The sequence below is a fragment of the Kitasatospora sp. NPDC036993 genome, assembly GCF_055607525.1.
The window spans coordinates 170,561-217,105 of sequence record NZ_JBVJRP010000014.1 but is presented as its reverse complement, the minus strand read 5'-3'; the positions used below and the strand labels follow the sequence as shown (position 1 = coordinate 217,105).

Below are 46,545 nucleotides of genomic sequence, written 5' to 3'. Positions count from 1 at the left end.
GTTCACGCGCCATCCCGACCCACTGCGAACCCTGCCCCGGGAAGACGAACACCACGTCACCCGGCACCACCCGGCCCCGCACCACACCCTCGCCGCCGAGCACGGCCAGCCCGTCCAGCAGCGCCTGCCGGTCGCCGCCCAGCACCACCGCACGGTGCTCCAGACCCGCCCGGGACAGCAGCGCGGACGCCACGTCCGCCACCGCCAGCTCCGCACGCTCCGCGGCGAACTCCCGCAACCGCTCGGCCTGCCCGGCCAGCGCGGCCGGCGTCCGGCCGGACAGCAGCCACGGCACCGGACCTTCGACAGCCGGAGACTCGGCGGACTCGACGGCCGGCACGGACTCCAGGATCACGTGGGCGTTGGTGCCGCTGATGCCGAACGAGGAGACGCCCGCGCGGCGCGGCCGGCCGGCCTCGGGCCACGGACGGGCCTCGGTGAGCAGTTCCACCGCGCCGGCCGACCAGTCCACGTGCGGGGACGGCGCGTCCACGTGCAGGGTGGCCGGCAGCACCCCGTGCCGCATCGCCAGCACCATCTTGATCACGCCCGCCACGCCGGCCGCGGCCTGAGTGTGCCCGAGGTTGGACTTGATCGAGCCCAGCCACAGCGGCCGGTCGGCGAACCGGTCCTGACCGTACGTCGCCAGCAGCGCCTGCGCCTCGATCGGGTCACCCAGCTTGGTGCCCGTCCCGTGCGCCTCCACCGCGTCCACCTCGGCGGCCGACAGCCCGGCACTCGCCAGCGCCTGCCGGATCACCCGTTCCTGCGAAGGCCCGTTCGGCGCCGTCAGACCGTTCGACGCACCGTCCTGGTTCACCGCCGAACCCCGCACCACCGCCAGCACCTCGTGCCCGTTGCGCCGGGCGTCGGAGAGCCGCTCCAGCACCAGCACGCCGACGCCCTCGGACCAGCCGCTGCCGTCGGCCGCGGCCGAGAAGGCCTTGCAGCGGCCGTCGGAGGCCAGCCCGCCCTGGCGGCTGAACTCGGTGAACACCGCGGGCGTGGCGAGCACGGTGACACCGCCGGCCAGCGCCAGGTCGCAGTCACCGGAGCGCAGCGCCTGCGCCGCCTGGTGCATCGCCACCAGGGAGGAGGAGCAGGCGGTGTCGACGGTGACCGCCGGGCCCTCCAGGCCGAAGGTGTACGACACCCGGCCGGAGGCGATGCTGCCCGCGTTGCCGGTGCCCAGGAAGCCCTGGACCTCGTCCGGGACGGCTCCGCCGCCGGTCGCGTAGTCGTGGTACATCAGGCCGGCGTAGACGCCGGTCCTGCTGCCGCGCAGCGAGGTCGGGTCCAGGCCCGCGCTCTCGAAGGCCTCCCAGGAGGCTTCCAGCAGCAGCCGCTGCTGCGGGTCCATCGCCAGCGCCTCGCGCGGCGAGATCCCGAACAGCCCGGCGTCGAACCGGGCGGCGTCGTGCAGGAAGCCGCCCTCGAAGACGGTCGCGGAGCCCGCGCTCTCGCCGGCGTACACCGCGGCGACGTCCCAGCCGCGGTCGGTCGGGAAGGAGGAGATGCCGTCCCCGCCGGCGGCCAGCAGCGCCCACAGCCGGTCCGGGTCGGTGACGCCGCCGGGGTAGCGGCAGCTCATGCCGACGATCGCGATCGGCTCGTCGAGGGCGACCGTGGCCGCGGCGGGCTTCGCCGCGGCGGCGGCCGGTCCCGCCGGGCGACCGCCGAGCAGGCGGCCTCGGACGAACTCGGCCAGCACGGCCGGGGTCGGGTGGTCGAACACCAGGGTCGCGGGCAGCCGCAGGCCGGTGACCTCCTGGAGCCGGTTACGCAGCCGGACCGCGAGCAGCGAGTCGAAGCCGAGGTCCTTGAAGGCCCGCCCCGGCTCGACGGCGGTCGCGCTCGCGTGGCCGAGGACGGCGGCGACCTCGGTGGCGAGCAGCTCGGTCACCGTCCTGACCTGCTCGGCCTCGGCGAGGCCGGCCAGCCGCCGGGCGAGCGCGCCGGTGCCGGTCTCGGCGGCTGCGGCGCGCCGCAGGGCCGGGCGGACCAGGGCGCGCAGCAGCGGCGGCACCTCGCCGTCCGGTCCGGCGGCCGGGCGCAGCCTGATCGGCAGCAGGTGCGGGAGGGCGGAGCCGACGGCCGCGTCGAACAGGGCGAGTCCGTCGGCGTCGCTCAGCGACTCCGCGGTGCGCGAGGCGCGGGCGACCTGGTCGGTGGACAGGTGTCCGGTCATCCCGCTGGCTGAGGCCCACAGGCCCCAGCCGAGTGAGACGGCGGGCAGGCCGGCGGCCGCCCGGCGGGCGGCCAGGGCGTCCAGGGTGGCGTTGGCCGCCGCGTAGCCGGCCTGGCCCTCGGGGCCGAAGGTGCCGGCGGCGGAGGAGAACAGCACGAACATCGTGAGGTCGCGGTCGGCGGTCAGCTCGTGCAGGTGGAGGGCCGCGTCCACCTTGGGGCGCAGCACCGCGGCGAGCCGGTCGGTGTCGTACGAGGTGACGGTGCCGTCGTCGATCACGCCGGCCGCGTGGACGACGCCGGTGACGGGGTGCTCGGCCAGCACCGCGGCGAGCGCGTCGCGGTCGGTGGCGTCGCAGGCGACGACGGTCGCCTCGGCGCCCAGCTCGCGCAGCTGTTCGACCAGTTCGGCGGCGCCGGGGCCGTCGGCGCCCCGGCGGCCGAGCAGCACCAGGTGCCGCACCTGGTGCCGGGCGGCCAGGTGGCGGGCGACCAGGCCGCCCAGGGTGCCGGTGCCGCCGGTGATCAGGACGGTGCCGGGCAGCGCGGGGGTGTCCGTGGCGGGGGTGCGGACCAGGCGCGGGACGAGCACCGTGCCGTCGCGCAGCGCGGTCCTGGGTTCGGTGTCGACGGCGGCCGGCCAGGCCCCGTCGTCGCCGGCCGGGTCGCGGTCGACCAGGATCAGGCCGCCGGGGTGCTCGGCCTGGGCCGAGGCCACCAGGCCGTGGACGGCGGCTCCGGCGAGGTCGGCGCCGTCTCCTCCGGCGTCCCGGGCGGCGACGGCGCCGCGGGTCAGCAGGACCAGCCGGGAGGAGCCGAGCCGCTCCTCGGCGAGCCAGTCGCGCAGCAGGCCGAGGGTGGCGGAGGTGGCGCGCAGCACGGCCTCCGCGTCGCCGCCCGCCGGTACCGGCAGGACCACGACGGCGGGCGCGGGCGCGCCCGCGTCGAGGGCGGCGGTCAGGGCGGCGAGGTCGGCGTGCCGGACGGCCCGCGGCAGTCCGGCGTCGTCCTGTCCGAGCACCGCCCAGCCGGTGGTGTCGGGGGCGGCGGCCGGGTCGGTCGCGGGCACCCAGTCCAGGGCGAACAGGGCGTCGTGGACGCGGCGTCCGGCGCCGCCGTCCAGGGCCTCGGGGGTGACCTCCCTGGCGGTCAGCGCGTCGATGGCGAGCACCGGGGCGCCGGTGGGGTCGGCGGCCCGCAGGGTGGTGCCGCCGGGGCCGTGGGTGAGGGCGACCCGCAGCGCGGTGGCGCCGACGGCGTGCAGCGAGACGCCGGTCCAGGCGAAGGGCAGCCTGGTGCCGGCCTCGGCGTCGAGGGCGGCGGCGTGCAGGGCGGCGTCCAGCAGCGCGGGGTGCACGCCGTAGCCGTCGGCCTGGACGTCCTGGGGCAGGGCGACGTCGGCGTAGACGGTGTCGCCGTCCCGCCAGGCGGCGCGCAGGCCCTGGAAGGCGGGGCCGTAGCCGTAGCCGGCCGTGGTCAGCGCCTCGTAGAAGCCCTCGACGTCGACGGGCCCGGCACCGGCGGGCGGCCACGTGGTGTGGTCGAAGCCGACGGCGGGGGCGTCCGCGCCGAGCAGGCCGGTGGCGTGGCAGATCCACGGCGCGTCCTCGCCGGCGCGGGAGGACACCTCGACCGTGCGGTCGCCGGCGCCGTCCGCCGGGCCGACGGCGACCTGGACGGCCGCGCCGTCCGTCGCGGTGAGCACCAGCGGGGCCTGGAGCACCAGTTCCCGGAGCAGGGCGCAGCCGGCCTGTTCGCCGGCCCGCAGGGCCATCTCCACGAAGGCCGCGCCGGGCACCAGGGTGCGGCCGAGCACGGCGTGGTCGGCGAGCCACGGGTGGCTCGTGGTGGAGAGCCGTCCGGTCAGCACGACGGCGTCGTCGGTGAGCGGGACGGCGGCGCGCAGCAGCGGGTGGCCGGCGGTGACCTGGCCGACGGCGGCGGCGTCGTGCGCGGCGAGGGGCCTGGGCCAGAAGCGCTCGCGCTGGAAGGCGTAGGTGGGCAGGGCGACGGGCCCGGCGGCGGGCAGCACGCCGGTGGCGTCCACCGGGACGCCGGCCGTCCAGAGTTCGGCGAGGACGTTCAGGAAGCGCTCGGCGCCGCCGTCGTCGCGCCGCAGGGTGCCGACCGCGGTGAGCGCGGTGCCAGCGTCCTCGGCGGTCTCCTGGAGGGCGACCGAGACGACGGGGTGCGGGCTGCACTCGACGAACACCGAGCGGCCGTCGGCGAGCAGGGCGCGGGTGGCCTGTTCGAAGCGGACGGTGGAGCGCAGGTTGTCGTACCAGTACTGGGCGTCCATCCGGACGGTGTCGATCGGCTCGCCGGTCAGCGTGGAGTACAGCGGGACGCGGGAGGTCCGCGGGCTGATCCCGGCGAGGTCCGTCAGGACCCGTTCGCGGACCCGCTCCACCTGGGCGGAGTGCGAGGCGTAGTCGACGGGGATGCGGCGGGCGCGGACGTCGCGCTCCTCGCAGAGCGTCATCAGTTCGTCCAGGGCGTCCGGTTCGCCGGACACGACGGTGGACGAGGGGCCGTTGAAGGCGGCCACCGAGATCCGGCCGTCGAAGGGCGCGATCAGCTCCCCGACCACCGCGCTGCCGGCGGCGACGGACACCATGCCGCCGTCACCGGCGAGTTCGATCAGGGCCCGGCTGCGCAGCGCGACCACCCGGGCGCCGTCCTCGACGGACAGGGCGCCGGCCACCACGGCGGCGGCGATCTCGCCCTGGGAGTGGCCGATCACGGCCGAGGGGCGGACGCCGTGGGCCCGCCACACCTCGGCGAGCGAGACCATCACGGCCCAGAGCGCCGGCTGGATCACGTCCACCCGGTCCAGGGCCGCGGCCTCCCGCAGCACCTCGGTCAGCGACCAGTCCGTGTACGGCGCCAGCGCCGCCTCGCACTCGGCCAGCCGACCGGCGAACTCCGGTGACCAGTCGGTGAGTTCGCGCGCCATGCCGACCCACTGGGAGCCCTGCCCCGGGAAGACGAAGGCCACCGAACGGCTGTCGCGCTCCTGGGCGACGCCGGTGACCACCCCGGCCCTGGCCGTGTCGTCGGCGAGCGCCGCCAGGCCGTCCAGCAGTTCGGCCCGGTCGCTGCCGAGCACCGCCGCGCGGTGGTCCAGGGCGGCCCGGGAGAGCAGCGCCCGGCCGATCTCCGCCCCGGTGAGCTCGTCGCGCTCGGCGGCGAAGGCGCCCAGTCGCGCGGCCTGGGCCACCAGCCCGGCCCGGGTGCGGGCGGACAGGAACCACGGGAGCACCCCGGGGCCGGTCTCCGGGGCGGTCGCGGCCTCGATGGCGGCCGGGGCCTCGGTGACGACCGGCGCGGCCTCCAGGATGACGTGGGCGTTGGTGCCGCTCATGCCGAACGAGGAGACGCCGGCCCGGCGCGGCCGGTCCACGGCCGGCCACGGCCGCGCCTCGGCCAGCAGCTCGACCGCGCCCGCCGCCCAGTCCACGTGCGGCGAGGCCGCGTCCACGTGCAGGGTGGCCGGGAGCCGCCCGTGCCGCAGGGCCTGCACCATCTTGATCACCCCGGCGACGCCGGCCGCGGCCTGGGTGTGCCCGATGTTCGACTTGACCGAGCCGAGCCACAGCGGCCGGTCGGCCGGGCGGTCCTGACCGTACGTCGCGAGCAGCGCCCCGGCCTCGATCGGGTCGCCGAGCCGGGTGCCGGTGCCGTGCGCCTCGACGGCGTCCACGTCGGCGGTGGTCAGTCCGGCGTTGGCGAGCGCCTGGCGGATCACCCGCTCCTGCGAGGGCCCGTTGGGCGCGGTGAGGCCGTTGGAGGCGCCGTCCTGGTTGAGCGCGCTGCCGCGCACCACCGCGAGCACCCGGTGGCCGTTCGCGCGGGCGTCGGAGAGCCGCTCCAGCACCAGCATGCCGACGCCCTCGGACCAGCCGGTGCCGTCCGCCTCGGCGGAGAACGGCTTGCAGCGGCCGTCCGCTGCGACGCCGCCCTGCCGGCTGAACTCGGCGAAGATCTCCGGCCCCGCCAGCACCGTGACACCGCCGGCCAGGGCCATCGCGCACTCGCCGCCGCGCAGCGCCTGCGCCGCCAGGTGCAACGCGACCAGCGAGGAGGAGCAGGCGGTGTCCACCGTGACGGCGGGGCCCTCCAGGCCGAAGGTGTACGAGACCCGGCCGGAGATCACACTGTTCGAGGTGCCCGCGAGGACGTGCCCCTCGGCCGTGGTGGAGAGGTCGGTGCCGATGCCGTAGTAGGAGGTCCCGGCGCCGAGGAAGACGCCGATCTGCTCGCCGCGCACCGAGGTCGGGTCGACGCCCGCGGCCTCGAACGCCTCCCAGGCGGCCTCCAGCGAGAGCCGCTGCTGCGGGTCCATCGCCAGCGCCTCGCGCGGGGAGATGCCGAACAGGGCCGCGTCGAACTCGGTGGCGTCGGGGAGGAAGCCGCCGGTGAGCGCGTACGGCGCGTCCGCGGTCTCGGCCTCCCAGCCGCGGTCGGCGGGGAAGCCGGTCATGCCGTCGCCGCCGTCGGCAAGCAGCGCCCAGAGCCGCTCCGGGCTGTCGGCGCCGCCCGGCAGGCGGCAGCTCATCCCGACGATGACGACCGGGTCCCGGTCGGTGGCCACCGCGGCGGCCTGGGCCGCCACCGGGACGTCCCGGCCGCCGAGCAGTTCGCCGAGCAGGTACTCGGCGAGCGCGGCCGGGCTCGGGTGGTCGAAGACCAGGGTGGCGGGCAGCCGCAGGCCGGTGGCGGCCTGCATCCGGTTGCGCAGTTCCACCGAGGTCAGCGAGTCGAAGCCGGCCTCCTTGAAGGCGCGGCCGGCCGCGACGGCCTCCGGGGAGGCGTGGCCGAGCACCAGGGCGGTCTGCTCGCGGACCAGGTCGACCAGCAGCGGGAGCCGGCCGTCCGGCTGGACGGCGGCGAGCCGCTGGGTGAGGCTCGCGGCGGTCGGGGCGTCGCTGGCCCGGCGCAGCGCGGCGCCGACCAGGGAGCGCAGCATCGGCGGCGGTCCTGCCGGGTCGCCGCGCAGCGCGGCGACGTCGAGGTTGGAGGTGACCAGGTGGGCGCGCGGCACCGTGCCGGCGACGTCGAACAGGGCCATGCCCTGCGCGGTGGTCAGCGGGGCGCCGACCCTGGCCGCCCGCGCCAGGTCGGCGCCGGTGAGGTGGCCGGTGATGCCGCTGGACTCCGCCCACAGGCCCCAGGCCAGCGAGGCGCCGGCCAGGCCGCGGGCCCGGCGGTGCGCGGCCAGCGCGTCCAGGAAGCCGTTCGCCGCCGCGTAGTTGCCCTGTCCGGGCGGGCCGAGCACCGCCGCGACGGAGGAGAACAGCACGAACATCGCGAGGTCGCGGTCGGCGGTCAGCTCGTGCAGGTGGAGCGCGGCGTCCGCCTTCGGGCGCAGCACGGTGGCGAGCTGTTCGGTGGTGAGGGCGGTGACGACGCCGTCGTCGACCACGCCCGCGGTGTGCACGACGCCGGTCAGCGGGTGCTCGGCGGGGATCCGCGCGAGCAGCGCGGCCAGCGCGTCCCGGTCGGCGGCGTCGCAGGCCGCGACGGTCGCCTCGGCACCCAACTCCGTGAGCTGCTCGACCAGTTCGGCCGCGCCGGGGCTGTCGGCGCCGCGCCGGCTGAGCAGCAGCAGGTGCCGTACGCCGCGTTCGGTGACCAGGTGGCGGGCCAGCAGGCCACCGAGGGTGCCGGTGCCGCCGGTGATCAGCACGGTGCCCTCGGGGTCGAGCGGCGCCGGGACGGTGACCACGTTCTTGCCGACGTGCCTGGCCTGGCTGATGTGCCGGAACGCGGCGGGCGCCTCGCGGACGTCCCAGGCGGTGATCGGCAGCAGCCGCAGCGCACCGGACTCGAACAGCCCGAGCACCTCGGTGAGGATCTCGCCCATCCGCTGCGGGCCGGCCTCGGAGGGGTCGAAGGCGCGGTAGCGCACGCCCGGGTGGTCGGCGGCGACCCGCTCGGCGTCGCGCGGGTCGGCCTTGCCCATGTCGGCGAAGCGCCCGCCGTCGGCGAGCAGCCGCAGCGAGGCGTCCATGAACTCGCCGGCCAGCGAGTTGAGCACCACGTCCACGCCCCGGCCGCCGGTGGCGGCGCGGAACGACTCCTCGAAGCCGAGGTCGCGGGAGGAGGCGAGGTGGGCGTCGTCCAGTCCGGCGGCTCGCAGCACGTCCCACTTGCCGGCGCTGGCGGTGCCGTACACCTCCAGGCCCAGATGGCGGGCGAGCTGGACGGCGGCCATGCCCACGCCGCCGGCCGCGGCGTGCACCAGCACCGACTCCCCCGGCCTGGCGGCGGCCACGTCCACCAGACCGTAGTAGGCGGTCACGAAGACGACCGGCATCGAGGCGGCCTCGGTGAAGGTCCAGCCGGCCGGGATCCGGGCGAGCCGGCGCCGGTCGGCGACGGCGACCGGGCCGAAGCCGCCGGGGAACAGGCCGAGGACCCGCTCGCCGACGGCCAGGTCGGTGACGTCCGCACCGACCTCCAGGACGACGCCGGCGCCCTCGGAGCCGAGTTCGGCGCGCTCGGGGTACATGCCGAGCGCGAGCAGCACGTCGCGGAAGTTCACGCCGGCCGCGCGGACGCCGATCCGGACCTCGCCGGGGCCGAGCGGCCGCTCGGCGGTGTCGGCGGGCAGCAGCCGCAGGCTGGTCAGGATGCCGGGCTCGGTGGGGTCGAGGGTCCAGGCGGCGGCGTCCTCGGGGACGGTCAGCGCGGCGGAGGCGGGCACCCGGACCAGCCGGGGCGCGTAGAGGGCGCCGGCGCGGGCGGCGAGCTGGTTCTCCCCCAGTTCGACGGCCCGGCGGACCAGGGCCCAGTCGGCGGTGCCGTCGTCGTCGAGCAGCAGCAGGCGGTCCGGGTGCTCGGACTGGGCCGAGCGGAGCAGGCCCCAGACGGCGGCGCCCGCCGGGTCGGCGGGTTCCTCGCCCGGCTGCACGGCGGCGGCGCCGCGGGTGACGACCACCAGGCGGGCGGCCTCGTCCCGGTCGCCGGTCAGCCAGCGCCGGGCGGCGTCGAGCGCCGCGCCGGTGGCGGTGCGGGCGCGGGCGGCGGCGTCGCCGGTCGCCTCGACCCGGTGCAGCACCAGGGCGGCGGAGGCCAGGCCGGCCTCGACCTCGGCCAGCTCGGCGACCGGGCAGGGCTCGGCGGCGGCGCCGGCCGGCAGCGCGGTCCACTCGACCGCGAACAGCGCGTCGCCGGCCTCCGCGCGGCGGGTGTCCCGCCGCCCGGTGGGCGTCGGGCGCAGGGTCAGCGAGCGGACGTCGGCGACCGGGGCGCCGGTGGCGTCGGCGACCCGGATCGAGATCGCGTCCCGGCCCGCGGGGGCGAGCCTGACCCGGGCGACGGACGCACCGGTGGCGTGCAGGGACACCCCGGACCAGACGAAGGGCAGCGGCGTGGCGCCGGCGCCGTCGAGGAAGCCGCCGACGGTGGTGGCGTGCATGGCGGCGTCGAGCAGCGCCGGGTGGACGCCGTAGCCGCTGGCCTCCTCGGCCGCGTCCGCGGGCAGGGCGATCTCGGCGTAGACCGCGTCCTCGGCCCGCCAGGCCGCGCGCAGCCCGCGGAAGACCGGCCCGTAGCCGTAGCCGGCCTCGGTCAACCGGTCGTAGTAGCCGTCCAGTTCGACCGGTTCGGCGCCGGCCGGCGGCCAGGCGGAGAGGTCGTACGGCGCGGTCTCCGGCCGGGTGGCCAGGGCGCCGGAGGCGTGCCTGGTCCAGCCGGCCGCGCCGTCGGCCTGGGCGTGCACGGACACCGGGCGGTCGCCGGACTCGTCGGGGTCGCCGACCCGCACCTGGATGCGCACGCCGCCGGTGGCGGGGACGGCCAGCGGGGCCTCGACCATCAGCTCCCGCAGCGCGGTGCAGCCGACCTCCCGGCCGGCCCGCAGGGCCAGCTCCACGAAGCCGGTGCCGGGCAGGATGGCCGTGCCGCGCACGGCGTGGTCGGCCAGCCAGGGCTGCGCGGCGAGCGACAGCCGGCCGGTCAGCAGCGCGCCCTCGCCGTCGGCGAGCGGCACGGCGGCGGTGAGCAGCGGGTGCTCGGTGCGCAGCAGGCCGTCGGAGGCCACGTCGGCGGCGCGGCCCGGGCGCAGCCAGTACCGCTGCCGCTGGAAGGCGTACGGGGGCAGGGTGATCCGCCGGGCGCCGCGGTCGGCGAGCACGGCGGACCAGTCCACCGCGGCGCCGCCGGTCCAGACGGTGGCGACGGCGCCGAGCAGGGTGTCGGCCTCGGGCCGCTCGCCCCGGGAGGCGGGCACCAGGACGGCGCCGTCCCGGCCGTCGGCGTCCAGGGTCAGGCGCGCCATGGCGGTGAGCACCGCCTCGGGGCCGACCTCCAGGAAGCGGCCGGCGCCCTGGCCGGCGAGCCAGCGCACGCCGTCGGCGAATCGGACGGCTTCGCGGACGTGCCGCACCCAGTACCCGGGGTCGCAGACCTCCTCGGCGCCGACGGCGGTGCCGGTCAGGTTCGAGACCAGCGGGATGCGCGGCGGGTGGTAGTCCAGGCCCTCGGCGACGGCCGCGAACTCGGCGAGCATCGGCTCCATCAGGGCGGAGTGGAAGGCGTGCGAGACCCGCAGCCGGCTGGTCCGCCGGCCCTCGGCGCGCCAGCGCCCGGCCAGTTCGTCGATCGCGTCCTGCGGTCCGGAGACCACGACCGCCCGGGGCCCGTTGACGGCGGCGATGCCGACCGGGCCGTCGGAGGCGGCGAGCGCCTCGGCGGCCCCGGCCTCGTCGATCTCGACGGCGAGCATCGCGCCGCCGGCGGGCAGCGCCTGCATCAGCCGGCCGCGCGCGGCGACCAGGGTGCAGGCGTCGTCGAGCGACAGCACGCCGGCGGCGTGCGCGGCGGCGATCTCGCCGATGGAGTGGCCGAGCAGGAAGTCCGCCCGCACCCCCCAGTCCTCCAGCAGCCGGAACAGGGCCACCTCGAAGGCGAACAGCGCGGCCTGGGTGTGGACGGTGCGGTCGAGCAGGGCGGCCACGGGGGTGCCCGCCTCGGCGAACATCACCTCGCGCAGCGGGTGGTCCAGCTCGGTGTCGAGCCGGGCGCAGACGGCGTCCAGGGCGTCGGCGAACACCGGGAAGGCGGCGTAGAGGGCGCGGCCCATGCCGGGGCGCTGGGAGCCCTGGCCGGAGAACAGGAACGCCGAGCGGCCGTCGGCGGTCTCGCCGCGCAGCACGCCGGGCGCCTCGGCGCCGCCGGCCAGCGCGGTGAGGCCGGCCAGCAGGCCGGGGCGGTCGGCGGCCAGCACGACGGCGCGCCGTGCCAGGCCGGTCCGGCCGGTGGCCAGCGACAGTGCGACGTCGGCCGGGTCGGCGTCGGTGCCGGCCGCGGCGAAGACGTGCAGCCGCTCGGCCTGGGCGGCCAGCGCCGCCGGGTCGGCGGCGGACAGCAGCCAGGGCAGCGGCACGCCGTCGGCGGGCGCGGTGGGCCGCCGCGGCGCGTCCGGGGCGGGGGCCTGCCCGGCCGGGGCGCTCTCCAGGATGACGTGGGCGTTGGTGCCGCTGACGCCGAAGGAGGAGACACCGGCCCGCAGCGGCCGGCCCTGCTCGGGCCAGGGCCGGGCGGCGGCCAGCAGTTCGACGGCGCCGGCCGACCAGTCCACGTGCGGCGAGGCCGCGTCCAGGTGGAGCAGCCCCGGCAGCTCGCCGTGGCGCATCGCCATGACCATCTTGATCACGCCGGCGACACCGGCGGCGGCCTGGGTGTGGCCGATGTTGGACTTGACCGAGCCGAGCCACAGCGGCCGGTCGGCCGGGCGGTCCTGACCGTACGTGGCGAGCAGCGCCTGGGCCTCGATCGGGTCGCCGAGCCGGGTGCCGGTGCCGTGCGCCTCGACCGCGTCGACCTCGCCGGCCTCCAGCCGGGCGTTGGCCAGCGCCTGGCGGATCACCCGCTGCTGGGCGGGGCCGTTCGGCGCGGTGAGGCCGTTGGAGGCGCCGTCCTGGTTGACCGCGCTGCCGCGCAGCACGGCCAGCACCCGGTGCCCGTTGCGCCGGGCGTCGGAGAGCCGCTCGACGAGCAGCATGCCCACGCCCTCGGACCAGCTGGTGCCGTCCGCCGCCGCCGAGAACGGCTTGCAGCGGCCGTCGACGGCGAGGCCGCGCTGGCGGCTGAACTCGATGAAGGAGTCGGGCGACACCATGACGGTCACGCCGCCCGCGAGGGCGATGGAGCACTCGCCGGAGCGCAGCGCCCCGGCGGCCATGTGCAGGGCCACCAGCGAGGAGGAGCAGGCGGTGTCCACCGTGACGGCGGGGCCCTCCAGGCCGAAGGTGTACGCCAGCCGGCCGGAGGCGACGCTGGTCGTGGTGCCGGTCAGCACGTGGCCCTCGACGCCGTCGGGCAGCGCCGCGCCCTGCCCGTAGCCGGAGGAGGTCATGCCGACGAAGACGCCGCCCTGGCTGCCGCGCACGCCGGCCGCGTCGATCCCGGCGTCCTCGAAGGCCTCCCAGGCGGACTCCAGCAGCAGCCGCTGCTGCGGGTCCATGGCCACGGCCTCGCGCGGGGAGATGCCGAACAGGCCGGCGTCGAAGTCGCCCGCCCCGGCGAGGAAGCCGCCGGAGGTGACGTAGGTGCGGCCCTGGCGGTCGGGGTCGGGGTGGTAGAGGCCCTCGACGTCCCAGCCGCGGTCGCCGGGGAAGCCGCCGATGGCGTCCCCGCCCTCGGTGACCAGCCGCCAGAGGTCCTCGGGGCCCTCGACGCCGCCGGGGAAGCGGCAGCTCATGCCGATGATCGCGATCGGCTCGTCGGTGGCGGCGGTGGCCGTCGCGACCGGTCCCGCGTCGAGCCCGCCGACCAGGAAGCGGGTCATCTCGCCGATGGTCGGGTGGTCGAACACGGCGGTGGCGGGCACCGGGGTGCCGGTGCCGGCCGCCAGGCGCTTGCCCAGTTCCACGGCCGTCAGCGAGTCGAAGCCGAGGTCCTTGAAGGTGCGGCCGGTCTCCAGGCCGCTCGGGTCGGCGTGTCCGAGCACCGCCGCGACCTCGGCGCGGACCACGGCCAGGGTCTCGCGCTCGCGCTCGGCGGCGGACAGGGCGGCGATCCGGCCGCCGAACGCCGGGCCGCTGCCGGGCGCGGCCTCGGCCGTCGCGGTGCGCGGCCCCGGCAGGTCGGCGAGCAGCGGGCTGGGCCGGGCGGAGGTGAAGGAGGCGGTGAAGACCGGCCAGTCGACGTCGGCGACGACCACGGCGGTCTCGTCCCGGTCGACGGCCCGGTCCAGCGCGGCCAGGGCCAGCCGGGGGTCCATGGCGGGGATGCCGCGGCGGCTCAGGAAGTCCGCGCCGCGGCCGTCCGGGCCGCCGGACCACGGGCCCCAGGCGACGGCGGTGGCGGGCAGGCCCAGCGAAGCGCGGTGCTCGGCCAGGGCGTCCAGGTAGGCGTTGCCGGCCGCGTAGGCGGCCTGGCCGCCGCTGCCCCAGACGCCGGCGATCGAGGAGAACAGCACGAAGGCGTCCAGCGGCGCGTCCGCGAGGGCGGCGTGCAGCTGGGCGGCGCCGGCGGTCTTGGCGGCGAGGACGGCTTCGAAACCGGCCCGGCCGCTCAGCTCCAGGGCCTCGGTGGGGCCGGTCTCCGCGGTGAAGACCACGCCGGCGACGGGGTGCTCGGCGAGCAGCGCGGCGAGCGCGGCGCCGTCCCCGAGGTCCACCGCGACGGCCTCGGCCGGAGTACCGGCCTCGGTCAACTCCTCGGTGAACTCCAGGAGTTCGCCATCCAGACCGGTGGCGGCCAGCAGCAGGCGTTCCGCGCCGCGGCCGGCCGCCCAGCGGGCGGCCTGCCGGCCGAGGGCGCCGTCGGCCCCGGTGACCAGGACGGTCCCGGACAGCCGCCCCGGCTCACCGGCGGGTGCGGGTTCGGGGGCGCGCAGCAGCCGGGCCGCGAAGGTCCCGGAGGAGCGTACGGCCGTCTGGTCCTCGCCGATGGCGCCGGACAGGACCGCGGCCAGCCGCCGGCCGGCCCGCGCGTCGAGCACCGGCGGCAGGTCGACCAGGCCGCCGCAGCGGTCCGGGTGCTCCAGCGCCAGCGACCGGCCGAAGCCCCAGAGCTGGGCCTGCACCGGGTGGTCGAGGCGGTCGGCGCGGCCGGTGGAGACGGCGCCGCGGGTCAGGTTCCACAGCGGGGCGGCGATCCCGGCGTCGCCGAGCGCCTGCACCAGGGTCAGCGAGACGGCCAGGCCCGCGGGCAGCGCGGTGCCGGGCAGCGGATCCTCGGCCAGGCCGGCCAGCGAGACCACCCCGGCGAGCGGCTCGGCCGGCGGGACGGCACCGAGGAGCGCCCCGGCCAGCGCCGTCCGGTCCACGGCCGGGTCGGCGACGACCAGGGTGACGGTCTGCGCCCCGGCGGCGCGGATCGCGGTGACGACCTCCTCGGCGGCGGCCTCCTCGGTGGCCACCACCAGCCAGGTGCCGGTCAGGGCGGCCGTGCCACGCGCGCCGTCCACCGGCTTCCAGCCGATCCGGTAGCGCCAGGAGTCCAGCGTCGAGCGGTCCCGGCGGCGGCGCCGCCAGTCGGCCAGCGCGGGCAGCACCGAGCCGAGCAGCTCGGGGGTGTCGTCCAGCCGCAGCGCCTCGGACAGTTCGGCCAGGTCCTCGCGCTCGACCGCGTCCCAGAACCGGGCCTCGGCCGGGTCGCTCTCGGCGGCCTGCGCGGTGGCCTGCTCCAGCCAGTAGCGCTCGCGCTGGAAGGCGTACGTCGGCAGCTCGACGCGGCGGCCGGCGGGCACGACCGCGGTGAAGTCGACGGCCACACCGGCCGTCCAGGCCTCGGCCAGGGCGGTCAGCAGCCGGCCGGGGCCGCCCTGTCCACGCCGCAGCGTGCCGAGCACGGCCGCCTCGGTCCCGACCGCGTCGGCGGTCTCCTGCACGCCGACGGTCAGGACCGGGTGCGGACTGCACTCCACGAACACCGACCGGCCGCCGCCCAGCAGCGCCCGGGTCGCCTCCTCGAAACGGACCGGGGAGCGCAGGTTGTCGAACCAGTACTCCGCGCCCATCCGCGCGGTGTCGATCGGGGTACCGGTCAGCGTGGAGTACAGCGGCACGGTGGAGGTCACCGGAGCGATCTCGCCCAGCTCCGCCAGGATGCGCTCACGCAGCCGGTCCACCTGGGCCGAGTGCGAGGCGTAGTCCACCGGGATCCGACGGGCTCGCACCTCACGGGCCTCGCAGAGCGCCATCAGCTCGTCCAGCGCGTCCGGTTCACCCGAAACCACCGTCGAGGAAGGACCGTTGAAGGCCGCCACCGAGATCCGGCCGTCGAAGGACGCGATCAGCCCCTCGACCACCGCGCTGCCCGCCGCGACGGACACCATCCCGCCGCCACCGGCCAGTTCGGTGATCGCCTGGCTGCGCAGCGCCACCACCCGGGCGCCGTCCTCCACGGACAGCGCACCCGCGACCACCGCGGCCGCGATCTCGCCCTGGGAGTGGCCGACGACGGCGGACGGCTCCACACCGTGCGCCCGCCAGACCTCCGCCAGCGACACCATGACGGCCCACAGCACCGGCTGGACGACGTCGACCCGCTCCAGCTCGGCGGCCTCCCGCAGCACCCCGGTCAGCGACCAGTCCACGTACGGCGCCAGCGCCGCCTCACACTCCGCCAGTCGCGCCGCGAACACCGGTGAGGCCTCGGCGAGTTCCCACGCCATGCCGACCCACTGCGAACCCTGCCCCGGGAACACGAACACCACGTCACCGGGAACCACCCGGCCCCGCACCACACCCTCGCCGCCGAGCACGGCCAGCCCGTCCAGCAGCGCCTGCCGGTCGCCGCCCAGCACCACCGCGCGGTGCTCCAGAGCGGCCCTGGACAGCAGTGCGGACGCCACGTCCGCCACCGCGTCCTCCGGACGCTCCAGCGCGAACTCCCGCAGCCGCTCGGCCTGCCCGGCCAGCGCGGCCGGCGTCTTGCCCGACAACAGCCACGGCACCGGGCCCTCGACGGCCGCCGGCTCCACCGGGCGCGCCGCGGGCGCGGCCTCCAGGATCAGGTGGGCGTTGGTGCCGCTCATGCCGAACGAGGAGACGCCCGCGCGGCGCGGGCGCCCCGCCTCGGGCCAGGGACGCGCCTCGGCCAGCAGCTCCACGGCGCCCGTCGCCCACTCCACGTGCTCGGACGGCTCGTCCACGTGCAGCGTGGCGGGCAGCAGTCCGTGCCGCATCGCCAGCACCATCTTGATCACGCCCGCCACGCCGGCCGCGGCCTGGGTGTGCCCGAGGTTGGACTTCACCGAGCCGAGCCACAGCGGCTCGCCCGCCCGCTCCTGGCCGTAGGTGGCGAGCAGCGCGTGCGCCTCGATCGGGTCGCCCAGCGTGGTGCCCGTCCCGTGCGCCTCGACGGCGTCGACCTCGGCGGCCGGGACCCCCGCGTTGGCCAGCGCCTGCCGGATCACCCGCTCCTGGGACGGGCCGTTGGGCGCCGTCAGACCGTTGGACGCGCCGTCCTGGTTGATCGCGGTGCCGCGGATCACCGCGAGCACCTGGTGCCCGTTGCGCCGGGCGTCGGAGAGCCGCTCCAGCATGACCAGGCCGACGCCCTCGGCCAGGCCGAAGCCGTCCGCGCCCGATCCGAAGGCCCGGCAGCGGCCGTCCTGGGACAGTCCGCGCAGCCGGCTGAACTCGATGAACAGGCCGGGGGTGGACATCACGGCGGCGCCGCCGGCCAGCGCCAGGTCGCAGTCCCCGGAGCGCAGCGCCTGCACCGCGAGGTGCATGGCCACCAGCGAGGAGGAGCAGGCGGTGTCCACGGTGACGGCCGGGCCCTCCAGGCCGAGCGCGTACGCGACCCGGCCGGAGGCGACGCTGCCCGCGTTGCCGGTGACCCGGTAGCCCTCGTAGCTCTCCAGGGCGTGGTCCATCCGCGGGCCGTACTCCTGGGTGGCGACACCGGTGAACACGCCGGTGGCGCTGTGCCGCAGCGCGGTCGGGTCGATCCCGGCCCGCTCGACGACCTCCCAGGCCGTCTCCAGCAGCAGCCGCTGCTGCGGGTCGGCCGCCGCGGCCTCGCGCGGGGAGACGCCGAAGAACGCGGCGTCGAAGCGGTCCGCGTCGTGCAGGAAGCCGCCCTCGCGGGTGTACGAGCGGCCCGGCTCGTCGGGGTCGGCGTCGAAGAGCCGGTCGAGGTCCCAGCCGCGGTTGGTGGGCAGCGTGGAGATCACGTCGCCGCCCTCGGCGACGACCTGCCACAGCTCCTCGGGCGAGCCGATGCCGCCGGGGAAACGGCAGCCCATCGCGACGATCGCGATCGGCTCGCCGGGGGCGGCGGTCGCGGCCCTGGCCGCCGTCGGCGCCGGGTCGGCGGCGGTGTCGGAGGTCAGCAGGGCGAGCAGGTGGTCGGCGAGCGCGTTCGGCGTGGGGTGGTCGAAGGCGACGGTGGTGGGCAGCCGCAGGCCCGCCGCCGCGTTCAGCCGGTTGCGGAACTCCACCGCGATCAGCGAGTCGAAGCCGAGGGCCTTGAACGCGCCGTCCACCGCGATCCCGGTCGGGTCGCTGTGGCCGAGCGCGGTCGCGGCGCCGGTGCGGACCAGGTCCAGCAGGGTGCGGCGGCGGTCGGCGGCGGGCAGCGCGGCCAGCCGGTCGGCGAGGCCGCTCGCGCCCGCCGCGGCGGAGGCCCGGCGCAGCGGGGTGCGGATCAGGCCGCGCAGCACGGCGGGGACGGCCTCGGCGCGGCCGGCCGCCTCGGCGACGGCGATCCGGGCCGGGGCGATCAGCGGACGGCCGTCGGCGAGGGCCGCGTCGAAGAGCGCGAGGCCCTGTTCGGCGGTCATCGGCGCCAGGCCGCCGCGCACCAGGCGCGCCCGGTCGGCCTCGCCGAGCCGGCCGCCCATGCCGTCGCCGTGCGCCCAGAGGCCGGAGAGCAGTGCCTGGGCGGGCAGACCGAGGGCGTGCCGGTGCTGGGCGAGGGCGTCGAGGAAGGCGTTGGCGGCGCCGTAGCTGCCCTGGCCCGCGGTGCCGACGGTGCTGGCCAGTGAGGAGAAGACGACGAAGGCGGCCAGGTCGAGGTCGCGGGTGAGCCGGTGCAGGTTCCAGGCCGCGTCGGCCTTGGGGCGCAGCACCGCGTCCAGCTGCTCGGGGCGCAGCCGCTGGACGGAGGCGTCGTCGACGACGCCGGCGGCGTGCACGACGGCGGTCAGCGGGTGCTCGGCGGGGACGGCGGCCAGCAGGGCGGCCAGGGCGTCCGGGTCGGCCGCGTCGCAGGCGGCGGCGGTGACCTCGGCGTCCAGTCCGGCGGTCAGCTCCGCGAGGTCCTCGGCGGGCAGGCCGCGGCGGCCGACCAGCAGCAGGTGGCGGACGCCGTGCGCGGTGACCAGGTGGCGGGCCAGCAGGCGGCCGATGGCGCCGGTGCCGCCGGTCAGCAGGACGGTGCCGTCGGGGTCGAACGGCCTGCGGCCGGGCTCGGCGGCCGGGGCGGCCCCTGCCTTCACCAGCCGGGGCGCCAGCAGGCGGCCGGCCCGCAGCGCGAGCTGCGGCTCGTCGCCGGCCAGGGCGGCCCGCAGGGCCTCGTCGGTGGGCTCGCCGTCGTGGTCGAGGATCAGGATCCGGCCGGGGTGCTCGGCCTGGGCGGTGCGGGCCAGGCCGAGGACGGCGGCCGCGGCGAGGTCGCGGGCCTCCTCGTCCGGGCCGGCCGCGAGGGCCTGGCGGGTGAGCAGGACGAGCCGGGTGTCCGCCCAGGCCTCCTCGGCGAGGAAGGCCTGGAGCAGCGCGAGGGCGGCCCGGGTCAGGGTGTGGGCGCTCTCGGCGGGGGCGGCCTGGTCTCCGGCCACCGGGACGAGGAGGGCCGCGGGTGCCGGGGCGCCGTCCAGCGGGGGCAGGCCGAGCGCGAGGTCGGCGGGCGCGGTCGGACCGGACTCGGCGGGCGCGGCGGTCGCGGGCGCGGTGGTCGCGGGGGCGGTGATCCAGTCGAGCCGGTGGAGCGGGTCGGCGGTGCCCGGGGCGGCGGCCGCCTGCTCCGGGTCGACGGGACGCAGCACCAGCGCGTCGATGTCCAGGACGGGGGCGCCGGCCGGGTCGCTCAGCGTGACGGTGTAGGAGCCGTCGGGGCCGGCCGGGGCGGCGTGCACCCGGACGGTGGTGGCCCCGGCGGCGTGCAGCCGTACGCCGGCGAGGGAGAAGGCGAGCCGGGTCCGCGCCGGGTCGCCGTCGACCAGCAGCACGTGCAGGGCCGCGTCCAGCAGCGCCGGGTGGATGCCGTAGCCGTCGGTCGGGAGGGTGTCGGGGAGGGTGACCTCGGCGAACAGGTCCTCCCCGCGCCGCCAGCCGGCGGTCAGGCCCTGGAAGGCCGGGCCGTAGGCGTAGCCGCGCTCGGCCAGGCCGGGGTAGGCGTCCTGGACCGGGAGCGGGACGGCGTCGGCGGGCGGCCAGGCGCCCCGCGGTGCGGGCGCGGCGGCCGGCTCGGCGCTCAGCGCGCCGGTGGCGTGCCAGGTCCAGGGGCGGTCCTCGGCGGCCGCGCGCGGCCGGGAGTGGACGGTGACCGGGCGGCGGCCCGTCCCGTCCGGCGGCAGCAGCACCACCTGGATCTGGACCTGGCCGTCCGCCGGGAGGATCAGCGGGCTCTGCAGGGTGAGGTCCTCCAGCTGCGGGAAGCCGCAGCGCAGGCCCGCGTGCAGGGCGAGGTCGACGAGCGCGGAGCCGGGCAGCACGACGGCGCCGAGGACGACGTGGTCGCCGAGCCAGGGCTGGTCGGCGGTGGAGAGGCGGCCGGTGAGGACCAGGGTGTCGTCGCCCGCGAGGGTGACCGCGGCGCCGACCAGCGGGTGGTCGGCGGGGTCGAGGCCGAGGCCGGTGGCGTCGGTCGTGCCGGCGCCGGGCGCCAGCCAGTACCGCTCGCGCTGGAAGGGGTAAGTGGGCAGCGGAACGCGCCGGGCGGAGCCGGGGAGGCCGTGCGTCCAGTCCACCTCGACGCCGCCGACGTACGCCTCGGCGAGCGCGCCGAGGAACCGCTCGGGGCCGCCCTGGTCGCGGCGCAGGGTGCCGAGGACGGCGCCGCCGCGGCCGTCGGCCTCCAGGGTCTCCTGGATGCCGAAGGTGAGCACCGGGTGGGGGCTGGACTCGATGAAGGTGCGGTGGCCGGCCGCGAGCAGCGCGCGCACGGTGGGCTCGAAGCGGACGACCTGTCGCAGGTTGCGGAACCAGTAGTCGGTGTCGAGCCCGGTGGTCGCCAGCAGGCCGCCGGTGACGGTGGAGTAGAAGGCGGTGTGGCCCTCCTGGGGCTCGATGCCGGCGAGGGCGGCGGCCAGTTCCTCGCGCAGCGGGTCGACGGCCGGGGAGTGCGAGGCGTAGTCGACCGGGACGCGCCGGGCGCGGATGTCCTGGGCCTGGCACTCCTCGATGAGCTCGTCGAGGGCGTCGCCCTCGCCGGCGACCACGGTGGCGGTGGGGCCGTTGTGCGCGGCGACGCCGATCCGGCCGTCGAAGCGGGCGATCCGTGCCTCGACCTCGGCGGTCGGCAGCGGGATCGACGCCATGCCGCCGGTGCCCGCGATGGCGCGCAGGTAGCGGCTGCGCAGCGCGACGATGCGGGCGGCGTCCGCGAGGGTGAGGCCGCCGGCGACGTGCGCGGCGGCGATCTCGCCCTGGGAGTGGCCGATGACGGCGGCGGGGACGACGCCGCAGTGCCGCCAGAGCTTCGCCAGCGACACCATCACGGCGAACAGCGCGGGCTGCACCACGTCGACGCGTTCCAGCGTGGGGGCGCCGGGGGCGCCGTGCAGCACGTCGATCAGCGACCAGTCGGTGTGCGGGGCGAGGGCCTCGGCGCAGGCGGTGAGTTCGGCGCGGAAGACCTCGGAGGTGGCGTACAGCCCGGCGGCCATGCCGGCCCACTGCGAGCCCTGGCCGGGGAAGACGAACACCGGGCCGTCGGGGGCGCCGGCGGTGCCGGTGGTCAGGTGGGGCGCGGGCAGCTCCTGGGCCAGGGCGTCCAGGCCGGCCAGCAGTTCGGCGCGGTCGGCGGCGACCACCACGGCGCGCTGGTCGAAGGCGGCCCGGCCGGTCAGCGACAGGCCGATGTCGGCGAGGGCGGGGCTCGGCCCGTCCTGGCCGCGGACGGCCTCGGCGAGGCGGGCGGCCTGGGCGCGCAGCGCGGCCTCGCCGCGGGCGGCCAGCGGGAACGGCAGCGGCCCGGTGGGGCCGGTCTCGGCGGCCGGGGCCGGCACCGGGGCGGCCTGCGGCGCGCTCTCGACGATCATGTGGGCGTTGGTGCCGCTGATGCCGAAGGAGGACACCGCCGCCCGGCGCGGACGGTCGCGCTCCGGCCAGTCCCTGGCCTCGGTGAGCAGCCGGACGGCGCCGGCGCTCCAGTCCACCCGGCCGGAGGGGGTGTCGGCGTGCAGGGTGCGCGGCAGGGTGCCGTGCCGCATCGCCTGCACCATCTTGATGATCCCGGCGACGCCCGCGGCGGCCTGGGTGTGCCCGAGGTTGGTCTTCACCGAGCCGAGCCAGAGCGGGTCCCCGGCGGGGCGGCCCTGCCCGTAGGTGGCCAGCAGGGCGCCGGCCTCGATCGGGTCGCCGAGGGCGGTGCCGGTGCCGTGCGCCTCGACGGCGTCCACGTCGGCGGCGGTCAGCCCGGCGCCGGCCAGCGCCTGCCGGATCACCCGCTCCTGGGACGGGCCGTTGGGCGCGGACAGGCCGTTGGAGGCGCCGTCCTGGTTGATCGCGCTGCCGCGGATCACGGCCAGCACCGGGTGGCCCAGCCGCTCGGCGTCGGAGAGCCGCTCCAGTGCGAGCAGGCCGACGCCCTCGCCCCAGCCGGTGCCGTCGGCGCCGTCGGCGAAGGCCTTGCAGCGGCCGTCGGCCGACAGGCCCTGCTGCTTGCTGAACTCGATGAACATGCCGGGCGTGGCCAGCACGGTGGCGCCGCCGGCCAGGGCCAGGGCGCACTCGCCGAGGCGCAGCGACTGGGCGGCCAGGTGCAGGGCGACCAGCGAGGAGGAGCAGGCGGTGTCCACGGTGACGGCCGGGCCCTCCAGGCCGAGCACGTAGGCGATCCGGCCGGAGGCGACGCTCGCGGTGTTGCCGGTCAGCAGGTGGCCTTCCAGGTCGGCCGGGGCCTCGTGCAGCCGGGGGCCGTAGTCCTGGGCGGTGGCGCCGACGAACACGCCGGTACGGCTGCCGCGCAGCTCGGCGGGGTGGACGCCGAGGCGCTCGACGGCCTCCCAGGCCGTCTCCAGCAGCAGCCGCTGCTGCGGGTCCATGGCGAGGGCCTCGCGCGGGGAGATGCCGAAGAACGCCGCGTCGAAGCGGGTCGCGTCGGTCAGGAACGCCCCGGCGGGGGTGAGCGTGCCGGTCGGGTTGCGGCCCTCGTCGGCGTAGACGCCCGCGATGTCCCAGCCGCGGTCCTCGGGGAAGCCGGTGACCAGGTCGCGGCCCTCGAAGACGGCCTGCCACAGGGCCTCGGGGGTGTCGATGCCGCCCGCGTAGCGGCAGCTCATGGCGACGATCGCGATCGGCTCGTCGCTCGCGGCGCCGGGGGCGGGGGTGCCGGGCGTGACGGTGGCGGGCTCGCCGTAGAGCAGGCCGGAGAGGTGGCCGGCCAGGCGCAGCGGGGTCGGGTGGTCGTAGACCAGGGAGTCCGGCAGCCGCAGCCGGGTGGCGGCGGCGAGGCGGTCGCGCAGTTCGACGGCGGTGAGCGAGTCGAGGCCGAGGTCGCGGAAGGTGAGCCGGGCGTCGACGTCGCCGGGGCTCTGGTAGTCGAGGACGGCGGCGACCTGGGCGCGGATCTGGTGCAGCAGCGCCCGTTCGTCCCGCCGCTCGTCCCGCCGCTCGTCCCGCCGCTCGTCCTGCCGCTCGGCGAGAGGCTCGGTGACGGGCTCGGCCGGTGTGACGGCCGGGGCCTGCGCGGCGGGAACGGGCCCGGCGGCCGGCCGGGCGGGGGCGTCCAGCCAGAAGCGGCGGCGCTGGAAGGCGTAGGTGGGCAGGTCGACCGGCCGGGGGTCGTGGCCGGCGAAGACGGCGTCCCAGTCGGGCGTCACCCCGACGGTGTGCAACAGGGCCACGGCGCCGAGCAGGGTCTGCGCGTCGTCGCGGTCCTTGCGCAGGGCCGGGGCGAGCGCGCCCTCGGCGCCGGCCTGCCGGGCCATCGCGCACAGCACGCCGTCCGGGCCGAGTTCGAGGAAGCGGGTGACGCCCTGGCCGTCGAGCGTCTCGACGCCGTCGGCGAAGCGGACGGCCTCGCGGACCTGGCGGACCCAGTAGTCGGGGGTGGTGAGCAGCCCGGGTTCGGCGATCGCGCCGGTCAGATCGGAGACGATCGGGATGCGCGGCTCGGCGAAGGTCAACTGCTCCAGGACGGCGGCGAATTCGGCGAGCATCGGCTCCATCAGGGCCGAGTGGAACGCATGGGAGACGGTCAGCCGGCTGGTCTTGCGGCCCTCGGCCTTCCAGCGGGCGGCGAACTCGTCCACCACCTCGGCGGGGCCCGAAACCACCATCGAGGAAGGCCCGTTGACGGCCGCGACGTCGAGCCGCTCACCGATCGCCTCGCGCACCTCGGCCTCGCCCGCCTGCACGGCGAGCATCGCGCCGCCCTCCGGCAGCGCCTGCATCAGCCGGCCACGCGCCGCCACCAGCGCGCACGCGTCGGCCAGCGAGAACACCCCCGCGACGTGCGCCGCCGCGATCTCACCGATCGAGTGCCCGAGCAGGAACTCCGGTACCACGCCCCAGGATTCCAGCAACCGGAAGGTGGCCACCTCGACGGCGAACAGCCCCGCCTGCGCCCACACCGTCCGGTCCAGGTCCACGCCCTCGAAGACGACCTCGCGCACCGGCCGGTCGAGGTGGAGACCCAGCTCCGCGCAGACCGCGTCGAAGGCCTCGGCGTAGACCGGGAACGCCTCGTACAGCCCGCGCCCCATCCCGGCCCGCTGCGAGCCCTGGCCGGTGAACAGGAAGGCCGTCCGGCCCTCGTCGGTCTCGCCGGAGACCACTCCGCGCACGGGCTCGCCGGCGGCCAGCGAGCCGAGGCCGCGCAGCAGTTCGTCCCGGGACCGGCCGACCACGACGGCCCGGCGGGCGAAGGCGGCGCGGGTGGTGGCCAGGGAGTGGCCGATGTCGGCCGGGTCGGCGGCCGGGTCGGCCTCCAGGTGGGCGCGCAGCCTGGCGGCCTGCTCGCGCACCGCGTCCTCGGTGCGGCCGGACAGCGGCCAGAGCACCGGTGCGTCGTCGGCGGCGGTCCGCTCGCGCGGGGCCTCCGCCCGGCCCGGCCACTCGGTGAGCACGACGTGGCAGTTGGTGCCGCCCATGCCGAAGGAGCTGACGCCCGCGATCCGCGGGCCCTCGGGCCAGGGTTCGAGGGCGGTCTGCACCCGCAGGCCGAGTTCGTCCAGCGGGATGCGCGGGTTGGGGCGCTCGAAGTTGAGGCTGGGCGGGAGCTGCCGGTGGGTCACCGACAGCACGGCCTTGAGCAGGCCGGCGGCGCCGGCGGCGCCTTCCAGGTGGCCGATGTTGGTCTTGGCGGAGCCGACCCGCAGCGCGGTGCCCGGGGTGCGTCCCGCGCCGAGCACGGCGCCGAGGGCCGCCGCCTCGATCGGGTCGCCCACGGCGGTGCCCGTGCCGTGCAGTTCGACGTAGCGGACCGCGTCGGGGGCGATGCCGGCCCGGCGGTAGGCGGCGCTCAGCACGTCGGCCTGGGCGTCGCGGCTCGGGGTGGTGAGGCTGTCGCCGCCGCCGTCGTTGTTGACGGCGCTGCCGCGGATGACGGCGTAGATCCGGTCGCCGTCGGCGACGGCCCTGGCGACGGTCTTGAGCGCGACGACGACGCCGCCCTCGCCGCGGACGTAGCCGTTGGCGCGCTCGTCGAAGGTGTGGCAGCGACCGTCCGGGGAGAGCGCGCCGAAGCGGGCCGCGCCGACGGTGCTCTCCGGGGCCGCGATCAGGTGCACGCCGCCCGCCAGGGCGAGGGTGGCCTCGCCGCGCCGCAGGCTGTCGGCGGCCACGTGCACCGCGACCAGCGAGGAGGACTGTCCGGCGTCGACGGTCATGCTGGGGCCGCGCAGCCCGACGGCGTAGGAGACCCGGTTGGCGATCAGGCCGCGTTGCAGGCCGGCCAGCGAGTGGGGGCCGATGGCCGCGGCGCCGCCGCGCTGGGCGAGGGTGGCGTAGTCGGAGGCCATCACGCCGACGAAGACGCCGGTGCGGCTGCCGCGCAGGGCGTCCGGGACGATCCGGGCGTCCTCCAGCGCCTCCCAGCTCAGCTCCAGCATCAGCCGCTGCTGGGGGTCCATGGCGGTGGCCTCGCGCGGCGAGATGCCGAAGAAGCCGGGGTCGAACCCGTCGATCCGGTCGAGGAATCCGCCCTGGCGCGGCACGCCCTCGGCCGGCAGGTCGCCGCGGTCGAGGGGGAACTCGCCGATCGCGTCCACGCCGTCGCAGAGCAGTTTCCAGAAGGCCCGCGGTGTCGTGGCGCCCGGCAGTCGGCAGGCGAGTCCTACGACGGCGATGGCAGCGTCATCGGCAGGGAACTCAGGCATGGCCACCTCAACACTTGATGCGCCGGAAATTGCCGTACGAAATGCACGGGTGGACGTTCGTCCACCGCGTCGACCTGGCGGATTCGGTGCTTCACACAGGGCCACCGCGACTGTCCGGGAGGAGTTCCCGTCCGACCCGGTGGCGCATCCTCCGCGAGCTTAGGGAGCGAACCCACCGGCACCAACCCCTAAGCGGGGCGGGCGCCGTCCCCGGATCGCGGCCCCACAGTTAGGGGTTCGGTCCGGGGCGTTTCCCGCAGGACCAGGGCCCTGTCCTGCGGGTTCCTGCCGGAATGCTGCCCGGGGACCTGCCTGGCCCCTGCCGGTCCCCGGGCCGCGCGCCGACGCCGGGATCAGCCGGCCGACAGGGGGAACTCCTGGAGCCCCCGGATGATGAAGGAGCCGCGCCTGCGCACGGGTCCGGCCTGCCGCAGGTCGGGCAGCCGGGTGATCAGGGTCTGGTACGCCACCTCGGCCTCGAACTTGGCCAGCGGCGCGCCGAGGCAGTAGTGGATGCCCGCCGAGAACGCCAGCGTGTCGTTGCGGCTGGACCGGGTGATGTCGAAGCGCTCCGGATCGGGGAAGACCTTCGGGTCCCGGTTGGCCCCGGCGGCCACGATCGCCAGTTCGTCGTCGACCGCCAGCGTGACGCCGGCCAGCTCGACCGGCTCGTGCGCGATCCGCCGGTAGGTCTGCACCGGCGGGTCGTAGCGCAGCGTCTCGTTCACCGCGCCCTGGGCCAGCTCCGGGTCCTCGGCCACCATCCGCCACTGCTCGGGGTGGCGCAGCAGCGCCAGGATGCCGTTGCCGATCAGGTTGACGGTGGTCTCGGTGCCGGCCAGCGGCAGGAACATGCACAGCGGCAGCAGCTCCGCCATGGTCAGGCTGCCCTCGTCGACCAGCGGCAGCATCCGGCTGATCATGTCCTCGCGCGGATCGGACCTGCGCTGCTCGACGATCCGGCCGAACAGCTCGGCCATCCCGTCGAGCGCCGCGTGCACGCTCACCGACTTCTCGTAGGTGACCACGCCGTCCAGCAGGGGGGTGATCTCGCGGCTGAGCAGGTGGAACCGCTCCCGGTCCTCCTCGGGGATGCCGACCAGGTCGCCGATCACCGCGGTCGGCAGGTGGTGGGCGAAGGAGGTCATCAGGTCGAACCGGCCGCCCTTGGCCAGGATGTCGTCGATCAGCCGGTGGCAGATCGCCTCCGCCCGGCCCCGCCAGCGCTCGACGATGCGCGGGTTGAAGGTCGGCACGGTCATCCGGCGCAGCCGGGTGTGGTCCGGCGGGTCGAGGCCGAGCATGGAGTTGTCGAAGTTCATGAACTCCGGCACCTTGTCGCCGTTCGCCATGCGCACGCCGAAGCGCTTGTCCCGCAGCACCTGGTTGGCGAGCTCGTGGTCGGCGGTGACCCAGGTGTTGAGCGGGCTGTGGTACAGCACGCCGCGCGCCCGGATCGCCTCGTACGCCGGGTAGGGGTTGTCCGGTGCGCTCAGCACCTTGGCGTACGGATCGCCGTCGGCGGCGAGCTTGCGCACCAGGTCGTGGAAGAAGCGCATCTGCGCCCGGAGTTGCCGCTCACTCGACTCCATCGGTCCCGTGCCCCTTCAGCCTCCGCGAATTGGGGCCGAGCGTAGGCACGGGCGCCCTGTACCGGACACCCCTAACCGCCGCCCGGGGAGGGGAAATAGGGGCCCCCGGAGCGGGTCGCGACGACTGGGGGGCGGGCGGAGCACTCCGGGTGTCAACCATTCGATCGCGGGAAGTTCCACCGTACGGATATCGCCGGGTCGATCCGCGCGAAACGGTGCGAGCCGGACACTGGTGGGACCTTAGAGGACGGAGGGCAGGACCGTGTCAGCGATCGTCGTGTCGAGCCTGCGGATGCAATACGGCCAGAAGGTCGTCGTGGACGGAATCTCGTTCGAAGTGCAGGAGGGGGAGATCTTCGGGATCCTCGGCCCCAACGGGGCCGGGAAGAGCACGACGGTCGAGAGCATCGCCGGGCTGCGCAAGCCGACCGGCGGCACCATCTCGGTGTACGGCCTGGACCCGCAGCGCGACGCCTCCAAGCTGCACCAGATCCTGGGCATGCAGCTCCAGAAGAGCGAGATGCCGGACAAGCTCCGGGTCGCCGAGGCGATGCAGCTGTACGCCTCCTTCTACGACGACAGCGCCGACTGGCGGGAGCTGCTCGCCGAGCTGAACCTGCTGGACAAGCTGGACAGCCCGTTCGCCAGCCTCTCCGGCGGTCAGAAGCAGCGGCTGTCGATCGCCCTGGCCCTGGTCGGCAACCCGAAGGTGGCCGTGCTGGACGAGCTGACCACCGGTCTGGACCCGGCGGCCCGGCGGGACACCTGGGAGCTGATCGAGCAGGTCAGGTCGCGCGGCATCACCGTCCTCCTGGTCACCCACTTCATGGAGGAGGCCGAGCGGCTCTGCGACCGGCTGGCCCTGATCGACGGCGGCAAGATCGTCGCCCTGGACACCCCGGCCGGGCTGGTGGCCGGCGTCGGCGCCGAGCAGAAGGTGCGCTTCCGCCCGACCTCCCACCTCGACGACTGGATCCTCACCTCGCTGCCCGAGGTGACGTCGGTCGAGCGGCACGGCGCCCAGGTCGTCGTCACCGGCACCGGCAACCTGGTGTACGCGGTCACCTCCGCGCTGGCCCGCAACCAGATCGTCGCCGCCGACCTGCGGGCCGAACTGGCCAGCCTGGAGGACGCGTTCCTCGCCCTGACCGGCCGCCGGTTCGACCACCCCTCGCGCTGACTCCCCGCCCCCGGACCAAGACCAGACCCCCTGTAAGGAGACCCCCGTGCGGGCGATGAACCGACTCACGGCCGTGGAGTTCAAGCTCTTCCTGCGAGACCCCGCCGCCTACTTCTGGACGCTGCTCTTCCCGGTCGCCCTGGTGGTGATCATCGGCAGCATCCCTTCCTCCCGGGAGATCAACCCGGACCTCGGCCAGCGCAGCATCGACTACTTCACCCCCGTCCTGGTGGTGCTGGCCTTCGCGCTGACCGGTCTCTTCATCACCCCGACCTACCTGGTCGGCTACCGGGAGAAGGGCATCCTGCGCCGGCTCTCGACCACTCCGGTGGGCCCGGCCCGGGTGCTGATCGCCCAACTCGTGGTCCAGGCCACCGTCTCCACCGCCACCACCATCCTGGTGCTGGCCACCTCCCGGCTGCTGTGGGACGTCAAACTCCCGGAGAAGCCCGCCGCCTTCGCACTCGCGTTCTTCCTCTCGGTCGCGGCGGTCCTGTGCATCGGGCTCTTCCTGGCGTCCGTGATGAAGACCACCAAGGCCGCGACGGGCGCGGGCAGCATGCTCTTCTTCCCCCTGATGTTCTTCGCGGGCCTCTACGTGCCGCGCCAGCAGATGCCCGAAGCCGTCAACAAGATCGGCGACTACACCCCGCTGGGCGCTTCCGTTCAGGCCTTCGGGGACGCGGCCAAGGGTCACATGCCGGGAGCCACACCGCTGTTGGTGCTCGCCGCCTACTGCCTGGTCTTCGGCGTGCTGGCGGCGCGGCTCTTCCGCTGGGAGTAGGAATAGTCTGGATCATCCGCGGCCGGGGCGTCCGGCCGCGGCACCGCGGGGGCCGAGGAGCAGCATGAAGAGCGACGAGCCGATCGGCTACCGCCGGTTCCTCACCCCCCTGCCCGTCGCGCTGCTGAGCCTGGCCACGGTGCTGGCCGCCCTGGCGCCCGAGGAGGGCGCGGTCCACTCCCACCTCACCCTCCTCCCGCTGGTCGCGGTCACCGCCGCCTGGACGCTGGCGATGTACACCCTGCGGTCCGGGAAGTGGCGGAGCCGCACCGGCCCGATGCTGACCTACGTGGCGGGCCAGCAGGTGCTGGCCGCCCTGCTGATGACGCAGCACCCGATCTTCTTCGTGTTCGCCGTGATCGGGTTCGTCCAGGCCTACGACCTGCTCCCGCCGCAGTGGGCCCTGGTCAGCGTCGGCGCCACCTCGCTGATCATCAACCTGGTCCCCAGCGGGGTACCGGACAACTCCAAGCGGATCGCCATCGCGGCCGCCTCGGTCTCCCTCCAGACCTGCCTGATCGGCGTGTTCGGCAACCTGGCGCACCGCTTCAACCAGCGCAGCGAGGAACGCCGCCGGCTGGTCGCCGAACTGAAGGCGGCGATCGCGGAGAACAACGGCCTGCACGCCCAACTGCTGATCCAGGCCCGGGAGGCGGGCATCCAGGACGAGCGGCAGCGGATGGCCCACGAGATCCACGACACCATCGCGCAGGGGCTGGCCGGCATCATCACCCAGCTCCAGGCCGCCGACCGGACCAGGCCGCAGCCCGAGCAGCGCGAGTGGCACCTCGAACAGGCCCGGATGCTCGCCAGGGAGAGCCTCACCGCGGCCCGGCGCTCGGTGGCCGCGCTGCGCCCGGCGGAGCTGGAGGAGGCCGCGCACCTGCCGAGCGCCATCCAGGACCTCGCGCGGCGCTGGTCGGCCCGCGAGGACGTCCCGGCCTCGGTGGAGGCCACCGGCGACCCGGTCCCGCTGCTGACGGAGATCGAGATCGCGCTGTTCCGGGTCGCCCAGGAGACCCTCGCCAACATCGCGAAGCACGCCCGTGCCAGTAAGGTCAGGTTGACTATTTCCTACCTGGAGGACACGGTCATGCTGGACGTTCACGACAACGGTGTCGGCTTCACCGTGGCCGACCTGGACGGGCCGCCGCCCGCCGACGGCGACAGCGGCTACGGGCTGGACGGCCTGCGCCGACGGCTCGACCGGGTGCTCGGTACCCTGACCGTGGAGAGCACTCCGGGCACCGGAACCGCCGTCAACGCGAGCGTGCCCGCGATCCGCCGGGGCACCGGGTCATGAGCGAACAGCCTGTCCCCGTCCGGCTGCTGATCGTGGACGACCACCCGATCGTCCGGGACGGCCTGCGCGGCGCGTTCACCAACAGCCCCGAGTTCGAGGTGGTCGGCGAGGCCGGCAACGGCGCCGAGGCGCTGGACCTGGTCGCCGAACTGAAGCCCGACCTGGTGCTGATGGACCTGCGCATGCCGGTGATGGACGGCGTCACCGCGATCCACCGGCTCGGCGAGACCGCGCCCGAGGTGCGGGTGCTGGTGCTGACCACCTTCGACACCGACAACGACGTGCTGCCCGCGATCGAGGCGGGCGCCACCAGCTACCTGCTCAAGGACGCGCCCACCGAGGAGCTGCTGCGGGCGGCCCGGGTGGCGGCGCGGGGCGAGGCGATGCTCTCCCCCACCATCACCAAGCGCCTGATGGACCGGGTGCGGCGGCCCAGCAACGGCATGCTGAGCGCGCGCGAGCTGGAGGTGATGCGGCTGGTCGCCCACGGCTCCTCCAACAAGGAGGTCGCGAGCCGGCTGTTCATCACCGAGGCCAGCGTCAAGACCCACCTGCTGCGGATCTACGACAAGCTCGGGGTGCGCGACCGGGCGGGCGCGGTCGGCGAGGCGTTCCGGCGTGGCCTGGTGACCTGAACCCCTGAGCCCGGCTTCCGGCCGCAACGCCCGGTGCCCGGGCCCGCCGTGACGGCGGGTCCGGGCACCGGGCGTTCTGGTCAGCTCCCCAGCTCGTCGTCGATCAGCGCGAAGATGTCCTCCGCCGTCGCGGACTCCAGGTCGCTGTCGTCCTGCGGCTCCAACGGCCCGTCGTTGTCGCGCAGCCGGTCCAGCAGCAGTTCGAGCCGGGCGCGGACCCCGGCCCGCTCCGCCCCGGCCAGCGCGGCCAGGTCGGCCTCCATCCCGGCCAGCCTGGCCAGCAGGTCCTCGGCCGGGTCGGCCTCGGGCAGCAGGCTCTCCCGCAGGTGGCGGGCGAGCGCGGCCGGGGTCGGGTGGTCGAAGACCAGGGTCGGGGGCAGCCGCAGGCCCGTGGCGGTGTTCAGCCGGTTGCGCAGCTCGACCGAGGTCAGCGAGTCGAAGCCGAGGTCCTTGAACGGCCGGTCGGCCGCCACCGCGTCCGTAGAACCGTGCCCGAGGACCACCGCGGCGTTCCCGGTGACGAGGTCCAGCAGGGTCGCGTCGCGCTGCGCGTCGGCCATCACGGCCAGCCGCTCGGCCAGCGCGGGGCCGTCCGCGCCCCGGTTGTCGGCGGCCCGGCGGACCGTCCCCCGCACCAGCGCGCGCAGCAGGGCGGGCACCGGGTGGGCGGCGGCGCGCAGGACGCCCAGGTCGATCTCGACCGGCACCAGGTGGGACCGGCCCACGCTGCGCGCCCGGTCGAACAGTGTGAGCGCCCTGGCGGTGGACAGCGGCGCGCTGAGACCGCCGGCCCTGGCCTGGTCGGCCTTCCCGAGGTGGCCGGTGAGCTCGCTGGCCTGCTCCCACAGCCCCCAGGCCAGCGACTGGCCGGCCAGGCCGTCGGCCGTCCGCCGGGCGGCCAGGGCGTCCAGGAAGGCGTTCGCCGCGGCGTAGTTGGCCTGCCCGCCGGAGCCGAACGTCGCGGACACCGAGGAGTACAAGACGAACATCGCCAGATCGTGACGGGCGGTCAGTTCGTGCAGGTTGAGCGCGGCGTCCACCTTCGGGCGCAGCACCGTGGCGAGCCGCTCCGGTGTCAGCGAGCCGAACACCCCGTCGTCCAGCACTCCGGCCGCGTGCACCACACCGGTCAGCGGACGGGCGAGGCCGCCGAGCGCCGTGGCCAGCGCCGTACGGTCGGCCGCGTCGCAGGCGACCACCTCGGTCTCGGCTCCCGACTCGGCCAGCGCGGCGACCAGTTCCCGGGCGTCCGGGCTGTCCGCACCGCGCCGGCTCAGCAGCGTCAGGTGCCGCACCCCGTGCCCGGCGACCAGGTGACGGGCCAGCAGCCCGCCCAGCGTGCCGGTGCCGCCGGTGATCAGCACGGTGCCCTCGGGGTCGAGCGGCGCGGGCACGGTGAGCACGTTCTTGCCGACGTGCCGGGCCTGGCTGACGTGCCGGAAGGCGCCGACGGCGTCCCGGACGTCCCAGGCGGTGATCGGCAGCATCCGCAGCGCACCGGCCTCGAACAGCTCGATGACCTCGTGCAGGATGCCGCCCATCCTGGCCGGCCCCGCCTCGCCCAGGTCGAAGGCCCGGTACCGGAGGCCGTCGGGCTGCCGGATGTCGGTCTTGCCCATCTCCAGGAAGCGCCCGCCCTCGGCGAGCAGCCGCAGCGAGGCGTCGGTGAACTCGCCGGCCAGCGAGTTCAGGACGAGGTCCACCCCGCGCCCGCCGGTCGCGGCGCGGAACCGCTCCTCGAAGGCGAGGTCGCGCGAGGAGGAGATGTGCGCGTCGTCGAGGCCGGCGGCACGCAGCACGTCCCACTTGCCGCGGCTGGCCGTGCCGTACACCTCCAGCCCGAAGTGACGGGCCAGTTGGACGGCCGCCATGCCCACACCGCCGGCCGCCGCGTGCACCAGCACCGACTCACCCGGCCGGGCGTCGCCCAGGTCACGCAACCCGAAGTAGGCGGTCGCGAACACCAGGGGCACCGACGAGGCCTGGGCGAACGACCAGCCCTCCGGCACCCTGGCCAGCAGCCGCCGGTCGGTGACGGCCCGGTCGGCCGCGCCGCCCGCGAAGAAGCCGAACACCCGCTCGCCGACGGCCAGGTCGGTCACCCCGGCGCCGACCTCCAGCACGAGGCCGGCGGCCTCGGAGCCCATCGCGGCCGTCCGGTCCGGGTACATGCCCAGACCGATCAGCACATCGCGGAAGTTGAGGCCCGCCGAGCGCACCGCGACCCGCACCTCGCCGGCCTTCAGCGGCGCGTCGGCGTCCGGCGCGGGCACCAGCGCCACGTCCTCCAGTCCGGCGCCGCGGCCCGCGATGCCGAGCCGCCAGGCGCCCGCCGTCTCCGGTGGGGTCAGCCGGGCGACGGTGGCCTCCAGGACCAGCCGCGGCACCCGTACGTCGCCACCGCGGACGGCGAGTTGGGGCTCCTCGCCGCCGGCCAGCGCGGGCCAGCCGGCCCAGGGGTCGGCCTGGCCGCCCTCGGCCTCGACGTCCACCAGCACGATGCGGTCCGGGTTCTCGGTCTGCGCCGAGCGGACCAGGCCCCACACCGCGGCTCCGGCCGGGTCACCGCCGGTGCCGGCCGCCGTCGCCCCGCGGGTCAGCACCACCAGCCGGGAGTCGGCGAACCGCTCCTCGGCCAGCCAGGCCCGCACCTCGCCGAGCACCCGGGCGGTCGCCCGGTGGACGGCGGTGGCGGCGAACTCCCCGCCGGTGTCCGCGGCCAGGACGGTCACCGGCGGTACGTCCGCTCCCCCGTCCAGGTCGGCGAGCAGCGCCGCCAGGTCGGCGTGGCGGTGGCCCGCCCCGCCCTCGGGGGCCGCCCCGACCACCGCCCAGGCGGTCAGGTCGGGCTCCGCCGCACCGGCCGCCGCCGGGGGAAGCGGCCGCCAGTCCACCGCGAACAGCGCGTCCGGTCCTGCGGGGGCGGTGGCGCCCAGCGCCTCCGGGGACACCTCGCGCATCACCAGCGAGCCGACCGTGGCCACCGGGCGCCCGGTGCCGTCGGCCAGGCGCAGCGCGACACCGTCGGCGGTCCTGGTGATCCGGGCCCGCAGCACGGAGGCGCCCACCGCGTCCACCCGGACGCCGGTCCAGGCGAACGGCAGGGCGGTGCCCCCGGTCCCGGACCCGCCCGCGAAGCCGACCGCGTGCAGCGCCGCGTCCAGCAGCGCCGGGTGCAGGCCGAAGCCGGCCGCGTCCTCGGCGGCCTCCTCGGGCAGCGCGACCTCGGCGTACACCGCGTCCTCGGCCCGCCAGGCGGCGCGCAGCCCCTGGAACACCGGGCCGTAGCCGTAGCCGCTGCCGGCCAGCGTGTCGTAGAAGCCGTCCAGCGGCACCGGCTCGGCGGCCGGCGGTGGCCAGGCCGTCAGGTCGAAGGGCTCGGCCTCGGCGGCCCCGGTCAGCAGGCCGGTGGCGTGGCAGGTCCAGGGGGCCCGGTCGCCGGTCCTGGCGTGGATCTCCACCCGGCAGTCGTCGCCCTCGCCGGGGGCGGCCACCCTGACCTGGACCTGCGCCTCGCCCCGCTCGGGGAGCGTCAGCGGCGACTGCACCACCAGCTCGTCGAGCACCGTCCGGCCGACCTGCTCGCCGGCCCGCAGCGCCAGCTCGACCAGCGCGGTGCCGGGCACGACCGGCCGGCCGAGCACGGTGTGGTCGGCCAGCCACGGGTGGCTCGCCGTGGACAGCCGGCCGGTCAGCACCGCGCCGCCGTCCCCGGCCAGGGCCAGCACGGCGCCCAGCAGCGGGTGCCCGGCGGGGGCCTGGCCGAGGGCCGCCACGTCGCCTGCGGCGGCGACCGGGCGCGGCCAGTAGCGCTCGCGCTGGAAGGCGTAGGTGGGCAGGTCGGCGTGCGGTCCGGCCGGCAGAGTTGCCGCCCAGTCGACCTCGGCGCCGGCCGTCCAGAGCCGGCCGAGACCGTGCCAGAACGTCTGCGCCTGTTCCCGGCCGGCCCGCTGGAGCGGGGCGAACACGGCGTCGGGGAGGGTCTGCTGGGCCAGGCCGCAGAGCACGCCGTCCGGGCCCAGCTCCAGGAAGCGGGTGGCGCCGTGCTCGCCCAGCCAGGCGACGTCGTCGGCGAACCGAACGGCCGCCCTGACCTGGCGCACCCAGTAGCCGGGGTCGGTGAGCAGCCCGGGTTCGGCGATCGTCCCGGTCACGTTGGACAGCAGCGGGATGCGCGGCTCCGCGAAGGCCAGCTTCTCCAGCACCGTCGCGAACTCGGCGAGCATCGGCTCCATCAGGGCCGAGTGGAAGGCGTGCGAGACGCTCAGCCGGCTGGTCCGGCGGCCCTCGGCCTTCCAGTGGGCGGCCAGCTCGTCGACGGCCTCCGCCGGGCCCGAAACCACCACCGAGGAAGGCCCGTTGACGGCGGCGATGTCGGCCCGGTCGCCGATCGCCCCGGCCGCTTCGGCCTCGGTGGCCTGGACGGCGAGCATCGCGCCGCCCTCGGGCAGCGCCTGCATCAGCCGCCCGCGCGCCGCCACCAGCGCGCACGCGTCGGCCAGCGAGAACACCCCCGCGACATGGGCCGCCGCCACCTCGCCGATCGAGTGCCCGAGCAGGAAGTCCGGTACCACGCCCCAGGATTCGAGCAGCCGGTACGAAGCGACCTCGACCGCGAACAGCCCGGCCTGCGCCCACACCGTACGGTCGAGATCCTCGGCGCCCTCGAACACCACGTCCTTCACCGGACGGTCCAGCAACAGGTCCAGCTCGGCGCAGACCGCGTCGAAGGCGTCCGCGAACACCGGGAACGCCCCGTACAGCCCGGCGCCCATCCCCACCCGCTGCGCGCCCTGACCGGTGAACAGGAAGGCCGTACGGCCCTCGGCCACGGCGCCGGAGACCACGCCCGCGCCGGGCTCGCCGGCGGCCAGCGCCGCCAGCTCCCCGGCCTGTTCGGCCCGGTCCGCGCCGAGCACCACCGCGCGGTGCTCCAGGGCCGTCCGGCCGGACAGCGCCCGGGCCACCTCGGCCGGGCCGTCCTCCGGCCGGGCCGTCAGGTGCCCGCCGAGCCGGGCGGCCTGGTCCCGCAGCGCCGCCCGCGTCCGCCCGGACAGCGGCCACGGCGCCGGGCCCGGGGTGGCGCCCGGCCGCTGGGCGGCCGGCGGCTCGCCCTGCTCGACGATGATGTGGGCGTTGGTGCCGCTCATGCCGAACGAGGAGATGCCGGCCCGGCGCGGCCGGCCGGGCTCCGGCCAGGGCCTGGCCCCGGTCAGCAGCTCGACCGCGCCGGTGGACCAGTCGACGTGCGGGGTGGGTTCGTCCACGTGCAGGGTCGGCGGGAGGACGCCGTGGCGCATCGCCATGACCATCTTGATGATCCCGGCGATACCGGCAGCGGCCTGGGTGTGCCCGATGTTGGACTTGATCGAGCCCAGCCACAGCGGGTCGCCGGTGCGGCCCTGCCCGTAGGTGGCCAGCAGGGCCTTGGCCTCGATCGGGTCGCCCAGCCGGGTGCCGGTGCCGTGCGCCTCCACCGCGTCCACGTCGCCCGAGGCGAGTCCCGCGTTGGCCAGGGCCTGCCGGATCACCCGCTCCTGCGAGGGCCCGTTGGGGGCGGTGAGGCCGTTGGAGGCGCCGTCCTGGTTGATCGCGCTGCCGCGCACCAGGCCGAGCACGGGGTGCCCGAGCCGCCGCGCGTCGGACAGCCGCTCCAGCAGCAGGATGCCGACGCCCTCGCCCCAGCCGGTGCCGTCCGCCGCGGCGGCGAAGGCCTTGCACCGCCCGTCGGCGGCCAGGCCCAGCTGGCGGCTGAACTCCACGAAGGCCGACGGCGTCGCCATCACGGTGGTGCCGCCGGCCAGGGCGACGGAGCACTCGCCGCGGCGCAGCGCCTCGGCCGCGGCGTGCAGGGCGACCAGTGAGGAGGAGCAGGCGGTGTCCACCGTCATGGCCGGGCCTTCGAGCCCGAACACGTAGGAGATCCGCCCGGAGAGCACCGCGGCCGCGGTGCCGGTGCCGCGGTGGCCCTCGCTGTCGGACGGTCCGGAGAGCAGCGCCGCGTAGTCCTGGCCGTTGGTGCCGATGTACACGCCCGTCCGGCTGCCGCGCATCGCGCGCGCGTCCAGCCCGGCCCGCTCGAAGGCTTCCCACACCGTCTCCAGCAGCAGCCGCTGCTGCGGGTCCATGGCCAGCGCCTCGCGCGGGGAGATGGCGAACAGCGCCGGGTCGAAGTCGGCGACGCCGGACAGGAAGCCGCCGGCCCAGGCGGCCTCCGCGCCGCCCTCGCCGGCGGGGGCGCCGAGCGACGGCCAGCCGCGGTCGCCGGGCAGCCCGGACACCGCGTCGACGCCGTCGGCGACCAGCCGCCACAGCTGTTCGGGGGTCTCGACGCCGCCCGGGTAGCGGCAGCTCATCGCGACGATCGCGATCGGCTCGTCGACCGCCGTCACCTGTACGGTGTCGGCCGCAGGCCCGGTGCCGAGCAGTTCGCCGCGCAGCTGGACGGCCAGTTCGCGCGGGGTGGGGTGGTCGAAGACCAGCGTGGCGGACAGCCGCAGACCGGTCTCGGCGGCCAGCGCGTTGCGCAGTTCGAGCGCGGTGAGCGAGTCGAAGCCGAGGCCCTTGAACGGCACCTCGGGCGGGACGTCGGCCGCCTCGCGGTGCCCGAGCACGGCCGCCGCGAGCCGCCGGACCAGGTCGAGCAGCAGCCGCTCCTGCTCGGCCGGCGGCAGCGGGGCCAGCTTCCCGGCCAGCGGGGAGGCGCCCTCGGCCGGCTCTGCGGCCGGGGCCTCCAGCGCCCGCGCCACCTCCGGCAGGTCCTCGATCAGCGGGCGGCGGCGGCTGGCGGCGAACGCCGGGGCGAAGCGCTCCCAGCGGACGTCCGCGACCGCGACGCCCGTCTCGCCGCCGTCGACGGCCTCGGCCAGCGCCCGCATCGCGAGGGCCGGGTCGAGCAGGGCGAGGCCCCGGCGGCGCAGGAAGTCCTCCGACTCCCCCTGCACGGCCATGCCCGCCTCCGCCCACGGGCCCCAGGCGACGGCCAGCCCGGGGCGGCCGGCCGCCCGGCGCTGTTCGACCAGGGCCTCCAGGTGGGCGTTGGCCGCGCCGTAGACGGCCTGGGCGCCGGAGCCCCAGGTGGCCGAGATCGAGGAGAACACCACGAACAGGTCCAGCGGCAGGCCGGCGGTCAGCTCGTCGAGGTGCGTCGCGCCGTCGGCCTTGCCGCCGAGCACGGCGGCGATCTCCTCGACGGTGGTGTCCGTCAGCAGGGAGGCCTGGCCGATGCCGGCCGCGTGCACCACGCCGGTCAGCGGCAGGTCGGCCGGGACGGCGGCCAGCACCGCGGCCAGCGCGTCCCGGTCGGCGGCGTCGCAGGCGGCGACCGTGACCCGGGTGCCGAGCCCGGTCAGCTCGGCCACCAGCGCGTCCACGCCCTCGGCGGCGGTGCCGCGCCGGCTGGTCAGCACGACGTGGGGGGTGCCCCGGCGGGCGAGCCAGCGGGCCACCTCGGCGCCGAGCGCGCCGGTGCCGCCGGTCACCAGGACGGTGCCGGCGGGCGGCCCGAGCGGCTCGACGGCGTCCGGACGGGCGGCGCGCGCCAGGCGGCGGACGTACGTACCGGCGCCGCGGACGGCGACCTGGTCCTCGGTGCCGGCCAGCACGGCGGCCAGCCGGGCGGCCGTCCTGGGGTCGGCCGCGGCGTCCGTCCCGGCATCGCCGGCGGGCGGCAGGTCGACCAGTCCGCCCCAGCGCTCCGGCAGCTCCAGGGCGGCGGCCCGGCCGAGGCCCCACAGCTGTGCCGCCCGCGGGTCGGACGGTCCGTCGGAGCGGCCGGTCGAGACGCCGCCGCGGGTGGCCAGCCACAGCGGGGCGCCGATGCCCGCGTCGCCCAGCGCCTGGATCAGCGCGACCGCCGCCTGGACCGGCTCGGGGTGCCGGCCCAGCGCGGCCAGCACTCCGGCCGGGGCGGCGGCGGCCTCGCGCAGCCGGGTGGTCAGGGTGGCCCTGGTGTCCGCGGCACCGGTCTCGACCAGGACCACCTCGGCGCCCGCGGCGGTCAGCAGCCGCTGTGTGTCGGTGTCGCCGGGGGTGGTGACCACCAGCCAGGTGCCGGTGAGCGTCCCGGCCGCGGGCGCGTCGGTGAGCGGCTTCCAGCGGACCCGGTAGCGCCAGGAGTCGATGACGGCCTCGTCCCGGCGGCGGCGCCGGAAGGAGGACAGCGCGGGCAGCACGGCCCGCAGTTCCCCCGGGTCGGCGGCCACGCCGAGCGTGCCGGTCAGCTCGTCCACGTCCTCGCGCTCGACGGCCGCCCAGAACCCGCCCTCGGCGGTGCCTTCCGTGCCCTCGGCCCCGGCGGCGGGCGCGGGGGCGGGCTTGGCCCAGTAGGACTGGTGCTGGAAGGCGTACGTCGGCAGCGCGACGGGGCCGTCGGCCCGGCCGGCGTAGGCCGCCGGCCAGTCGACGGCGGCGCCCGCCGTCCAGAGCGCGCCGACGGCGGTGTGGAAGGCGCGCACGCCGTCGTGGCCGGCGCTGCGCAGCACCGGGGCGAAGGTGCCCTCGGCGCCGGCGCGCAGGGCCATCGCGCAGAGCACGCCGTCGGGGCCGAGTTCGACGAAGCGGGTGACGCCCTGGCCGCTGAGCGCCGCGACGCCGTCGGAGAAGCGGACGGCCTCGCGGACCTGGCGCAGCCAGTAGTCCGGGGTGGTGAGCAGCCCTGGCCCGGCGAGTTCGCCGGTCAGGTTGGAGACGATCGGGATGCGCGGCTCGGCGAAGGTCAACTGCTCCAGGACGGCGGCGAATTCGGCGAGCATCGGCTCCATCAGCGCCGAGTGGAACGCGTGCGAGACGGTCAGCCGCCGGGACTTGCGGCCCTCGGCCTTCCAGCGCGCGGCGAACTCGTCCACCACCTCGGCGGGGCCCGAAACCACCACGGAGGCGGGCCCGTTGACGGCGGCGACGTCCAGCCGGTCACCGATCCCGGTACGCACCTCGGTCTCGGCGGCCTGCACGGCGAGCATCGCGCCGCCGCCCGGCAGCGCCTGCATCAGCCGGCCCCGCGCCGCGACCAGCGCGCACGCGTCGGCCAGCGAGAACACCCCCGCCACATGGGCCGCCGCCACCTCGCCGATCGAGTGCCCGAGCAGAAACTCCGGTGCCACGCCCCAGGATTCGAGCAACCGGAAGGACGCGACCTCGACCGCGAACAGCCCGGCCTGCGCCCACACCGTACGGTCCAGATCCTCCGCGCCCCCGAACACCACGTCCTTCAGCGGCCCGCCCAGGTCGAACCCGGCGCAGACCTCGTCGAAGGCCCCCGCGAACACCGGGAACGCCTCGTACAGGCCCTTGCCCATCCCGACCCGCTGCGCACCCTGCCCGGTGAACAGGAACGCCGTCCGGCCCTCGACCGCCACCCCGGTCACCACGCCCTGGCCGGACCGCCCCTCGGCCAGCGCCGCCAGCGCCCCGCCGAGGGCCTCCGCCGAGTCGCCGAGGACGACCGCGCGGTGCTCCAGCGCGGCCCTGGTCCCGGCGAGGGCGTGCCCGGCGGCCGCCAGGTCGGGCCCGGTCGCCAGGAACTCCCGCAGCCGCTCCGCCTGCCCGCGCAGCCCGTCCGGGGACTTGGCGGACACCGGCCACAGCGTCGCGCCGGTGGCCGCGCCCGGCTGCGGCGCGGGCAGCGGGTCGCCCTGTTCCAGGATGACGTGGGCGTTGGTGCCGCTCACGCCGAAGGAGGAGACGCCCGCACGGCGCGGCCGGTCGGTCTCCGGCCAGGGACGCGCCTCGGTGAGCAGTTCCACCGCCCCCGCCGACCAGTTCACGTGCGGGGACGGCTGCTCCGCGTACAGGGTCCGCGGCAGCAGGCCGTGCCGCATCGCCTGCACCATCTTGATGATCCCGGCGACGCCCGCCGCCGACTGGGTGTGCCCGAGGTTGGACTTGATCGAGCCCAGCCACAGCGGCCGGTCGGCGGGCCGGTCCTGGCCGTACGTCGCCAGCAGCGCCTGGGCCTCGATCGGGTCACCCAGCCGGGTGCCGGTGCCGTGCGCCTCCACCGCGTCCACGTCGCCCGAGGCCAGTCCGGCCGCCGTCAGCGCCTGCCGGATCACCCGGCGCTGCGAGGGGCCGTTGGGGGCGGTCAGACCGTTGGACGCGCCGTCCTGGTTGACCGCGCTGCCGCGCACCACCGCGAGCACCCGGTGCCCGTTGCGGCGGGCGTCGGAGAGCCGCTCCAGCAGCAGCAGGCCGACGCCCTCGCTCCAGCCGGTGCCGTCCGCGCCGGCGCCGAAGGAGCGGCACCGCCCGTCCGAGGCCAGGCCCTGCTGCGCGTTGAAGGCGTGGAAGACGTCCGCGCCGGTCAGGACGGTGACCCCGCCGGCCAGGGCGAGGGTGCACTCGCCGCCGCGCAGCGCCTGGACGGCCAGGTGCAGGGCGACCAGCGAGGAGGAACAGGCCGTGTCCACCGTGACCGCCGGGCCCTCCAGGCCGAACACGTACGAGACGCGGCCGGACAGCACGCTGGTCGCGCCGCCGGCCAGGACGTACCCCTGGTCGGCGTCGGGCGCGCCGATCCCGTAACCGGAGGAGGTCCCGCCGATGAACACCCCGGTCCGGCTGCCGCGCACGCCGTCCGGCGCGATCCCGGCGCGTTCGAACGCCTCCCAGGCGCCCTCCAGCAGCAGCCGCTGCTGCGGGTCCATCGCCAGCGCCTCCCGCGGCGAGATCCCGAAGAACGCGGCGTCGAAGCGGTCGGCGCCGTCCAGGAAGCCGCCCTGGGCGGCGAGTTCGCCGGCGGCGGCGTCCGCGCCGAGCCCGTCCGAGCTCCAGCCGCGCTGGTCGGGGAACGGGGTGATCGCGTCACCGCCCCGTTCGACCAGCCTCCAGAGGTCGTCCGGCGAGGAGACGCCGCCGGGGTATCGGCATGCCATCGACACGATCGCGACGGGTTCGCCGGCCGCGGCGGTCAGTTCCCGGTTCCGGGCGCGAAGCTTCTCCGTCTCCTTGAGGGAAGCTCGCAGCGCTTCGACATAGTCCTGGGTTGAGGCCATCGCAAGCTCCGAACTGCGGTCAGTGATCACGTTCGCCGAGCGCGAGCCGCAGCAGGCTCTCGGCGTCCATCGCGTCGATCGACTCGATGGCGGTCGCGGGTCCCTCGTCCTCGGCGGCGGGCGCGGGTTCCTGCGAGGCGAGCCGCAGCAGCGGCTCCAGCAGGCCGGACTCGCGCAGCCGGGACACCGGAATGGTGAGCAGCAGGCGGCGCAGGTGCTCCGCCTCGTCCCCGTCGAGGGCGTCGTCGCCGAGCAGGTCGGCCGTGATCTGCCCGGCCAGCGCCCGTGGGGTGGGGTGGTCGAAGATCAGCGTGGCGGGCAGCGCCAGGCCGGTGGCCGCGGTGAGCCGGTCGCGCAGCTCGACGGCGGTGAGCGAGTCGAAGCCCAGATCACGGAAGGCCCGGTCGGCGGCGACCGCCCCGGCCGCGCTGTGGCCGAGGACCGCCGCCGCCTGCCGCTGCACGGTCTCCAGCAGCAGGGCGAGAGCCTCCTCGCCGGACAGTCCGGTCAGGCGCTCACGCAGGGCGGTGCCGTCCTGCGGGCCGCCGGTTCCGGCCCCGGCGAGGGCCTGCCGGACCTCGGGGACGTCCTCGATCAGCGGCTGCGGGTGGTACGCGGTGAAGCCGGGCAGGAAGGCCGCCCAGTCGACGTCCGCGACGGTCACGCACACGTCGCCGGCCCGGATCGCGGTGTCCATCGCGTCCAGGGCCAGCTCCGGGGCCATCGCCCGCAGGCCGCGGCGGCGCAGGAACTCCTCGGCGTCGGCGCCGCCGGCCATGCCCTCGCCCGCCCACGGGCCCCAGGCCACGGAGGTGGCCGCCAGCCCGCGGGCCCTGCGGTCGAGGGCGAGCGCGTCCAGCGCGGCGTTCGCCACCGCGTACGCGGACTGCCCGCCGCTGCCCCAGACGCCGGCGATGGAGGAGAAGAGGACGAAGAAGTCGAGCGGGGTGCCGGCCAGCAGCTCGTCCAGGCAGGCCGCGCCGGCGGCCTTGCCGTCCACGACCGCCGTGAACTCGGCGCGCCCGGTGCTGCCGAAGGGGGTCGGGTCGCCGACGCCGGCCGCGTGCACCACTCCGCGCAGCGGGAACTCCGCCGGGACGGCGGCGAGCACCTCGGCCAGGCCGGCGCGGTCGGCGGTGTCGCAGGCGGCGACGGTCACCCGGGCGCCCAGCGCCTCCAGTTCCGCGACCAGTTCGGCGGCGCCGGGCGCGGCCGGGCCGCGGCGGGAGACCAGCACCAGGTGCGGGACGCCCTGCCCGGCCAGCCGGCGGGCGGTCGCGGCGCCGAGCGCTCCGGTGCCGCCGGTGACCAGGACGGTGCCGGTGGTGGGGGCCGCCGGCGCGGCGGCGTCCGGCGGGACGGCCGCCGGGACGAGCCGGCGGGCGAAGGCCCCGGCGGCCCGGACGGCGACCTGGTCCTCGGTACCGGACAGCACCTCGGCCATCCGGTCGCCGAGCACCGGCCCGGCCGGTCCGCAGACGTCCACCAACCCGCCCCACAGGCCCGGCAGTTCGAGCCCGACCACGCGACCGAGGCCCCAGATCGCGGCGTGGCCGGGCCGGACGGCCTCGTCCTCCCGGACGGTCACCGCCCCGGAGGTGACCCACCAGACCGGCGCCCGCAGCTCCCGGGCGGTCAGCGCGTCGATCAGATCCAGGGCCGCCGGGACGGGGTCGGTGTCCGGCTCGGTCGAGGGGAAGGCCAGCACCCCGGCCACCTCGCCGGGTTCGGTCGACGGGTCGGCGATCCGCGCGGTCGTGGTCCGCACCACGGCGGCGCCCGCGCGCGCCACGGCCGCCAGGCAGGCCTCGACGGCCCCGGACCCGGCCTCCCCGTCCGGGAGCACCGCCAGCCAGGTGCCGGTCAGCAGCGGCGGGACGGCCGCGCCGGGCACCGGCTTCCAGCCGATCCGGTAGCGCCAGGCGTCGGAGCGCTCCCCCGCCACCGCGTGCGGCGCCGGGGCGGGCGGCCGCGCCCAGTAGTGCTGCCGGTCGAAGGCGTACCGGGGCAGCAGCAACCGGCGCCCGCCCCAGTCGGCGAAGACGGCCGCCCAGTCCACGACCGTGCCCGCGGCCCAGAGCGTCCCGAGGGCGGCGAGGGCGGTCTCGGCCTCGTCCCGGTCGCGGCGCAGCACCGGCGCGAAGGCGCCCCGGGCCGCGGCCTGCCGGGCCATCCCGGAGAGCACGCCGTCGGGGCCGAGTTCGGCGTAGCGGGTGACGTCCTGTGCCGTCAGCGCCTGGACGCCGTCGGCGAAGCGGACGGCCTCGCGGACCTGCCGCACCCAGTAGTCGGGGGTGGTGAGCAACCCGGGCCCCGCGATCGCTCCGGTCAGGGTGGAGACGATCGGCAGCTGGGGCTCGTGGAAGGTCAACTTCCCGAGCACAGTGGCGAATTCCGCGAGCATCGGCTCCATCAGGGCCGAGTGGAAGGCGTGCGAGACGGTCAGTCTCCGGACGCGTCGGCCCTCGGCCTTCCAGCGCTCGGCGAACTCGTCCACCGCCTCCGCCCGGCCCGAAACCACCACCGAGACAGGCCCGTTGACCGCCGCGACGTCCAGCCGCTCGCCGATCGCCTCGCGAACCTCGGCCTCGCCGGCCTCGACCGCCAGCATCGCGCCGCCCTCGGGCAGCGCCTGCATCAGCCGGCCCCGGGCCGCGACCAGGGCGCACGCGTCGGCCATCGAGAACACCCCGGCGGCGTGGGCGGCCGCGACCTCGCCGATCGAGTGCCCGAGCAGGAAGTCCGGTACCACGCCCCAGGATTCCAGCAACCGGTACGACGCGACCTCGACCGCGAACAGCCCGGCCTGCGCCCACACCGTACGGTCCAGATCCTCCGCGCCCCCGAACACCACGTCCTTCAGCGGCCCGCCCAGGTCGAACCCGGCGCAGACCTCGTCGAAGGCCCCCGCGAACACCGGGAACGCCTCGTACAGGCCCTTGCCCATCCCGGCCCGCTGCGCACCCTGCCCGGTGAACAGGAACGCCGTCCGGCCCTCGTCGGCCGGCTCGCCCGCCACCAGTGCGTCCAGCCCGGCGGTGAGCGCCTCGCGGTCGGCGCCGAGCACCACCGCGCGGTGCTCCATGGCCGTACGGGCGAGCAGCCCGCGGCCGACGTCCACCGGGTCCGCGTCGGGGGCGGCGGCCAGGAAGGCCCGCAGCCGGCGCGCCTGGGCCCGCAGGCCGTCCGCGGTCCGGGCCGACAGCGGCCACGGCACGACGGCCGGGGCGCGGCCGGGACCGGGTTCGGGCAGCGGGTCGCCCTGCTCCAGGACCACGTGGGCGTTGGTGCCGCTCACACCGAAGGAGGAGACGCCCGCACGGCGCGGCCGGTCCAGCTCCGGCCACGGCCGCGCCTCGGTGAGCAGCTCCACCGCCCCCGCCGACCAGTCCACCAGCGGTGTCGGCTCGTCCACGTGCAGGGTGGCGGGCAGCACGCCGTGGCGCATCGCCAGCACCGTCTTGATCACCCCGGAGACACCGGCCGCGGCCTGGGTGTGCCCGAGGTTGGACTTGACCGAGCCGAGCAGCAGCGGACGGCCCTCGGGCCGGCCCTGCCCGTAGGTGGCCAGCAGCGCCTGGGCCTCGATCGGGTCGCCGAGGCTGGTGCCGGTTCCGTGCGCCTCCACCGCGTCCACGTCCGCGGTGGAGAGCCCGGCATCGGCCAGCGCCTCCCGGATCACCCGCTGCTGGGACGGGCCGTTGGGCGCCGTCAGCCCGCTGGAGGCGCCGTCCTGGTTGACCGCGCTGCCCCGCACCACCGCCAGCACCTGGTGGCCGAGCCGCCGGGCGTCGGAGAGCCGCTCCAGCAGCAGCACGCCGGCCCCTTCGCCCCAGCCCATGCCGTCGGCGGCCGCGGCGAACGCCTTGCAGCGGCCGTCCGCGGCCACGCCCTGCCCGGCCAGCGGGCCGAACACGCTGGGCGCGGCCATCACGGTCACGCCGCCGGCCAGGGCCAGGTCGCACTCGCCGCCGCGCAGCGACCGCGCCGCCAGGTGCAGCGTCACCAGCGAGGAGGAGCAGGCCGTGTCGACGGTGACCGCCGGACCTTCCAGCCCGAGGGCGTAGGCGACCCGGCCGGAGACCACGCTGCCCGCGGTGGCGGTGCCCAGGAAGACCTCGCTGCCCTCGTCCCCGCCGGGGAGGTAGTCGTGGTACATCATCCCGGCGAACACCCCGGTCCGGCTGCCGCGCAGCGCGTCCGGGTCCAGCCCGGCGTACTCGAAGGCCTCCCAGCAGGACTCCAGGAACAGCCGCTGCTGGGGGTCCATCACCACGGCCTCGCGCGGCGAGATGCCGAAGAAGCCCGGGTCGAACCAGCCGGCCTCGTGCACGAAGCCGGCCTGCCGGTCGCCGCCCAGGGCCGCGAGGTTCCAGCCGCGGTCGGTGGGCAGGCCGGATCGGCCCTCGCCGCCGGTCGCGACC

7 protein-coding genes and 1 pseudogene (1 of these 8 running past the window's edge) are annotated in these 46,545 nt (G+C 76.6%); 4 read left to right on the top strand and 4 right to left on the bottom strand.

The window, feature by feature from the left end; genetic code table 11:
- Positions 1-25,636, bottom strand: a 25,636-nt coding sequence (locus ACZ7C5_RS27915; protein WP_470323674.1) for a type I polyketide synthase, incomplete at its 3' end; no start/stop codon positions are given.
- Positions 25,637-25,989: 353 nt separating this feature from the next.
- Positions 25,990-27,228 carry a cytochrome P450 gene (locus tag ACZ7C5_RS27910; RefSeq protein ID WP_401085383.1) on the bottom strand — a complete coding sequence of 413 codons (1,239 nt, stop codon included), beginning with the start codon at positions 27,226-27,228 and terminating at the stop codon, positions 25,990-25,992.
- 262 nt (positions 27,229-27,490) lie between these two features.
- On the opposite strand from ACZ7C5_RS27910, the gene ACZ7C5_RS27905 reads away from it, so the two are divergent.
- From ACZ7C5_RS27905 to ACZ7C5_RS27890, 4 genes are all read left to right on the top strand, one after another.
- Positions 27,491-28,408, top strand: a complete 918-nt coding sequence (locus tag ACZ7C5_RS27905; RefSeq protein WP_317620373.1) for an ABC transporter ATP-binding protein — start codon at positions 27,491-27,493, stop codon at positions 28,406-28,408.
- A gap of 55 nt (positions 28,409-28,463) precedes the next feature.
- Positions 28,464-29,192, top strand: a complete 729-nt coding sequence (locus ACZ7C5_RS27900) for an ABC transporter permease (RefSeq protein WP_470323673.1) — start codon at positions 28,464-28,466, stop codon at positions 29,190-29,192.
- A 64-nt stretch (positions 29,193-29,256) separates the two neighbouring features.
- Positions 29,257-30,495: a sensor histidine kinase gene (locus tag ACZ7C5_RS27895; RefSeq protein ID WP_401085387.1), complete on the top strand. Its 1,239-nt coding sequence runs from the start codon at positions 29,257-29,259 to the stop codon at positions 30,493-30,495.
- Positions 30,492-31,130 carry a response regulator gene (locus ACZ7C5_RS27890; RefSeq protein ID WP_188299918.1) on the top strand — a complete coding sequence of 213 codons (639 nt, stop codon included), beginning with the start codon at positions 30,492-30,494 and terminating at the stop codon, positions 31,128-31,130. Before ACZ7C5_RS27895 ends, ACZ7C5_RS27890 begins: the two co-directional genes overlap by 4 nt.
- An 80-nt stretch (positions 31,131-31,210) precedes the next feature.
- On the opposite strand, the gene ACZ7C5_RS27885 is transcribed toward ACZ7C5_RS27890, so the two are convergent.
- Both ACZ7C5_RS27885 and ACZ7C5_RS27880 read right to left on the bottom strand, forming a co-directional pair.
- Positions 31,211-42,121: a type I polyketide synthase gene (locus ACZ7C5_RS27885; RefSeq protein WP_470323672.1), complete on the bottom strand. Its 10,911-nt coding sequence runs from the start codon at positions 42,119-42,121 to the stop codon at positions 31,211-31,213.
- Between the two features lie 19 nt (positions 42,122-42,140).
- A pseudogene (locus tag ACZ7C5_RS27880) lies at positions 42,141-46,545 on the bottom strand (type I polyketide synthase); its annotated part runs 74 nt beyond the window's last position; the annotation flags it as partial.

What these genes read in the sequence shown, in the direction of transcription:
- ACZ7C5_RS27910 (WP_401085383.1), bottom strand. Translation starts at nt 27,228, where the DNA reads ATGGAGTCGAGTGAGCGGCAACTCCGGGCGCAGATGCGCTTCTTCCAC.
- ACZ7C5_RS27900 (WP_470323673.1), top strand. Translation starts at nt 28,464, where the DNA reads ATGAACCGACTCACGGCCGTGGAGTTCAAGCTCTTCCTGCGAGACCCC.
- ACZ7C5_RS27895 (WP_401085387.1), top strand. Translation starts at nt 29,257, where the DNA reads ATGAAGAGCGACGAGCCGATCGGCTACCGCCGGTTCCTCACCCCCCTG.
- ACZ7C5_RS27890 (WP_188299918.1), top strand. Translation starts at nt 30,492, where the DNA reads ATGAGCGAACAGCCTGTCCCCGTCCGGCTGCTGATCGTGGACGACCAC.
- ACZ7C5_RS27885 (WP_470323672.1), bottom strand. Translation starts at nt 42,121, where the DNA reads ATGGCCTCAACCCAGGACTATGTCGAAGCGCTGCGAGCTTCCCTCAAG.